The sequence below is a fragment of the Rhizobium sp. L9 genome, assembly GCF_002531885.1.
Lineage (GTDB): Bacteria > Pseudomonadota > Alphaproteobacteria > Rhizobiales > Rhizobiaceae > Rhizobium.
In genome coordinates this window covers 226,852-284,522 of the sequence record NZ_NWSZ01000002.1, presented here as the reverse complement: position 1 = coordinate 284,522, position 57,671 = coordinate 226,852, and the positions used below count along the sequence as shown (strand labels likewise).

Here is a 57,671-nt window from a genome sequence, read left to right as displayed (position 1 = left end):
TACGATGAGTCGATGATTCTGACGCGGTTTTATTTCTGGAACGGTTTTACCGATACAACGCTCCTGGCGGCGGGCCACGCGCTCGACAGCGATCTCATGACCATGCTGAAGCTTGGGGATCGTTGCAGGGTCAAAGCCGTCATGAAGCAAATCAGCCCGCAACTCCGCCCGATCTTCGACAGAAACTGGGAGAAGGCAGGAGACGGAGCGACAGCGCGTTTCCGGCAACGCTGCAGCAAGTGATTAGGGGGCGGAGCTCTTCCTTGGAGCGCCGTGCGTCCTTTCGCACGGACGCCCTGACACCATGAATCTACCATCGTGCTTTCCGAATTCCGATTTTCGCACCGATGCGCTATCTTGCGCTCTCCCCATGTAACAAGGCCCGCCGCTTGTGTGACGGGACCTTTTATTGGCACCCCGTTTGCATAGGAAACGGGCTGCGATGCTTGTCGTCGATCAGACGACGGGGCCGGAGACGACATCCGTGCCCGTAATGTTGAGCGTCAGAATGCCGACATCGGTGTGACCTTCGCCGTCGGAAATCTTGTAGTATTGAACGGTTTCGGTGACATGGTCGCCCGGGGCGATATCGGACGTCAGCTCATAGCTGAATTCGCCGTTCGCCTGGACATGAAAGGTGCCATAAGTACCGAGTACATCGGTTACGGCGCCGCTCTTGGCGTCGACGTTCGTGCCGTCAAATTGTCGGAGGAAGAGGTGACCATTGTCGCCGGCAATATCATTGTCCAGAACGTTGCCGCCGATGGAATCGCCTTCGCTGAAGCTGTAATGATCGTCCACTGCGATCGGCTTAACCTGCGTGACGCCCTGAATATTGAGGGTGAACAGTCCGAAATCGGTGTGGCCGGCCCCGTCGGAGATCTTGTAGGAGACTTTCTCCTGAAGCGTTTCGCCGTTGATGAAGCCGATCTTCGCGGCATCACTCAGCACATAGGTATAGCTGCCGTCCGCCTTGACGTAGAAAGTACCATAATCGCCGTGAATTTCGGTAATCTGGCCGGGTTGCTTGGCGCCTACACTCTGGTGATCAAAAGCGCGCAAGAATAGATTGCCATCAGATGTATCATTGGTCAGCAGATTTCCTGAGATAACGTCGGTTTCCAGGAATGTCGCAGAATCGTCTGTTGCGTGAATAGCCATCGGGGTCTCTCCTTGAAATAACGTTCGCTGGTCATGTTTGAACTTCAACGAGCGGCCCGATTAAGGATAGCTTAATAGAAATAGTCAAGCATATGCTTAACAAAAATTAATCATTTATAGGTGCGTTCTCTAATAATTGCACACGTAGAATGTGCATAAGAGGATGAAATAGTTGAAGATTATGCGTTAATAATAATTTATTATGGTTGTTGCCCGTTATAACGCTGATTTCTTCTCAGGCAAAGTTTATTTATCCGTCGTGAGGCCCGTGGCGTACGACAGAAATATGAAAAAGGTAGAAACACCAATTATAATCCCTTCTGATCATCTATCAGATCTGTGCCTTTTGTTATTCATGCGTACCTGTTGTGGGTACTCAACGCAAACAAGCGCTTTTGCGCTAGGTGGCGGCGAGTAGTTGTTCTGCGTGAAATTAGCCTTCGTTTTGTTGCCTGCGAAGGCCTTTATCTCCGATAGGCGAGTTCGCGGTGGTTGTTGTCTTGTTTAAATATACAACCACATTTTGCTCGAGAAGTGTTTTGCATTGCAGCAAATGTTTGTCATCAGCAAATATTAATGATCACCTTCTCAAGAATATCGCGAGATAGAACGCATTTTAGTGTTTCATTTTAGCAGGCGGATAGAGGTCCGCCATTAAAAGATCTCCTAACATCGAGGGAGATCACGCATGACTGTCTATTATGTGAATTCGGCGACAGGATCCAACAATAACAGCGGGACCAGCGAGAGTTCGGCATTCGCGACGTTATCCGCCGTGGAAGCCTTGAAGCTGAACCCCGGCGACAGCGTGTTGCTTGCGGCCGGAAGCGTCTTTAACGAACAGTTCGATCTGAGATATTCCGGGACTGTCAACGCTCCGATCACCATAGGCAGCTATGGCATCGGTGACGCGCCTATCATTCACAGCAGCAATGACGGGATCCACGGCTCCAAGGCTTCGAACATCATCATCGAGAACATCAAGATCGCCGATACTGGCGCCAACGCGATCTATGCCGGCAATGTTTCAAACTGGACCGTGCGCAATGTCGAAGTGTCGAATACCGGCCTGTCCGGTAAACCTGGTTCGGTCAGCTTCCAGAGCAGCCAGAACATCACCATCGAGAACAGTACGCTGACCGGCGTGCATTCCGACGGGATCTGGATGGATAAAGTCAACGGCGTCACGCTCATCAACAATACCGTCACCAACAGTCTGGGCAGCGCCGCAGACGCGATCCAGCTCAACGACAGCAGCAATATATTGGTCGCGGACAACCACCTTGAGCAGACGGCCACGAATAGCGCCAAGGGTGTTCTGGTGCTGATCCGGGCGACCAATGCCGTGGTCGAGGGCAACACTCTGCTCGGTGGCGGCTTTGGACTGAGCGCGCAGGCGGGTACGAATATCGCCATCCACGACAATGATATCTCAGGATATGGCGGCTATAGCTGGTCTTACGGTATCGGTCTCGGTGACCAAGGCGATGCGAAGAACTACGATATCAGCGGAAACTATCTGCATGACGGCGTCTACGGCGTTTTGGTCAGCGCCGTCGGCAACCCTGGCTATATTCGCGAGAATATCACTGTCCACGACAACGTCTTCGACGAACTTTCCTCGTCCGCATTGAAAGTGGACAAACCGGCATCAGGCTCCTTCTACAACAATATCATCGACAGCGATGTACCGACGCTCACGATGCCGGCGACAATTGCCGCCCAAAATACGTTCTCCATCGGAGAGAACAAAACCCTCGAGCAGGCGCAGGCAGAGTTGGACAGCGCTGCAGGCGGCACGGGCGACAACACCTCGCCGGCTGTCGCCGAGCCTGAAGTGATGCCTCCGCCGACGACCACGGTAACACCTGCTCCCACCACAGATGCAGTCATTCCCAAAATTGTCGCAGTGCATGACACCCTGAAGATTTCGGCCGATACCGGCAGCGGTTATCATGGCAATCTGCTGGAAAACGACAGCGCGAGCAACGGCATCGTATGGCTTCGCCGCTTCGGTGATAGCGCAGTTGACAAGCATGGCCTGACGCTGACCGGAAAATACGGCGTCATCCATGTTGAGAGTGATGGCGATTACACCTACACGGTCGACGCTGCGAAAATCGCGGGTTTGAGCGGAAAAGTGAGCGAGACCTTCCAATACAAGATCTCCGATGGCGCTTCGCATATCGATACCGACAGCTTGAGCGTCTCCATCAACGTCGACGCATTCCACGGCAGTCATGTCTCACAAATGCTGGCTTGAAACTGCAGCGGATCCCGAAGCGTTTCCCGCGCGTGGCGGAAATGCTTCAACTTTCAAGGGTCGCGAAGGCCGTCGCTATCGGCGGACGCTGAAGTCACGCGGTGATTATGGAAATGTTCCACAGGTACTCATAAAAGTTAACTATAGATTGCATTTATAGTTAACATCCTAGTAAACATCGATATAAGTGCGCCACATGTTCGCCGCTTTGAGCCGTTATTGGGCGGATTGCGATTATCTCTTGCTTCGGCCGGTATGATTATCGTAGCGTTAATGTTAGAGCCTCTGAAATTGTTCGTGATAAATTTGTATTTTCGGTCATTTTTCAGTGGGACTCATGAGCTAAGTTATAGGCTGCAAGCGGGGGCGGCACCGGTGCCGGCTCCGAAGGCAGCATGTCAATGATTGGGCTTGATAAGCCCGCAACTGCAATGTGTATCCGCGGCTTCGCCGGGTTAGCGATGCGGTAAGAGAGGATTGCTTCGTGTTTCAAAGTTCGACAGCTGACGTCAATGAACCGTCCAAAGCATTGCGGAAATGCAAAGGGGGCCTGATCTTTATTGGCATAGCAAGCGCACTTATCAACATCCTCTACCTCACAAGTTCATTTTTTATGCTTGAGGTTTATGATCGAGTCATTCCAAGCAAAAGCATACCGACGCTGGCCGCCTTGGCAATACTTGCGTTGACTCTTTATGCTTTCCAGGGCGCGTTCGAAGTTCTCAGGAGCAGAATGCTCGTTCGCGTTGCCGGTGCGCTTGACGAGATGGTGAATGGGCGGGTGTTTCGGGCGTTGATCAAAGCGCCGCTGAAGGTCAAGATTGGCGGCGACGGGCTTCAGCCCCTGCGGGATTTCGATCAGATAAGAACGTTCCTGTCCGGCATGGGCCCGACGGCAATGTTCGATCTGCCCTGGCTCCCTTTCTATCTCGTCATCTGTTTCTTGTTCCATCCGGCTATTGGATATATCGCCATCGGCGGATCGCTCGTTCTCGCCATGCTGACGTTCCTGACCAACCAGGGCACGCGTACGCTCTCCAAGCGGCAATCGGAAGCCGCCAACATGCGCAACGGATTTGCGCAGAGCTCGATCCGCAACTCCGAGGTCATTCACGCCATGGGCATGGCGGGCACGATGGCTGAGATCTGGGATCGCAAAAACGGCGAATACCGGAGCATCACCCGGCAGGCATCGGATGTCGGCAATGGTTATGCGACCCTCTCGAAGATTTTCCGTATCGCCCTGCAATCGGGAACTCTGGCAACAGGCGCGATCCTGGTCATTCAAGGTCAAGCCTCTTCAGGTATTATCATCGCCGGTTCCATCCTGACGTCCCGCGCTCTGGCGCCTGTAGAGGCGGCGATTGGAAATTGGCGCGGTTTCGTTTCCGCCCAGCAAAGCTGGGCGCGGCTTGCGAACCTCCTGAAGACAATTCCGGAGATTCCAGCCCCTCTCGCGCTGGCCGCACCTTCCAAGCAGGTGACGGTCGAAGGCGTCGCCAGCGGACCGCCGGCCGGCCAGCGGTTGGTCATCTCCGATATCAGCTTCGGCCTGAGAGCAGGGAGCGCGCTCGGGGTCATCGGCTACAGCGCCTCGGGCAAGTCGTCGCTGGCGCGGGCGATGATAGGCATCTGGCCGACGGTCAGAGGATCCATTCGTCTGGATGGCGCGGCGCTCGACCAATGGGATGGCGACGCACTTGGCCGGCATATCGGTTATCTTCCACAGGATGTGGAGCTCTTCTCAGGCACGGTCGCGCAGAATATCTGCCGCTTCGCGAAAGAGATGTCGCCGGAAGCGGTGGTTACCGCAGCGAGGGCGGCGCGCGTTCACGACCTCATTCTGCGTCTGCCGAACGGTTACGAGACCGAAATCGGCGAGGGCGGTGCTGCGCTTTCAGCCGGGCAGAGACAGCGTATCGCGCTTGCGAGAGCGCTCTACGGCGAACCATTCCTCGTCGTGCTCGATGAACCGAATTCCAATCTCGATGAGGAAGGCGAGCGGGCGCTGAGTGCTGCGATCATGAGCGTGCGTGCACGTGGCGGCATCGTCGTTGTCATCGCGCATCGTTCCGGCGTTCTGGCAGTGTGCGACTTCGTGCTGATGATGCAGGAGGGCAGGATGATCGCATTCGGTCCTAAGGAAGAAGTTCTGGCGCGGGTCAGCAGGACCGAGGCAGCGCGCACCCCCATTGCCGAGCGTGTGGCTCAGCTTAAGGTGGTGGTCGACGGCAATGCGGCGGAATAGGCCGGAAGGAAGATCGTGAGCAAAGTTATTAGTGAATCCAAACGCTCTCTCAATCGCCATGTGGCGGTCGTCGGCGCGCTGTCCATTGCGTTGGTTTGCGGCATCGGCGGATGGGCGGCGACGACGGAACTTTCGAGTGCCGTCATCGGCGAAGGCGTCGTTGTCGTCGACGGCGACGTCAAGAAGATCCAGCATCTGACGGGCGGTATCGTCTCGGAACTTCTGGTCTCTGAAAACGAGCATGTGTCGGCCGGACAGGTTTTGATACGGCTTGATGGAACGGCGACAAGAGCACAGCTGTCGATTGTCGAGAGCACGCTTGCTCAGCTTTATGCGCGCCGCGCCCGTCTCAAGGCGGAGCGGGTCGGCGCCGAGTCGTTCGAAGTCGACGAAAACCTCAGCGATCTGACATCCAGCACCGCGGCGCAGCAGCTGCTCGACGGCGAGCGGAAGTTGTTCGACAGCCGCAGGTCAGCGCTGATTGGAATGAAGAGTCAGCTGGCGTCGCGCAAGGATCAATTGGGAGAGCAGATCAAAGGCTTGGTCGTTCAGATCAACGCCACCGGCGATTCCCTTGGTTTGATCGAACAGGAGCTCGAAGCCGTCGATGTTCTCTACAAGAAGGGTCTGGTGACGCTTCAGCGTTTGAATACGCTCAAGCGAGCCCGCGCCGATCTCCAGGGTAACAGCGGTCAGGAAATCGCTGCAAAGGCGGAGGCCGAAGGCAAGGCGATCGAAATCGACCGGCAGTCGATTCAGCTGGATGAGGATCGTCGTTCGGAGATCGCAAAGGACCTGACCGATGTCGAAGCTCAGATCGCCGAAAATGAGGAGCGCCGCGGCACTGCGCTCGATCAACTCCGCCGTCTCGACATCACCGCGCCGCTCAGCGGCCGCGTTCACGAATTGTCGGTGCACACCGTCAATGGCGTTATCGAAGCGGGTCAGACGCTGGGGCTCGTCGTTCCCGAAAATGACGATCTTACCGTCCAGGCGAAAATCGCCACCCGCGATATTGATCAGGTTCATGTCGGCCAATCCGTCGATGTGCGTTTCAGCGCTTTTGATCAGCGCACGACGCCCGATGTGCAGGCGGTGATCACCTCAATTGCGCCTGATATCGTCAAGGATGAGCGGACGGGGATCAGCTATTATCCTGTGCGCGTCAAGCCGGAGGCTCAAAGTATCGCGAAGCTGAAATCGATAAAGCTCTATCCCGGCATGCCGGCCGAAGTCTTTATCAAGATCGGCGACCGGACCGTCATCTCTTATCTCACAAAACCGCTGACCGATCAGATGCAGCACGTATTTCGTGAGGAGTGATTGGCGCTCCTCGGCACCGTTGCGGCGTGTCGAGGCAGCTGCTATCCCCGGTTGGATGTAAGGCGGATTTGCGCACTGAAGCGGGCGTGACGATCTGTGCTTCATGATATTGTCTCAAGCCTGCTGCAAGGTTGGCTTCAAGGGCCTGCCAGCCGTTCCACAAGGTTCTCCTGCCGGGTGACGTATAGCTCTTGCCGAGATATGGTTTTGTCATGATATGTTTGCGGCTTTGGCGAGCGGCGCCGACCGAGAGGCGACCGGTATCGGGTCTGGTTCTGCTTTTAGCCTGCCTCGTGATGGTTTTGATGATTGGAAAGAGTGATGCCGAGAACCTTCCACCGCTGAAAATAGTGGCTTTCGGAACATCGCTGACAGCGCGCGGGGGATGGCAGCCCGGCCTCCAAACAAGGCTTTCTGCCTGCCTGCAGAGATCCGTGAAAGTCGAGAGCGTCGCAAAGAGCGGCGAGACGTCGGCGTGGGCTTTGACCCAGCTGAACCGGGTCGTTGCCGAGCAGCCGGATATTATTTTGATCGAGCTCTACGCCAATGACTCGACATTGCATCGGTTCGTGTCCCTGGCGCAAAGCCGAAAGAATATTGCCGACATTCTCGATCAGCTTCATCAACGCCTGCCGCGGGCACGGATCATTGTCATGGCGATGAATCCATTTTCAGGACTGCGCGGGCTGATCCGCCCTTTCGTCGACAGCTATATTTCGGCTCATCAGGCGGAGGCCCTGAAACGGGGCCTGGAGTTCATCGATCACCGGCCGGACTGGGAGCGCCTGACCCCGGACGATCTGGCCGCCGCAATTCCTGACGGCGCACATCCGCGACCCGAAGTAGCTTCCAAAATCATCGTGCCCCAACTGACCCGGTACATAGCCGGCCGCGATTGCGGCGAATGAATCTTCTTCGTCTCAAGGGCATCTGCCCCTGTTGGGGGTTCAACCCGTCGCGAGATAGCCCTTCAAAAAGCTGACCAGCGAGGCCCGGCCGGCATCGGACGCGTCTTCATGAGAAGGGCTGTCCAGGTCCTGGAGGAGATAATCTTTGAGTTCGTCATCGCTCTGGGCGACATAGATGCCTGGCCGGCCGACAAGCTGGCTGACCGTGGCGAGCTGGTGATCGTTTCGGTGCTCGCCAAGAGCCGCCTTCCGTGGAACGAGAATGATCGGTTTGCCGAAACGTTTCGCCGTGAGGACGGTGCCGATCCCCGCGTGAGAGACGATGACAGTCGCATCGCGGAAGACCCTATCGAAGTCCGCAGGCTCGATGTTCTTGATCCATTTCATGTTCTGTGGCGTGTAGGTGCCCTTGCCGATCTGAGCCAGAACCGGCCTAGTCAATCCTTGTGCGAAACTGTCGACAGCCTTGATGAGGCGATCAAAGGGCAGCTGCGTTCCAACGGTGACAAGGATCAAAGGACAGCTCCTGCGTAATGTGGGCCATTCGGCCGCGAAAGATGTTGCCATTGCGTCAGCCAGAGAGTCGCAATATGGCCAGCCAGTTTTCCGGAGAGGGACAGTTTCTCCACATTGGCGACGCTATCGATCCAGATCGTCCGCTTGCCCGTCAACTTGCCGGCAAGCAGGCAGAAAAGCCCAGGTGCTGCACCTGTCGAAATGACAACGTCCGGCCTGTGTTTGATGACAATGGAGAAGGCGCTGAAAAAGCAGCGGATGGACATTGTGATCGAGTCGCGGCTGCAATCGGGAAGCACCAGTCCATCCTTGATGTCGTATTTGGCGAGCAGTCCCGGGATTGTCGTTGCAAAGACGATATCGCAGCCTTCGAATGCGCCGCGCATGGCCATCAGCTGCTCCCAGTGACCGCCGCCGGAGGAGGCGGCGAGGACCTTCAACTTTTTCTCAGCCATAGATAGACCTCGTATTGAGAATTGCGCCAAAATGATCCGAATTGAAACGGACCGCCGTTTATTGTTTCGATACTCTACATTTCGGGTCCTCATACTGCCAGTCTTCGAGCAGAATTCGGCATAGTCGGTTTTCGTGGCTTGCGCCTGAAGGAACTCGGCGAAGAATCCTTTGGCAAGCACACGACCATAAGCGGCCAAAGCACTACCGGTGCCAACATCAAACCAGCCTCCATCATTGCGCCGATCATGATCATCAGCATGACTGCGACTTCCTTCGCCTGAACTTCGTTCAGCGCGGCGCCCGACGACACCGTCGTTATCCGTTCTCCCAGCCGTTTGAACAAGAATGCCACCCAAGCGATTGTCCCGGGCACGCCAATGTTGAGCGCGAGCTCCAGATAGGTGTTGTGCGTCGATCTCGCATCAAACGTCACACGGACGAACTGTTCCATGATCTCGGGTTGTCGAAACAGAGCGAAACCATATCCGAAAATCGGTTTGTCGTAGACAAGCGGAATCAGTTGCTCCCAGATGTTCGTTCGCCCGGAGAACGTCAAATCCTTGCCGAAGGCATCCGCGATCAGTTGCGCGGCGCCGAGATAGGCCGACGCGCCGACAAAGCCGAGGATAAGACAGAGAAAGAACAGAAAGAACGATCGAACGCCGGAATTTCCGATCTTGAACATCATCTTCAGACCCGCGAGTGTCGCAAGCCCCATTGCCAACATGACGACGGCCGTCGACGATCGCGAGACGGCGATCAACAAAAGCATCAACAACAAAGCGGTCCAGCGCAGCAACGTCCGATATCGAAGCTTGGCGGCTGGCAAGCCGATGGAAACCACGACGACGAACGCGACCGCAAAAAATTGCCCCATCGTGTTCTTATGGTAAAAAAGCCCTTTGACCATGCCGGCATAAGAACCGCCCATGATAGCAAAACGCGGAAAGGCGACCGTATACAGGACGTTCGCAAAGGCTGCAAAAATCGCGAAGTTTGTAAGTAGCCTGAATGTCTCGACGCTGCCGTAGCGACGTCGGTAGAGCAGCGGCGCGATTGTCAGCACCGTCACGGCGGCGACACCGCGCGCGGATGCGCCAAAGCTGATCGACAGAGCGAGGGATATGAGCGAAAAGCCAGCCACAACGATGACGAGAACCGGAATCCTTCGAAAATAGGACAGAAACCGGTTTGGCTCCAGGATGAAGTAAACGCCCATCATCGGAATCAGGGAATAGAGCATCAGCTTCTGCGGAAGCGGATCCACAGATATCCCGTCATCGAAGTTCGAGGGATAACCGTACCACATTCCGGTTGCACGCAAGAGCGTGATATAAAGCATGACCGTGAGGAGCCAACGGACCAAGGTTTCTTTCTCGATGCCATGACGTGGTCGCGATCGCGCCGCTTGCCGCGTCAAGCTGATGTTCCCGTTGGGAACATAAGTAGGGCCGAAACTCATCCGAGAGCGCTCCTGCAAACAGTATCAGAGGGCGGCATTGGGTCTGTATTCCTGATAGGCATGTCCAAGGATCCCGTTGACCATGCCTGCGCCACGCAAAACATGGGTGAGGGCCCGCATGCCCCAATAGGGTGAAACGAGGATCGCCGGCAGCATGGCCACCCCAAGGATCACTCTCGTGGCGCCATAGGCCGCGCGATAGAGCCGGCGCTTGAGGTCGCCGTGCAGGACCTCGCTGACGGCGAAAGTGTTGCCGAGTCGGTATTGTCGCTGCAGCACCCACTTCCAGGTCATGCGGCTGGCGGGAACGATATCATAGACGAGTGCCTTGTCAGCCCAGAATACCTGCATGCCGCGGCGAATTGCCTGATTGAAAAAGAGATAGTCAGTGCCCCCGGTGAAGCGCATTTTCTCTTCGAAGCGCAGATTCCATAAGCGGATGAGGGGATAATCGAACATGACATTGTTCGAAGCCGCATAGGAAATGCGCTGACCGTCCTTGTTCATCTTGCGCTCGAAAACCCTTGCCTTGATGAAGTATTCAGGTGGATTCTCGGGATAGACCGGCTGGACAGGACCATAGACGCAATCGGCGCGGTTTTTCTCGCGGGTCTCCAGCATTGCATCGAGCCAGCCATCGACGGGCCATTCGTCATCGTCGAGAAAGCAGAAGAGGTCCGTGCCGGCAGGGGCCGAATCGAGCGCGCGGTTGCGCGCAAAGGGTATGCCCTGGTTGGGTTCGACGACATAGATAAGATCATAGGCGCCCGTTTGGCCGAAGCCCTCAACCGTGGCTCTTGCGCTGCCAGCGGCATCATTGTCGACGATCACCATCGTCAGATGATAAGGACGATCCGAATGCTTGGTCTGGCGTGTCATCACGTCGAGCAGCTTGGCGATGCCATCCAGCCGCCGATAGGTCAGCACGCCGACGGCGATGTTCAACGGCGACGCGCCTTGCCGATCAGATGAAGGCGCCAAGGTCTCTTGCTGGTCCATCACTGTCCTCTCCGCAGCATAGCGCCCAAACGCTTGCGCGCGGCCATCAGGGCCACTTCGTTTACGGCATCATCACCAAACGGACCACCTGCCACGGTGCTTCGAGCTTCGCTCCTAAGCTTCAGGAGCGACGTCGTTTCGGCGATGCCGCCGGCCACCAGGCTCTTGCCGAGCGCATGCAGCCCATCATAGCGACGTGCCAGTTCCAATCCTGTCGCGATCATGATCCGCGGGCGCAGTGTTTTCGCCCTGCTCGTGCCCGTATAGCGGTTCGAAGCATGAATGCGCTGAAAGGTCAGCGGTGTTTCGACGATGGCGCCGCGACCCAGATAGGCGGCCGCAAACTTGATGTAATTGTCGCTGAGGACGACGTCTTTCGCGACGGACATCGGCAGGATCTGGGACAGCAGTTCGCGGCGGAAGGTCAAGCCTGAAGTCGGCACGGGGAGCGAGGGGAAACCGCCTCTGCGCAGAGTGTCCCGCTTGTCGAACAGCGTCACTTGCAGGTCCGCCGGAGGCTGGTCGCCGTCATCGGTCGTCACGCGGTCGAAGCACCAGTCGATCTCGTTGCGGTCGTAGATCTCGGCGACGCGCACGAGTTTGCTGGGCAGAAACGCATCATCGGCATCGAGGAGAAAAAGGATATCGCCGCTTGCGGCCGCAAAACCGGCATTGAAGCTTGAGGCCTGGCCGCCATTCTCTTTCAATACGGTCAGGATCCGCTCGCCGTATGAAGCAAGGATTTCTCGGGAATCATCAGTGGAACCATCGTCGACGACGATCACTTCGAAATCAGGATAGGCCTGCGACAGAACGCTGTCGATGCAGGGACGCAGATATTGGCCGTAATTGAAATTGTTGATGAGCACCGATAATTTCACCGCACGACCTCCTGCACCAGTCGACCAGAATGATTTCCTGCCGGTGCGTATCGGCGCAGCCCGGCGCGGTAGCCACGCATGTAGTAGTACTTCCAAATGGCCCAGAACCTCTTCTTTGATCGCGGCAAAGGATAAAGAAGCGCCGCCCGAACCGCCCAGTTGGCACTTTCGATCCAGGTCCGCAAGGGCACCCCGCCGATCCTTACACCTTTGGGAATGTCCTCGGCGAAGAGCGCAGGCATTCCATAGCCAAGACGTTCCCCACGTTTCTGGACCCAAGCCTCTGTCACGCTCGAGGCGGGAATCCAATGATGAACGATGGCCTTAGCGCACCGATATGTCTTCACGCCGTTTCGGGATAGGCGGGTGACAATTTCCGTATCCTCTCCCATCGCGAAAAGACCTCCTGGAAGAGGACCGATGTCCTCGCGGAACCGTATAGTGCTGCCGAGCAGTTCACGACGCACGGTCGTGTTCGGACCCCAGATTTTTGTCGGGTCGCACGGGCCACTGGATTCCTGGTCGGCTATGGCGAAGGTGGATCCCATGGGAATCCAGTCCAACAGCGGATCTCCATGGGGATAATGCTCCCAATTCGGGAGGATGCGACCGCCGACGACGCCGTAATCCGGATTCACCTCTGCGCACTCCGCAATCGAACTCAACCAACTCGCATCGGCCTCGATATCGTCGTCCGTAAAAACGATCAACGCTCCTCGAGCTATCGCCAAAGCGGCGTTCATAGCTCCTGATTTTCCTGGCCGGGCATGATTGACAACAACCATTGGAAGCTTCTCCGTATATTGGTCGAGAAGCTGCTGTGTTTCGTCTTCACTGTTGTTGTTGACGGCAATCAGTTCCCATTGGTCAGCCGGAAGGTTTTGGCCCAGCATCGAATCCAGCATCTGCTGAAGCCGTCTGCTAGCGCCATTAAAGGACGAAAAGATGACACTAATTTTTAGATTCGCCGTCAAACCGAGCCGCCTCCCGAAGTGCGAAAATCTGGCCCCCTGCCTCGGCAGATGGAGCACTTCCTGTCGATGCCGTGGTTTGGGACTGTCATCACTTGGCACCAAGCTGAGAATGGACCGTTTTATTCATCGCAGATCTCTGCTTCAAAAATTGGCGCAGGATTCCCTGTCTCACCGACTGCGCCCAGAGCAATTTGAAGCGAAGGCCGCCTAGGGGGAATCTCTTGACGACGACGCTGGCCGGCGCCATCAGAAGCCATCTCAGGGCGCTAACAACCGGCAGGCCGGCGATTTTCATTTTGCTCTTGAACAGGTCCGGCCGAACGATAACCAAACCCATGCCATAGCGCTCGCCGCGTCGCAAAACCCAGCCTTCCTTCACATAGCCCTTCCTTACAATGTGCCGAACCCCGGGATGCCGAGAATGAAACGCCTTGGCTCCATTCTTCTCCAACCTCAGAGCGAAAGCAGTATCCTCACCCATGGGGAATTGAGCGACAGTGGCATCCGGGCCGAGGCCGTCGTGTACGATATAGCCAGGCCCTAAAATGGAACGGCGGAAGGCCGAATTCGGCCCTGATATTAACGCCGCCGAAATCGGGCCCTCGGGAAGATCGCCATTGAGAGCATAAAGAATTCCCAAGTGCCCATACTTGATCAACCACGGTGCCGGCTTTTCCTCCCATTCGGGCGTGATCAAGCCCCCGAATATGGAAAACTGAGGTTGCTCCTCCGCCAAGATCAGAAACTGCTCGATCCAATCCGGCGCGGGGATGACGTCGTCATCAGTTAAAATGACGAGTTCCCCCTCCAGATGGCGGAAGCCCAAAGTCAATGCATGTTGCTTGCCTTGTTTTGGCTCGAAATAAACTTCCAGCGGAAGCCGCTCCTTATAGGAATTCAGGACTGCTGCAGTGTTGTCGCTGCTGTTGTTATCGACCGCGACGATTTTCCATTCTTCTTTCGGTATGATGGCAGTGCAGAGTGCGTCAAGCATCGTTGGCAGGGTCTTCTCTCCATTGTAAGTCGAGAAAAGTATTGTTACCTTAACTTTGCTCATTTGCTGCTCCGGACCCCATTTCGGTCGGATCGCCTCACAGTACGGCTTCAGCTCACGCCTTGCCGGTGACTTGGGCCTCCGATAGAACGCTGTCGATGCGTGGACGCAAATACTGGCAAAAATGACTGATAGGCACCGATAGTCTCAAATTACTGCCTCCTGGGCAATCGATCACTGTACCACCGTTTGAGACACGTACCGGCGAATTCCGGCGCGATAGCCACGCATGTAGTAATATTTCCAGATTGCCCAGAAACGTTTCTTCGATTGCGGCAGGAGATAGAGCATTGCTGCCCGGAAAGCCCATTGCGCGCTTTCGATCCAGGTCGGAAGCGGAACTCCGCTTAACCTCAGCCCTCCAGGTACCTCGTCGGGAAAGAGCGCCGGCATCCCGTAGCCAAGCCGCTCACCTCTTTTCTGTACCCAATCCTCCGTCACGCTCGACGCCGGAATCCAGTGATGGACCACGGCCTCCGCGCATCGGTAGGATTTGGCACCATTGGCCGCGAGGCGAATAACGATCTCGGCATCTTCACCCATGGCAAAAATCTTTCCGGGAAGAGGACCGATATCTTCGCGGTAGCGCACGCTTGGTCCGAGCAGTTGTCGTCTGACGATTGTATTCGGGCCCCAGACTTTTGTCGGGTCACACGGCCCGCTTTGGGTTTCATCGACGATTGCAAAGGTAGATCCCATCGGAATCCACTGAATAAACCGATCCTTTGGCTCTTTCTCCCAATCAGGTACGATTCTGCCGCCGAAGATGCCATAACTCGGATGGGCTGCGGCGCAGTCGACGATCGCTTTCAGCCAGTTCGGTTCGGCGCGAACATCGTCATCGGTAAAGACGATGAGATCCCCCTTCACCCGATCCAGGGCCATATTCAACGCGCCCGATTTTCCCGGCTTGTACTGCTGCAGGACGGTGATCGGAAGCTTGTCGCTATAGGATTTCAAAAGGTCAAAAGTGCCGTCATTGCTGTTGTTGTCGACGGCAACCAATTCCCACCGATCATGGGGAAGCTCCTGGCTCACCAGGGAATCCAAAGTATGGCGCAGCCGGCGGCTGGCGCCATTGTAAGATGAAAAGAGCACGCTGACGAGAAGATCCGCCATCACTAACCCACCCTTTTGGTGAAATCGAACGAGAAAAGTCTCATAATTTAATTGCCTTCGCGGTGCGGTTCGGAGTGCTATGCGGGATTCGACCGTGCCCCGCCGAAGAATTCGCGCCGATAAGCATGGCCGAGAACCCTCAGCTTTCGGAAATTACGAAATAACCGTCGCGGCTTCAGAAGCACGCCGCGATTAAGGAAATATTGCCGCATCAAGCTCGGCGCCCGGCTATGCGATCCGCGGTGGGCGACCCGGTAGACCGCGCCGCGAAAGGGGAGTTTGGCTAGCGGCGCTCCGCGTTGGGCAAGAATATCCGCAATGCGGACGTGGCTGCCGAGCATCGACTTGATCCAGTCGAGCGAAGCTTCCTCGAACCGTTTCGGCAATTCATAAAGATCGGCACGAATGATCAGCGACGTTCCGCAGAGATGGCTGAAGTCATCATGACCAAGCAGGAAATTACCGCCGTCGTCCCAGATGTAACCGTGGTCGATCGTCCAGCCGTTGGCGTTCCGGTTTTCCGAAACATGCTGGACGATCCGGGAACTGACGAAATCATCATCGTCGACAATCATGAAGAAGCGGCTGTCGGCGGCGGCCAGCATGCCACTCAGGACGCGCCGGCCCTTGTCGGCGCGGAACGCATCGAGGAAGTCTTCCTTGCTGCCCTTGCCGAGTTCGTGCAGGTCGTTCGGCGGAAAGCTCACGCGCACCGCGGAGAATTTCTCCGGAAGATCAGGCAGATCGGCCCCTTCATTGGCCACGATGATGCCGCGCCAATCTCCATTGGTCTGGTTGGAGATGGAGGCCACGGTCTGGCTGAGGTTTGCCTTCAGCTTGCTCCAGTCGCGGGCATTGTCCTGATGTCGGACCGGGATGATGAAGGTGACAAGTGGCATCGAATTCCCCCTTAAGCCCGCAGGCCCACAGCTTCTTTCTCAGCGACGCGCCCCTGGCCAGCCTGCTGACGCGCCCACTTGATCCCGTCTTCGAGCGATGTCGCCTTATAGGAAAGGTCGGTTCCGCCGGAGAATGCATTCATGAAGCGGCGGATCTTTCCATAGCTGTTGTCGAGCACCGCATGCGGACGGCCGAGCAGCAGCGAGCAGATATGGACGTGCAGGCGATCGGTCACAATCGCGCGGGCACGGGAGATCTGGCTGATGCCGCGCTCGAAGCGGTTATGAGCCGCAGCGTCCAGTCGGCGCAAGGCAACTTCGCTCGGCTTCAATGCGAGATAAGCCGAAGCTACGCCCAGTTTCTTGGCGATGTCTACCTTACGCTTCGATTCGGTGATCCAGTCTTCCACAGGAATATCGGAAGGAATCTTGCGATCACCGCCGCCAACCCGTTCCGCATCCTCGCGCAACATGGCGAGGATGGGGATCTGCGTTGCCCTTTCCGGCAGTGGACCGATGGCGAAAGCCATGTCCGGGCATAGCCGCACGGTGCAGTCAAAGTGCTTCTCGGAAAACTCCTTCGATTCTTCGTCGCGCACCAGCAGCACGAAATTCTTGTGGCGCCCGATGGCCCGCTTGGACTGCTCGATGCGGTCAGCCGAACTGTAGTGGATTGACTGCGGAAACTGGATGATCTGCCGATCCGGGAAACGTTCCATGATCATCTCGCGGAAATCCTGGTGGGCGACCCAGATGTCGCCGAAATTGCCGCCGCCGTGAATGAAGATCGGGCCTGTGGGAACCCGCCGTTTCAGTTCTTCGACGGAGAAGTCGTGAAGCCTGGAAACATAGTCCGGACGCTTGCCGAAGCGATCACGGAGATAGGCCATCTCTCCCAGCCAGATCGCCGAGTCGCCGCAATTGCGAATGTCAGGAAAATCGAGAATCGCAAGCGGTTCATCGCGCGAGACATAGTCCTTCAGGCAATCATGGATCATGCCGTTGAGTTTTGCGATCAGCTCCGATCTGGATTGGCTGGTCATTCTGCCTCTCTTGTTGGTGTTCGTTTAACTTCAGGCCGACTTAGGTACGGCAATACGTTTTGCTTTTGACAGGAACTTGACAATGATGCGGTGGACTTCGGTTTCCGGGCCGTTGGGCTTCTTCATAGCGACCCAGAGAACAAAGCTCGATCCGAGATAAATGATGCCGCCTGTAATGACGAGGTAGGCAAGATACACGGCCAAGTGCAGCTTGTCGGCAGGCATGCTGACCATATGCGACAATCCCCACACGCCGGCCGCCATCAAGGCGACGCTGGCAAGCGCGCGGAAGTTCGCTGCGAGCTGCTGGAAGAACGGCAGATTGATCAGGCGCTTGACCAGAAGCATGTTGACCACGGTGGAAATCAGACCCGTCAACACGCGCGCATAGACCACGCCCGGCAGCCCGTACAGCATCAGACCGGCGATGATGATCGGAATGCGGACCACCAGCATCTGCGTGTCGCGGATGAACAGCATCTTGGTATGGCCCTTCGCCATGCCGAGCGGCTGAACGAGCGAACCCAGCGTTTGCAAGGCGAAGACCGATGCGAGCGCCTGGACGATGAAGATTGCCGGGACCCACTTCTCGCCCAAGGCAAGCCTCATCATCGGCTCGGCCACCACGGCCATACCGATCCCGGCCGGGAGCGCCACGGCCGCCAGCAGCGCCTGGGCACGCTGATAAGCTGCGATCAGCCGGATCGGATCATTGCGGACTTTCGAAAAGCCTGGATAAATCGTCTGGTTCAACGGCGCCGTGGCTTCGCGCGTCGGCAGCGTCGAAAGGGTGTTGCCGACCGTATAGTGGCCAAGCTGCGTGGCGCCCAGCATCTTGCCGATCAGCAGATATTCGATCCGCCAGTTCAGCGTGTTGACGATCTGACCGGCCGTCAGCCACACCGAGAACGAAAACAATTCGCGCGCGTGCCGAAAGGTGATGCGCGGCCAGAACGGCAGGACGGTGTAGGAAACGATGATATTGGTCACCTGATAGGCGAGGGTGCCGATCACGAGCGCCCAATAGCTATGATAGACGGCCGCAATTCCCACCGTGACGATAAATCCGACCAGCTTTTGCGAGACGTTGAGGACGAATTCCTGCCAGAAGATCAGATCGCGCTGGAGCATGACGCGGCGCGGATTGGCGAGTCCGCTCAGGAGCAGGCTGAAACTCAAGGCAAGCATGACGCTCGTCAGCCGCGGCTCGTTATAGAATTCGGCAATTGGATAGGACGCGGCGGCAAACAGCAGCGCCAATGTCGCGCTTCTCGTCACGCTCAAGGTCCAGACCGCGCTGAAGTGCGTTTCGCTTGGCGACTCGTGGCGGATAAGCGCCTGATTGAGGGAGAGTTCGGTGACCGAACTCAGGATCACCTGGATCGTCGTTGCAATGGCGACGAGACCGAAATCGGCCGGCACCAGATACCAGGCAAGCACGAAGGTGCTGAGCGCCGAGAGCCCGTTGACGATGGCGCGGGACAAACTCAGCCACATGCTGCCCTGAATCAGCCGGTCGGTAACACTGCTCATGGGCGAACGGCTCCTGAGGTCGATAACATTGACCATTTCAGCAAGTCGGTATTGGGGAAATTAGAAAGCATCATGCCTTATTGCCTCGTCACGGGATCATCAAAGGGCGCTGGCCGTCTTGTTGGAAAAATCCTGTTTCAGCCGATCCAGCTGGACCAGCATTTTTTCGTGCGCCCTTACGATAGCCTCGTCGGAGCTGAGCTGTCCCGGCTTTTCGGCCACCCGCTGCAGCGTCTTGACAGTCGAGCCGAAGACAAAGTTGCCGGTCAGTTGCCGGATGCGGCGGTGACGGAACGTTATGTTCTTCAACAGATAGGTGTTTTTCCGCACCAAAGATGCGCCTGCTTCGACGAGATTGGACGGGCCGATCGGATCGAAATCGATCTCCAGATCGAGCGCACTCGCCCAATCATACCATTTGGCGCGATTTCCCGGCGCAATCGGCCGGATCGCCCGCCACGGAACCCGCAGCGCATCCGAGATAATGCATCCATGCATCGCCTCGGAGACGACCTTCTGCGATGCGCTGATTTCGGTCAGGACCTTTTCCACCGACCAGCGGGGGTCGATATAGTGGATGCCGGCGAGGTCGCAGACCTTGTCCCAGCTGCCGTACATGGCACTTTCGTAATGCGGCATGAAGGAGACCGGGTAGCGCTTCTCAACGCTCCTAGAATCCCAGCAGCTGCGCGTGAGGATGCCCGAATCGCCGATGGCGTAGCTCGGATCGATGCCGAGGACCTCGGCGGTCTTCTTTCCGCGTACGAAATAGAAGGTCCAGTTGTCGTCAACCTTCGGCGCGTTGGTGTAACCGCCATAACCCGAGCCGAAGACAATCTTCTGTATGTTCGGGTCGAAATTGTCGTAGAGGATGGACCCGATGCCGAGAAAGAGCTGGCTTTCATCGTCGTCGAAGAAGCCCGGCAGCAGACGTTCCCAGAGCCAATGGTTCAGCTCGTCGCCAAAATTTTCATGTTTCCCGCGATAGGCAAACATCTTCATCGTGCTTCTCCAGTCGGCAAATGCGTCACGAGCTGCGTGACGGTTTCGTCCTCGCGGGCCATGCGTCCGTAACGCGAAATGATCTTGATGTCGCTGCGGATTATCTTTGCCGGGTTGCCGGCCACGAGCGATCGCGGCGGCACGCTCTTGGTCACCACCGAGCCGGAGCCGATGACGCATTCGTCGCCGATCTCCACGCCGGGCAGGATGATGCTGCGGGCACCGATGAAGCAGCGTTTGCCGATCCTCGTGTGAAGATAGAGCCCGCGTGTGAGGTCGTGGGTCAGGATCGCCGCCTCAAAGGCGACATAGGTTTCGGCGCCGATATGCAGTCCCTTCGGGTTGGTCTTGTCGAAGCGCACGCTGAGCGAAAAGCTGGCCGTCGGATCGATGTCCATACCCCAGAATTTCGTGTAATAGAGCCATTTGGCCTTTACGATCCCGTTCCGCAGCGGCCGAAATACGTTCAGTCCCCACTTCGGCTTCTTTCCTGTATGCACCATCAAGTCCCACCCCGGCTGGCAAATTCGTCTAGAACGGAACTGTAATAGTCCTCTAGCATCCCCGTTTGACGACGTATGTCGAAACGCTCGGCCACCAAAAGCGGTGCCCGCGCGCTGAAGGCTGTCCACAGGGCTTGGTCGTTGAGCAGCTTTCCAACCGCTTCCGCCATGCCCGCGACATCCCGCTCCTCCACGAGATAACCAGTTTTCCCCTCTTCGATCGCTTCGCCCACGCCTCCCGAGCGGAATGCGACGACCGGAGTACCGACGGCTTCGGCCTCCAGATTGGCGAGGCCGAAGGCTTCCGCGTGACCATTGTCGAGGGTCACGCTGCCATGAAGATAGAGTTCCGCACTGGCGAGCAGATCCCTTATCTCTGTCTGCGACAGATTTTCATGGATCGTGACGCTTGGCAAGGAACGACGCGCCATGGCTTCGATTTCCTCCTTCAGTGGTCCCTGTCCGACCATGACGAATTCAACCGGGGTGCCGGCGGCCGCCACGCGTGAGAGCGCGTCGATCATGAAGCGGTGGCCCTTATAGTCGACGAAACGGGCAATGGAAACCACCAACCCCTTTTTTCGTGGACGCGGTTCCATTTTGAAGAGATCGAGATCGATACCAATGTGATGGCGAAAGACGCGGTCGGCGCGGAAACCGAGCGCCAGCAGCCGCTCTCGGATGAAGTCGGAAACGGCGATGTTCCAGCTGTTCCAGCCGGCCATCTCGCTCCGGCCCTTGGCGAAGAAACGCACCTGATTGAAGCCGCCCGGTTTTTTTGGATCGCCGCGATAGGTGGCGTCGAAGCCATGAAACGTCGTGACGAGCGGCTTGCCGGCGGCGCGCGCGAGCGGACCGATGACATAGCCGTTCTTGCCGAAATGGGCATGGACAAGATCGGCTTGGCTGATCGCGGGAAAGAGAAAAGGCAGGCCGACCTGCGGGATTTTCAGAAGCAGTTCACCGGCCCGCGCAACGGGAGACCGACGAATGTCATGAACCGGGACAGTCGATTTTTTCGTATGGGCGGAAGAGATTCGCGAGCCGGTAAGAATTTCAGCTTCGAAGGAACGAAATGCCACGGCCTGGTTGAGAACAAATGCCTGGCTGGCAGGCAAAAATTTTTCCACGTAAATAACGGCTTTTCTCATGAATCTGTTCGCGTCTCCACTGTCTTGGCGATCACATTGCCTCTATTGCCCGCTTGATGCCGTCAATCGAACTTCTCGGATCGTTGTTTTCATTGTAAAGATTAACGCGCTTCGTGCATGCCGCGCCGGGATTGGTGTCCTTCTCGTCAAGCCCGCCATATTTCTCCGACATGCCCCAAACGGTGGCGCCTTTCAAGTCACCACGCTCGGCTGCGACGCTGATCACGTCACCGAAAATCTCGGCATAGGAGACCGGCGTGGAGTTCCTGTCGCGGTTGAGGAAATGGCAGGACGCATCGAGTTCGGTGATAAAAACCCCGATACCCATATCCTTCAGCGTTGCACAGAATCGGCCCATTCCCTCCGGATCGATCCGATCGAGACCGGGGCGGAAATGCGATTGCAGCCCGACGGCGCCGATCGGCGTCTTTCTGGCGACGAGATCCTCGACAATCTTCAGGATGCGTGCACGCTTCTGTTCGAACACGTCGGATTTTTTCTCCAGGTGCGTCTCGTTGAGAACCAGCATCGCGTCGGGATTGGCTTCGTGTGCCATGTCGAAGCTCATGCGGATATAGTCGTCGCCAAGAAGGCGTCGGAAAACGCAGTCCCGCAGATCCGGCACATCATATTCCAACGGCTCGTTCACCACATCCCACGCATCGATCGACCCCTTATAGCGACCGACAACCTGTTTTATATGACGGTTCATCGCCGCCCGAATGGTCTCAGCATCAGTGATGGCGGACACCCAGTCGGGCGTGCGATACCAGACAAGCGTGTGTCCATAAACCCGCATGTTGTTTTTGCGCGCAAACGCAACGATTTGATCGGCAGGGCCGAAGGAAAAGGCGCCTGGCATCTTTTCCGTTGCCTTCCACTTCAGCTGATTTCGCGGCGTTATCGAATTGACGTTATCGATGTATATCTGCGACGCAATCGGATTGCCGACATCCGCCGGATCGATGGCCGAACCGAATCGAAACGATTTTCTGTCGGCAAGGGCGCGCAGCCCCGCGGACGGCGGCACCTGCGCCAAAGCCTGACCCGCGCGCGCATATAACAGGGCGAGCGGAACGGAGGCGAGGAAACGTCTTCTATTCATTCTTTCTCTCACTGTTGGCTGTGTTTAACGTCTTCGGCGGAATCGAAGGCCAAACTTGCGGATTACGATCCATCGCGGCTTCGACCTTAATTAATAGATCGGTACAAATTCCGACGTATTTTCAGCGGCGTGGACGCCAATTTCTAGATTTCTTTGCATAAGGCAAGATATTAAACCGCTGCGGGAGAGAGCTCGTTATGGAAGATTGGCTTAACTATCTGATGAGCTATGCCGCTTTTTTATGGCGACTGTTCGCAGCGGCGTATTCCTTCTTGATGATCGTCAGTTCGCCGCGTTTGGTCTCGGCGTTGTCGGCATCATTCTCCTCCTCTTCGGCGTGCTCGTCAGAACCTCGTTGCGATTGCGTCAATCGGCACGCGTCGTTCGCTCGCTCAACGACGAACTTGCGCGAGCTACTCAGGACCTCAATGTGGAGCGTCTCTGACGTCTGGCCGGCGGTGAAGGGGCCGAACGGCCAGGTCCAGACAGCTTGACGGAGCTTTACGGGATCCTGTCCCGGCATCACGGTGATGCAAGTCGCATCCCCTGAGGTGGGCTGCATGCGGTCTAATTGCGATTTACTGCCGGCGGCTCTTGATGGGGAAGTTCCGGCTGCGTGCGGTTGGCCGCAATTGCGGGCTCCGGCGCGGGAAGCCATGTTCTGCCGGAAAAGTAATTCCTCGCCCTTTTTTGGGGGGCTGAGACTGCCTCCAGCGAGAGGGTAAAATTGTAGCGCTCCGGATTGAGCACCTCGTGGGTGAAGGCGATATTTGCTCCGAAGCCGTCTTCCTTGACGTCCTTCAAGTTTTTTATCGCATTCAGGGTCTCATGAAAATCGAGCCATTGCGGTTGAAGCAGCATGGTTTCGAAAACTCGCAGGATCGCCGGATCGAGCTGGCCATTCTGATCCGTTCCGGGATTGACGATCTTCACGCGCATGCTGCTGATCGTGCCGGCGGCATCGCCACGAACAATGACGAAGATGGAATTCGCGAGCTGATCCTTCTCGCGCTTGGCGCTGTGCTCGTAAAAGCACTCGAACGTGTCGGCGTTGAAGCTGGCCGCCGCCCATTCGCTGGTCTGAACGCCCGCTTGTCGCAGCGCCGCGCACATTGCGGGCCCTGATATGCGCCATGTGCGCAGAAAAGCCGACGCGGTCTGTGCCATGGGCGCTTCGGTGGCATGCAGAGGAAGCTTGTAGGTCGCCGGCGGCGCCGGTCGGGGAAGCGCTTTGGGCGGCGGCGGCTTAACCTCAGGGGGGAAAAGATCGAAGCCGAAATAATGGCCGATCGCCCTCAGGTGTTTCATGTCGTTGGACAGAAGCACCGTTCCGATGACCAGCGAGAGGGAAATCGTCAGCAGCAACCAAAAGATCACGGGAATCCGCAGTTTTCCTGCCGGCTGTTTCGCATACGCGGGCGACGAATTATCGGGCAAGCTTGTCTTCTCCGGCACGCGAGAAGGGTTTCGTTGGTCTGTCTGGATCCCAGCAGTATACATGATCCGGTTAAATATCTTTTGGCTTCGTGTCTGCAACCGAGCGCCCTTTCATCCGCGCCCTCATGAAAAGCGCGCGATCGGTTCGCCGAGAGCGCTTCAACAGCATTTCAGTCGAGAATTCCAATACAGCAATTCGGCAATTCGGCGAGAGATAGCCGCGGATCTTGCCGCTTCTGTGGTCGCACAGGGGCGTTGTCCGAACTGAATTGAAATAAACACGAGTTTTTTGAAAAAATTGTTGAATTGACACCATTAGTTTCTTCTATCAGTCGAGCATATTGAGATATTTAGTGTCATCGTCAGGCAAAACGTCTCAATTTCTGCAATTTTTTCGCGTATAACGTTAAGAATTATTTGATGAGTTCTAGATTATGCCGAACATATATTTGTATGCTGACGAATTTAGGCGAATTCGATCAAATTTTCGACGTATTAATCGATAGGGTTTGCGTGCAACAGCAGAAAGGAGAGACCATGTCCATCGAGCTAGACGCAACCACCTATATTCACGCCAAACCGACAACCGCGCACTCCTACATCTTGCCCAAAATCTTCGACGTACTGGAGAATCATTTCGACGGCTCAGCGGAAAATGACGTCTTCGATCTCGGATGCGGAACCGGCGGGGCTGCAGCGACTCTTGCGAAAGCAGGATATGATGTCGTCGGCGTCGATCCTTCCAGCGACGGGATCAGCAAGGCCAATATCCGTTATCCCGGCCTGGCGCTGAGCGTCGGCTCGGCCTATGACGACCTGTCCCGGGAATATGGCAACTTCAGCGCCGTTATCAGCCTGGAGGTCGTCGAGCATGTCTACGATCCGAAGAGCTTCACCGCGACGATGTTTGATCTCGTCAAGCCCGGCGGCATCGCGGTGATATCGACGCCCTATCACGGCTATCTGAAGAATCTTGCACTGGCTGCGACGGGAAAAATGGACGATCACTTCATGCCGTTGAGGGATCACGGGCATATCAAGTTCTGGTCGAAAAACACATTGCGCACACTGTTGCTGGAGACCGGCTTCGCTAACGTCCGTTTCGAATATGTTGGAAGAATTCCTGTCTTTGCCAAATCAATGATCGCCGTCGCCGATAAGCCGCTTTAGCCGGGCGGCGCGACATTGCGCGGTTCGCCGCAGTAGTCCAGAGGTTGTTCTACTGCGTGCTGTGATGAAAAAAACCGTTCTGAAATATTTACTTTTAGTTGCATTCTTGCTTAAACTCTCCATTATACAGCCGGCGTATTGATGAAGCGGGAGACTTAAGCAGATGAAGGCCAAATCGCCGAATTCCATCGATGTCTATGTTGGCAACCGCGTGAGAGTTCGGCGAAAGACGCTCGGCATGACCCAGCATGGCTTGGCCGAACTTCTTGGCATCACCTTCCAGCAGATTCAAAAATACGAAAAAGGAACGAACCGGATCGGCGCCAGCCGCCTTCAGCGCATTTCCGAGATCCTTCGCGTGCCGGTCGGCTTCTTCTTCGAGAACGGCGGTTCCGGGCCGATCGAAGGCGAGACGAGCGAATTGAACAAGTTTTTGTCCTCGAAGGAAGGGCTCGCGCTCAATAAAGCGTTCATCGCCATCGAAGATCCCAACATCAGGCAGAAGCTGGTGGCCTTGGCCAAAAGTCTGGCGATGACGGGATTGCCCGATGTCGATAGCGACCTGCAGGATCCGGTTATACACAACTGAGGATGGACGGTGCTTCATCTGCAGACATTTGGCGATCTGCGGCTGACTGAGTCGGATGGCGAGCCGGTTCGCTATCCGGTCAAAGGTCTGTTGATGATGGCCCACATCTATGCGGGTGCGAGCCATGAACTCAGCCGTTATGAACTGGCCCAGTTTCTATGGAGCGACGTCGAGCCCGAATTGGCGCGGCTCAATTTGCGCAAAATGCTGTCCCGCATCCGGGAGATGGACGGCGGACGCACGGAAGTAGCCTTCGATTTCACTGCCACGACGGTTTGCCTCAACAAGGAGGTGGTTTCCAGCGATCTGGATGTCTTTCGAGCCGGCGGCTCGCCGCTGGATCGACTACAGGCGATCGCCGAATCGATGCAGCGCGGCTTCATCGGAAATATCAAGCCGGCGACAAAGCAGATAGATGCTTGGATTAGGGCGCAGCGGGACGCCCATGCGCTGCAATTGCGGCAAGCGTTGCTGGAGGCGCTGCCCGATGTGCAAAAGCCGGGTGCTGCGCGCATCATTTCCAGCGCCGCCCTGCAAATCCTTGAGCGGGATCCGAATGACGAGCAGGTCAGGACATTGCTGCATCGGCTATCCGGCGGCGCATCGTTCGGCGAGAGATTGCCGGAAGGCGGCGGCCAAACAAGGGTGGAGGTGAAGCGTCCCGAGCCCGGCAGCCAGCCGACCGATATCGAACACATACCGCCGATCCCGAGGATCCTTCCCCGTCTGGTGTTGCTTCCCCCGACGGCGAAGCACGCCGATGCCGGACTTGCACTTGCCAACGCCCTGATCGAAGACGTCACAATCGAACTCTGTGCCCTTCGGCATATTTCCATCGTCGCTCCGCATACGGCCGGACAGATCCGCCGCGACTCCGAAAAAGCGGCGGTGGTCGCCAGGCACTCGATTGCCTATCTTCTCGACACCCGATTTTCCGAAGAGGGATTGTTCGCCCAGCTGATCTATTTCCCCACGGATGAGATCGTCTGGGCCAATCGCTTTAAGATGACCCCCGATATATTGCCGCGTCAAAGGCGGGTTATCGCCCAGCAGTTGACCGAGTCGGTGGCGCGTGAGCTGGCTGAGAACGAGGAGGAACGGCTACGTTTCGAAGCCAATCCTGAAGCCTATCACGCCTATCTCGTCGGCTCCAGCCTGATGAGCAAGCTGACGCTGCCGCATATCCGCCGGGCAAGGAAGGCGTTCAAGCAGTCGCTGTCGCATAGGTCGGATTTCTCCCCGTCATTTACCGGGCTGGCAAGAACTTTCACCAGCGAGTGGCTCGTGACGGCGCAGGGAAACAATGAACTGCTGCACCTGGCAGAGCAGCATGCGCTTCGCGCAATCGAGCGAGATCCGGGATCGGCGGCGGGCCATCGCGAACTCGGGGTCACCAGACTTTATCTCGGTGATGTGGATGCCAGCGTCGCGGCCCTTCACCTGGCGGAAGAGCTCAGTCCGCATTTTGCCGATGTCATCTACAGTCATGCCGACACGCTCGTGCATGCATCCCGCCCCGGCGACGCGCTCGCCAAGATCAGAAAGGCAATTTCGCTCAATCCGATCGCACCTGACGCCTATCTCTGGTGTGCCGCTGGAGCCAGTTTCTTCCTGGAACAGTATGAGGAGGCCATCGCCTATGTCGAAGCGATGAAAGACAAAGCGCCGGCCCATCGTATCGCCGCGGCCAGTTGCGCAATGATCGGCGATCGAAAACGGGCACTCTTCCATCGGCAGCGCGCCGAAAGCATCAACCCGGTGTTCGACGTCGAGAAGTGGCTCGCCATCGTTCCCTTCAAGGAGCACTGGCAAAAAGAGCTGTATCGGGAGGGCCTGTTGAAGGCTGGTTTTTAACAATAGCTGAGGGGCATACCATGGCGAAAGCTGTCATTATAGGAATACCGGGCGAGGAAGGTCTTTGGCTCGCCGATCTCGACGCAGGCACCGTCAAGCCGCTCAATCCGACGGGGGAATTGGCGACTGCGAGCAGCCTGCGCAAAGCCGGTGGCATATTCGTGAAGGGCGTCGATTTGGCCGTCGCCGTTTCGTCGGCGCAGGTCGCGCTTTCCGGTCACGTCGACGGCTGAGCCAGCATTCTGACGGACCGGTCCATATATTCCGACAGGATCATATCGCCGCGGGAAACTCTTTCCCGCGTCGAGCCTTTTTTAGCTCGGTTCGGCATTACCAGGATTGCACGACATACCGGGCTTGATGACATCGGAATTCCAGTCTGGTGCGCCTATACTCCGAATTCGCGCTCAATCGTGGTTGCCCAGGGAAAGGGTCTGACCGATGTCGACGCCAAAGTATCCACCGTCATGGAAGCCGTGGAACGGGCAGTTGCCGGTGAACCTTTCGTCGATCCTGTCCGCAGCACCTCGTTCGGTCTGCAGGCGATGGGGCACAAGATCGATACGCTGAACTGCCTGATCGCCATGCATAAACCCGACCTCGGGCCAGACGAGGAGACGGAATGGGTGGCCGGCATCAATATTCTCACCGGCGAGCCGGTTTATATCCCTTTTGAGGCAGTGCTGCTCGACCGCACGCGCGATGCGCGATACTGGATGTCATCTGATGGCTTGGCATCGGGAAACAATTTCGAGGAGGCGGTTTTCCACGGTGTGCTCGAGCGGATTGAGCGGGATGCGCATGTGCTGTGGCAGGTTGGCGGTGAAAGGGATCGTTATGCCGGCTGCGTCGATCCCCGCGGCTTCAAGGATGAAGCCCTGACCGGGTTGATCGACAAGATCGAAAAATCAGGATTGGCCCTCAGGCTCTTCGATATCACAAGCGATATCGCCATTCCCTGTTTCACCGCCATTCTGGGGCCTGGGGATTCCGTTCCAGGCCAGCGGGCTCGCCACGGCAGCAGGGACATTCGCCTTGTCGAGGTGACCGGCGGTACGGGAGCCCACCCATTCCCCGTGCGCGCGGCCATCCGGGCGGTAACGGAAGCCGCGCAATCGCGGCTCACTTATATCAGCGGAGCCAGGGACGATATTTCTGCCGTCACGTTCTCGAGATCCTTGCCGCCGCTCATGCGGCGAGCCTTCGACGCAGTTCCCGTCTCTCCGGCTGCCGGTCCTCTCCGCCACCGAACGCCGGGACATCGGGATCTGACGCGTTTATTGCAGCATGTGCTGGAGGCTTTGCGGAACAAAGGGATCAACTCGGTCATCGCCGTACGCCTCAGCGACGACACGCTTCCCTTTGGCGTCGTCAAGGTCATTATCCCCGAACTCGAAAATCCGGAGGGGTCGCGTGCTCGCCAGTTTGGAACAAGGGCGCTCGCGAGAGCGATAGGTTTTTGAAGGTCATTTTCGCGGGTCCCAGTCTTCCCGACGCAGCCTCACTTGCCGGCGAGGGGATACGCGTCCTGCCGCCCGCCACGCAGGGCGATGTTTTGGCTGTGGTGGAACAGGGTGCCAATGTCATCGGTCTGATTGATGGCGGTTTCGAATACGCCGCGCCGGTCTGGCATAAGGAAATTCTCCGTGCTCTTTCGTTTGGCGTGACTGTCCTCGGGGCGGCAAGCATGGGCGCGCTACGCGCTGCGGAATGTCATTCGTTCGGTATGATCGGGATCGGCCGCATTTTCGAAGACTACCGCACGGGCCGGCTGGTCGATGATGCCGCCGTCGCGCTCGTGCACGCGCCGAGCGCGATGGGCGGCAAGCCGCTGACGATACCGCTGGTCAATGTCAGCGCCACGCTCGATGCCATGGAAAGAAATGAGTTGCTCGCAGATGGGCTGCGCCAGGTCATTGAAGACGCCGCGAACGCAATATTCTTCAAGAGGCGGACGTGGCGGGCAATCGTCGAGCAATGCGCTGACGTAGCCGAGCCGGATCGCCCGCGCCTTCTGGCCACTCTCGTATCGCATTCCGTTGACCAAAAACGCATCGATGCACTGGAATTGTTAAAGATGGTGCAGTCGACCGCCGATATTCGCGTGAATGCCGATTTGTCCTGGAAACTGCGCGAAACCTCGTTCTCCACACGGTCCGCATTGTGAAGCGAAGATGACGATCGTCACCGAGGGTTGTGTCACGCTTTTTTCACGGGCTCGACCATGTCGGCCCGCGTATCATTCCTTCTATTCGTTGGAGAAATGGACATGGGCGTGACATCGACTATTAAACTAGATGGAGATCTAGGGGCGAAAGACGCTCTGGACGAACTGGTCGCATTGGCACGGATGATCGCCTATGCGCGACAGGTTGCTCAGGATGTCAAGCTGCAATTCGCGACGAATTGCCTCGACCTTGCTCTTGAGGCGGTGAAGCAGGAAGTCGGGGAGGGGCTGACCAGAGAGTTGGCCGAATTGAGCTCTCCGGTTCCGCAAGTCAGCGTAAAAAGACATTAGTGCCCGCTTTCATGCTGCAAACTCGGATAGCCCGAAAATCACATCGATTTTGGGGCTATATGCGTCTGCGCATAAGGGAGGGCCGCAGAAAACCGGCTCCGGTCGGTTGCACAGCAACGGTCTGTCGGGCTGAAACGAGTGCCCTGAGGCCTGTCTATCGGCAATCCATCTGAATTGTGGGTTGGGAGAAGCCTCGGCTTGTCGCGGGCTGGACAACCGCCGCTCATTCGATGGCGTAAAGATAGGTTCAGAACGAATGGTAAGCGGTTTGGCTGGCGTTGTCTCCGGGCAGGGAGGCGGCGGCGATATCGGTTTGCGGTCGTCCGACGATCGGCCGAGCTGGCCGATCCATGATCTCAATGGGTCAAATTGCGTTTCTGGGCCAGCAGTAAAATATAGTCGTCGGCAATGTCCGCGATGGCCATTGCGACTTCCGCCGGATCGCACCCCTCGACCTTCGTGTTTGCAATGAACTGATAAACCGCCTTCTCGATCTGTTTGCGGCAAATCATCACGCGTTCATCATAACCAAATTCCGGAATCTGCGATGCCATATCACTCATCAGGGCGGCTCCTCACTACTTCCAGTGACCATGACACAAATTATAAGTTGAGCAAGCAAATGCTTTACGAACGGTTAATTCGATCACGAGGTGCGACCATTTCGACACAGCTTGGCGCGAGAAAACGGACATTCGAGGCTTTTGACTGCGGCGATGCGTTTGGTACTCCGGAGCCCTCGTTCCATGCGGGTGACCGCATAAGCGAGGATGGTCGTCTCTTACCCTGCGGCCTATCGTGCCCGGGGTCTCGGCTCATCATGCGAATTTGTCATGCCACGTCGAAAGGCGCGCCTTATACCGTCCGACCAGTGGCGTGATGAGCGGCGATAACCCTTGATTTACCGGTGTTTCGAAGCTTCATTCGCCTTGAGATCAGCACTCTTTGGTATCGAATTGCGCCGCCACGTCTTCGGTGCCTGTCGGTGCGAAGACTTTCGGGCCGCCCGTCGTACTGCCCGTTCGACAGGACTATATGGTTACAGAACCGCCGAAACGGCACTCAGCAAACTAACGAGAGCGATTCCATATTTCTGGGAGGAATGCATCTCCATTATCTACCGGTCGGAAATTAATAACCCTTAAGGATAGCGTAATACAAATCAAATTATATCAAACGCGGAAAACATTAATTTCACACCAAGGTTGTATTTATAAATCTACCGCAAGATGAGTTAGATTATGCTAATGCTGTGAGCAAGCTGTGACGAGCGAATGTAATGCAGTAGAATGATCTCTGATCGACAATAATACCACGGACGAATTTGCTGTGCCCCATCACTGCGAGGGAAGCATAGGTGCGGGAGGATGCATCAGGGTCGTTCGGTCCTTTGCTTTGTGGTGTCGCCGATCTCTCCTTGCCCGACCGAGGAACCATCGCCGTTGGCTCTGCGCAAACTTTCGAGATTCTCCGAGCTAGATTGAACGATCCTCTTGGCTCAAGCAGAGTCGGCTGGCGATCAGTCCATCCCGGTATCTCCAGCCAAAGGCGATCGGCTCGGGAGTACCAGGAGGTATGCCCGAGCCGATCGCCTTTGCCCTGACGAAAACCTGCTCCCCCAGAATGCTTCAAGCTCACCTTGGAAAGGTCCTAGCAAAGTTGAGGACCCGCCGGGGTGGTGACGGGTCCTCGGGTAAGATTGCCTGCGCAGTACGAAGACATGATTGCCATTAAATTCGCTATTGTCACGGATTATTGTTGGGTTGTCGTGTTTTCTCACAATTTATCGCTTTATTGCTGCGATGATATTTGTAGTTTCCTAGATTGTACTTAAGAATGAGAGGCTTTGCCGATGGAGTGGAATCACTGGCTTTCCGGAGCATTTCTTTTTCTCTCGATTGGCGGAGATGTCCTATCTTTGAGGAGACGCAACGGACTTTTCGCCGTACCGCCAACGCGCTGCGCGTCATAGATCTCGACAGGTGTATGATCCTCGTCGGCCCAAGGTCGTTGTGCGCATTACGGGCACGATCGGCGGGTTTGAGTTCGGCATCTTGCGAACGAGCATGATTGACGCGGCCTGCGCTAAAGCGCTGCGGGGCCGACATCTACAGGCTAGGAACAGCTGCTGGGTAGAAATACCTTTTTCGAAGAACCACTACCCCATTATTGACACTCAAGCCTGCATCTTGATGTATCCTATTTGAGATTGTGGAGCCTTCGGAGTTAAGAGCTTGAAGAAATCGGCAAGAAGTGACGTAACTGTTGCTGTTGTAATCCCTGCCTATAACGCGGAACGAACTCTGGCTGAAACAATCAGCAGCGTTCGCAATCAAACACATCATGCGCTCGATATCGTCGTGGTGGACGACGGTTCTAAGGACAATACCCTGGCTATTGCGCAAGCAGTCGCTGAGATAGATCCGCGTGTTCGAGTATTGAAGCAAAGAAATTCCGGCGTCGCCGCTGCTCGAAATGCGGGTTGGCGCTCTACGTCTGCCGACTTGGTGGCATTCCTAGATGCTGATGACATTTGGTCACCTGATAAAATTGAGCGACAACTGGCTGCATTGGAGAGAGGTGGTCCCAATGTCGGCCTGGTCTACACTTGGTATGCAATGATTGATCACAACAACTACATCATCTACCGGAGTGATGAGGTTTCCATCGAGGGAGGTGTGCTCGACGAGGTACTTGCGGATAACTTCATTGGAAATGCAAGTTCGCCACTCGTACGGCGGAATATTCTTGACGCGACGGGAGGATTTGACTCCTCACTCCAACAGCGTGACGCGCAGGGTTGTGAAGATCTCCTCTTCTACTGCTTGGCCGCTGAATTCTCAGATTTTGTGGTGGTGCCGGATTATCTTGTCGGCTATCGCCAAACGCCAGACAACATGTCATCCAACCTGACGCGAATGCTACGGTCCTGGATTCTGGTCGCGGATGAAATGCTCAAGAGACACCCGGAAAAGCGTTTTGCAGTCCGGGCCGGCCTAAGCCGCTGTGGCCGCTGGCTCGTCCAGAAGGCGGTTGAACAGCGCCGATACCGCGAGCTCATCAGACTTGTCGCAACCATGTCGCGACATGACAAGCCAATTGCAGCCAAGATGCTTGTGGTCGACACGGGATCAAAGGCGATGAGGAGCCTCAAAAGAGAGGCCCGATCGTGGCTGAAGCAGAAATCGTATTTCTCTTCAAATCCCGATCACCGATTTGCCTTAGGAACAAAGTACGATGCGGGTTGGACGGTGGACCCCCCCATTCTTGTCTCAGCCAAATAGCAGATTTGCGAACTCTGATCGGGTGATCCCGCGGAAAACCTCCTGTCTTTTCAATGCGAGCTTATCTGCATTTGCCTGCACCCTGCCACCGACGCAGCTTAGCCCGATCCGGTAGCCACACTGTTCGGCTATCTCCCTGATAGCGGGGTCGAAGTCGCCGTAAGGATATGCGACCGCCAGCACTTCTCGACCTAGGCATTTCTCAAGCATAGCCTTGGAGCCAGCAAGCTCTCGCAACAGGCTCTCCGGTGCCAGGGCAGACAAACGCACGTGCCGGGCACCGTGGGCGCCCAGCGTCACGTCGCTGTTCGCGACCGCCGCAAGTTCCTCCCAAGTTAGTAGTGGAGCTGGCGGTCCATAGGCCGAATCCCATATTGCAGAGCTGCCGACCCTATCGGTTGGGACAAAGAGAGAGGATGGGAAGCCATATCGATGTAGCAGGGGGAGGGCATGCGTCATGAAATCGCGTGTAGCGTCGTCGAAGGTCAGAACCAACGTTTTTTCGGGCGGTTTGGCGCCTTCGTCGAAACAAGCAAGCAGCCGATCCAAAGTCATTCCTCGCCATCCGGCGTCGCGCAGGAAGGCCAGTTGGGATTCGAAGGCCTCTGGAGACTGGCGGTATCGAGAAAGCTGTTCCGGGCCATCGTCCGAAACCTGATGGTACATCAAGATCGGGACATCGTTCCAGTCGGCGGCCGATTCCACAACTCGCCCGCCTCTCCAGCGTACTTGGCTGGCGACTTGAAGAGGCAGAGGCTGCGCCGTGTTTACTTCCACCCGTGTCGGCTCTAGGAAGCCCCCGCGCTCTACCTTCTCGAACCTTTGGATTCTATAGAGCGGACTCTTGGCTTCAGCCGAGAGAGTTAAATCCGGATGTTGGTCAAACGCCTCACCTATGCCGATCGCACCGAATTCATGCGGCCACCCAAAGCCTGTCTCATTCGGTCTATCGATCAGGAGGTTGGCGTGAGCGGTAACGAACCAACCACCAGTTCGAAGACTGCCCGCAATCTTATCGACTATCTGCCGGAGCTTTTCTCTGTTCTCCAAATAGTACAGAACTTCACTACAGACGATGAGATCGTAAGGCCCTCCTAGCTCGTCCCTCAAAAGATCCAACTGCCGATAGGCCACCGGAGAATCATGGTCCTGAAGCGAGGCCGCTCGAGCGACTGCCGACGCCGAAATGTCGGTTGCCAGCAGGTTGTCGAGGCGGGGCGCCAACATCCGTGTAAAGGTTCCTTCCGCGCAGGCCAGCTCAAGGCCGTTTGAAAAGCGGCGATCGTCCAACAACGACAATGTTTGAAAATATTTCACAGTCTCATAGTTATTTCGGTAGTCCCAAGGATCGACCTGGGAAAAAAGCTCCTCCCAGTACGCTTCCGTATCGTACCTCGGCACCTCATCGCCCGCCGGGCCGGTTTTTTTCGACGGCTTCTCATTGAACATCTGCGTCGAGGCTGCAATCGCCCGCCGACGTTCCTCGTCGACAATTCGGTCGAATTCGGCGCGCCCGGCATGCGCGGTGACCAATATCGAATCGACATGTGTTGGTGTCGGCTCCTCCTTGCTCCACCAACCCGCTGATGTCTTAGCTTTGGCCCAACGTGATATTTTCGCCATGAGCTTCAGCAACCGTCGAGCTACTCCGCGGTGGCTTGGCGCCGCCATGCTGGTGGAGACGGCGCGCCCGTCATCCTGATCGAAGTCCGGGCCGAACACCATCCTGAGTCGATTTCGTATCGTATCGGCTTCGATTGCTCCAAAGACAACAAACTCCACTTGCCCTAGCGGGGTCGGACCTCGCCAGATGCAACAGCGCAACCGCTCGATGTCGGGCAAGATGAGGTCGACGATAGGGCGATCCAAATCAATTGGCTGTATCCTTGTTGTTCCGATCGTGGTGAGCACGTTGGTCGGTAGTTGGTCAGCGACCTTTCGCTCCATTGAACGAACCAACAGGGAACCAAAAGCTTCTTGGGGACCATGCCGATTAAACCAGGCCTCCAGCTCGGGAAGCTTGTCCTGGATCTTCGACCAAAGTCCGGGCCAAATCGGCTCGTCCGCGAAGGCGCCGACCACAATCCCGTCTACCATTACCGCGATGAGCGCGTAGACATCGGCGTCAGGTGGAATAGGCTCTGCCACTCGGTCGAGCAGTTCACCAGGATTGTCGCCTTGACCTATTGAGGCGCCGACGAGCCAGATCGCGAGATACCAGCAGGCTGTTGCTAACGCGGCCTGCGTTACTCCCTGGGCGAGCACCGGCACCGGATCGGTGACGCGGGGATCGGAATGGTGGCCGCGTCGGATCACCTTAAGACCAAAATCAAGATGTTTGACCCTGTTTGACGACAGCGAGCCGGCCGTTACGCTAACATCGGCCATCAGGCTTTCGACCGGCGCAAACTCGGCGCCAGCCCGGGCGAGGCGCTGCCACAGGTCCCAGTCCTCGCACATTTTCATCTCCGGATCGAAGCCGCCTATTTCTGTAAGCCGGGACCGGCGAACCAAGGCTGCGTGGATCGCGAAAGGGCAATAGCGCGCTGTTGCGGCAAACGGATTGTCCATTTTGACCGCGGGGTGAGACTGCCACCAGGGTGCACCATGTTTCAGGCGGCGCCAACCGCAATGCAGAATGTCGGCCTGCGGCAAAGTTCGCGTGTGACCCAGCATTATTTCGAGGTGGGAAGATGCCAAGGTGTCGTCTGAGTCGAGGAAGACGACCCAGTCGCCTTTCGCCTGCGCCAGCCCCGCATTGCGAGCAACTGACACGCCGCTCTGCTCCTGCCGCAGCACACGGAAGCGCGTATCCCGATCCGCGAAATGGTCCGCAATCTCGGCGGTCTGATCGGTTGAACCATCATCAATGATGATGCATTCCCAGTCAGTATGACTTTGCGCTATCAGGCTCTCCAACGTCGAGGAAAGTGTTGTTTCCGCTCCATGCGCCGGTGTAATGATGGAAACTATAGGCATAATTGCTGCTTCCTGCGATAAAGATCACGCTGGAGTTACCGTGTCAGTTCGCGAGTATGATGATCTTTACTACTTTGAGGCAAGGTGTATTTAACCGATGGCAAAAGTGAGCCGAAATGCGTGAGCATCTCAAGGATCAAGCGCTTGATCGCGCGAAGCGACGGGACCAATACAGGCGTCGTGATCAGTGCAAGCGCTTGATTGACATCTGTCTGCAATGGAACGATCTGCTGTTAGCACTTCTGGCTCGCGATCTGAAGATGAGATATCAAAGATCCGCAATTGGCCTCGGCTGGTCCTTGATGCGGCCATTGAGCCAGCTGCTGATTTTTTCCCTGATCTTTCGTCACGTCCTTCCCTTAAATATTCCCTACTACACCACTTTTGTCTTTTCCGGCGTGTTGGCCTGGGGCTGGCTCAGCACTGCGGTACCCGCAGCGGCAACTTCCATAACCGGCAGCAGCGAATTGGTGCGCCGGCCGGGCTTTCCGATCGGGATACTTCCTGTTGTCGCAGTCATCACACAAGCAGTGCACCTTCTGCTCGCTCTGCCACTCCTCTTCATCATCTCGTTTATCGAGACTGGGGGCCTTGCTTTAAGCATCGCGGCACTTCCACTCGTGTTCCTTGCGCAGGCGCTGTTCACGATGGGTCTGTCCTATCTTGTCGCGATTGCGCATGTCCATTTCCGCGATACTCAACATTTGGTAGGCGTGTTTTTGATGCTGGGTTTCTACCTGACACCTGTGTTCTACAGCCCGCTTAAGGCGAGTGAGCCGATGGCGTTAATTCACACCTGGAACCCGATGGCCTGGATTCTCGAGGGCTACCGCGCCATTTTCGTCGAGCACGCGTGGCCTCCGGTTGCTATCTATTGGAAGACTGCGCTGATTTCTTTGCCGATGCTTCTTATCGGCATTTGGCTGGTCGAGCGTGGCAGCGCGCGCCTGGTGGACGAGCTATGAGGCAAGGCGCCATCATCGTCCACGACGTCGGCAAGCGCTACCGCGCGCAAGGGGGCGCGCGCTCCACCACCTTGAAGGGTTACCTTTTGTCCGGGCGGTCCGTGGTACAGTCGAAAAGCTTTTGGGGCCTGCGCCACATCAGCTTTGCGGTTACGCCAGGGCAAGCTGTCGGCGTGGTGGGCCTAAACGGGGCCGGCAAGTCCACTTTGCTGCGTCTGATCGGCGGCGTTGGTCGTCCCGACGAAGGGCAGATCAAGGTGGTGGGTCGAATTGGCGCCTTGCTCGACATCGGGGCGGGCCTGACCGACGATTTGACTGGGCGCGAGAACATCTTTCTGCTGGGGGTTATCGCGGGAATGCGGCGGACCGAGGTTGCCGAGCGGTTTGACGAGATTGTAGCCTTTGCCGAGTTGGAGGCGGCGGTTGAGAATCCGGTTCGTAGTTACAGCACCGGAATGCGCATGCGCCTGGCATTCGCCGTGGCAGTCCATGTGCGCCCGGACGTCTTGCTTATCGACGAGGCCCTCGCCGTGGGGGACCAAGCCTTCCAGCAGAAGTGCATTGCAAGAGTGAAGGAGATACTGAATGGCGGCGCCACTATTTTCTTCGTGTCACACGACGTCTCGCAGATAAGAGAAATCTGCGATCACGTGCTATTCCTGAGAGCCGGCCGCGTTGTGGGCTACGGGCCAATCGACGAAATGCTGCCGCTTTATACCTCGACGGTCGAGGCGAAGGTCGCCAGCGTCCAGCACGAACAGTTCGCCGTTACAAAATTGCCCGTTGAACTGGTGCCGCAGGTCAGCCGGTTCGGCAATGGCGAACTCCAGATCACAGCCGTAGCGTTGCTGAACGAGCAGAGCATGCCGACAAGCACCATCGCTGCGGGCGACCGGCTGTCGATTTCACTTACCTATGTCGGTGCCACCAGAGATCGCAATGCCATTATCGTCATCGGCGTCTATGCTGCGGACGATACGTGCTGCTTCGAGATCGACAGCAAGTTGGCCGAATTCGCCCCTGTCGCAGACTCGGACACGGTGCGCATCGAAACAACACTCAATCGAATCGACCTGGCTCCAGGCGACTATCGCATTACGGTGGGCCTTTTTTCGGCAGATTGGCAGCAGGTTTACGATTATCATGCCGAAGTCTATCCGCTCGCCGTGACCGGACCCGGCCCAAGAAAGGGTATGCTGAATCCTCCGACACTGTGGCAGCAGGTGCAGTCGCGCCCCGCCGCGGCCTCGCCGGACCACGGCTCATTGGGTCAGCCCAGATCGGATCCGAACTCCTGATGCGCCTTGCCGTTCGAGACATCGACATTCTCGACTTTCCGCCGGATTTTGAACCGACGGGTGACTATCAGGGTGCACTTGTGCTGATCAGGGTCGCCGGTCGCCCGTGCGGCCAAGCTGTGATCGCCTTCGACACCGATGGCGGCAAGACGCCAATCAAGGACCGGATTCTGTCTGCGGCCGGTTCGTCGGTGTTCGAGGCTTGGTTAAGGCATTGGCTGGCCCTTCCTGACCCGTCGCCGAGTCCAAGTCAGCTACCGAAAGCTTCCGTCGTGATCTGCACGCGCGATCGTACCGAAGATCTGGAGCGCTGCCTCATCGGGTTATTGGCTATGCCCGATAAGGCCGATATCCTCGTCGTCGACAATGCCCCATTAAACGACGCCACGCGAGATTTAGTCAGCCGCTTCAACACTGTGAGATATCTGCGCGAACCGCGCCCTGGTCTTGACGTCGCGCGCAATACTGCCCTTCGCAACGCAGAAGCAGACGTCGTAGCGTTCATCGACGACGATGCCGTCCCCGACCCGCTATGGCTTAGAACCTTGCTTCGCAATTTTGAGGACCCCCTGGTGCTGGCCGTAACCGGCCTCACTATGGCGGCAGAGCTGGAAACGGACTCGCAGATCGCCTTTCAACATTTTGGCGGTTTTTGCCGTGGCTTCAGGCGACAGGTCTACGACGCCCACAACCTGGACCCATTCACCGGATGGCATGCGGGTGCCGGTGTCAATATGGCATTGCGCCGAACCATCGTTGACGCGGTAGGGTGGTTCGACGAGGCCCTCGACGCTGGAACCCTCAGCCTGGCGGGCGGCGACACGGACATGTTCCGGCGTGTACTCGAAGCCGGTTATCGGATCATCTACGATCCCGAGGCTCTGAACTGGCACCGCCATCGTCGCTCAAGCGAGGAACTGCAGCAGCAGATGTATGGCTACGAGGCTGCATCGTTCGCCATCTTGACGAAGGCCCTCGTGTTCGAGGGAAACCCGCGTGCGCTCCCTCGCATGGTTCGTTCCTACGTCAGGCTTCTTCGGCGAGTTTTTCAACGTCGACAGACACACCAATTCAGCCTGCCCTACAACGACGCCTTAACCCAGTTCAGAGGGGCAGCGAGCGGCCCGGTTCGTTATCTGCGCGCGCGGGCGCGAGCAGCGAAGGCAGAGCATAAGAATGGTTGACATCAGCGTTATCATACCAACGCATAATCGTGCCGCCATGCTGAGGTCGCTTCTGGGAAAGCTCGACGCTCAGCGCGATGGGACACCCGCATTCGAAATCCTGGTTGTGGCTGACGGGTGTGAGGACGACACGTCAACAATGCTTGCGTCACTTCGTACCCGCGTTCCCCTTCGAACCCTGTCGTTGCCGGGCGTCGGTCCGGCACTCGCCCGTAATGCGGGGTCGCAGGTCGCGAGCGGCCGTTTATTGATCTTCCTTGACGACGACATCGAGCCGGGAGCCAATTTCGTGGCGGCGCATGTCGCTGAACATCAGCGCCACCCCGGGGGCGTAGTGATAGGCCCCTATCCGCCACTTCCGCACGTTGCGACGGACCGCTTCCGCCTCAGCGCCCGCGAATGGTGGACGAGGCACTTCGAGCGCGTCTCCCTCCCTGGACATCGGTTCGCTTTTACCGATGTGCTGACAGGAAACCTGTCGCTGGATGCGGAACTATTTCACGCTATGGGCGGGCTCGATCCTCAATTCGCCCGTGCACGAGAAGACTTCGAATTTGGTCTACGTGTGATCAAAAAGGGAGTTCCAATTCGTTTTGCTCCCGACGCATTCGGCTATCATCTCGAACATCAGACGATGACACTCACCGGAAAGATGGTGCGCAGGCATCAGGAGGGACGCTCCGATGCCTTGATGGCTCGCAAGCACCCCGACATACAGCGGCTGCTCGAGATCCATCGGTTTGCCGGAAGAAAGGGGTGGAAGAAGCGTCTGCGAAGGATCATCGCCACCCGAGCCGGTTCTGTCCTTGACCCCCTCGTCAAGGCTGGCCCACGAGTCCTCCAAACGTTGGAAAAGGCTGGCCTTCGTAGGCTTTATGAGAAGGTAGAGCGGCAGCTCAATGGATATCATTATCTTCGCGGCGCCGCCGAAGTGTTGGGTGAGGATTGGCGGCTTCCGCCGGATCCGACTGCTTCGGCCGACGAAATCGAGGTGCTCGAGATCAATCTGGACCAAGGCCTTGAGGCAGCCGAAGCTATGCTGGCGGAACGTCGACCTCTTGCTGCTCGTATCGTGAATGGGACGATACTCGTCGGCGACATGTGTCACCAGTTCGGTGCCGAACCGTGGGACGCACGGCACCTCCGTCCGTGGCTGAACCGTCAGGCAATACGTAGATATCTTCCTGTGGCGCTTGCCGAATGGCAGGCTCTGCCGAACAACGTCCCTACGCGTTTGTCGGACTTAACATTGAACTTCCTCAATAACCCCAGTTTCCGCGCGCATACATTCGAGCAGCACCTCCAGTGGATGCAGGCGAAATTGCGTTCAGCACTCGATGAAAATACGAGTAAATCGTAGCGGCCGGACTGCTGCAGCCGAGGCGAGATAGTGAATGGGTACGGGAAAATTCCATATTCTTGAGATCAGACGGAATTGGTACCCGCATCAACACACTCTCGATCGAACCCTTGAGCCGTGCGCATTGAGCCTAAATCGAGATCGATCGTCGAAAAGCACGATGCGCGGGTTCAGAATATCGGCGCCCTTGGCGCGTCCGAAAGGCCGCGAGCCGCCCCAAGCCGTCAGCATCAACGATGCGCGCTGCGCAGCCGTGATGATTGCTTGTCTGCCTGCATTTTTTCCCTGAACCATTCGAGCGTCCGGGCCACGCCTTGCTCGTAACTGATCTTACACGACCACTCGGGCATGACGTAGTTCGCATTGCTGAGGTCCGGCCGCCGGTTGGTGGGATCCTGCGGGGGTGACGGCTCGAACACGATGGGCGCGCCGCCGACGAGGCGGGAGACATATTGCGCGACCTCGAGAACCGAAATCTCGCGATCGTTGCCGATATTCAGCGGCCCCTTATAGTCGGTTTGGTTTATCCAGAAATAGCGGGCGAAACCGTCGACGATATCGTCGACATAGCCCCAGCTGCGGGATTGCAGACCATCGCCGAACACGGTGATCGGGCGGCCCGACAGCGCCTGGGTGATGAAGTTGGAGACCGCCCGCCCATCGTCGGCGCGGGTTCTCGGGCCATAAATGTTGAAGGGACGGATGACCTTGACGTCGAGCCCCTGGGTGCGCTGCATCTCGAACAGCAGCGATTCCGTGCAGCGCTTGCTCTCGTCGTAGGACGAGCGTGGGCCGGTACAGTCGACCTGGCCCTTGTAGGATTCCGGCTGCGGCGAGACGAGCGGATCGCCATAGACTTCGGAAGACGAGGTAAAGCCGAAACGACCCCCCTTTTTCAGGAGATCGAGAAGCCGCATTGCCCCGAGAAGATTGGCGGAAATCGTCCGCTTCGGCTCCTTCATATACCAGGGCGGCGATGCGGGAGAGGCGAGATGGTAGATTTCGTCGAATTTATCGGATGTCTGCAGGTTTTCGACATCCGATTTCACGAAGTGGAAACGCGGGTCTTTGATGTGTTCGATATTTTCGAAAAGTCCGGTCCAAAGATTGTCGACAACAACGAGTTTCTGAACGTCAGTCCGAAGCAGAAGTCGATCGCACAGATGCGATCCGATGAAACCAGCTCCGCCCGAAATCAATACAGTTTTCATTTGCAGTGCCCCTGATGACTTCAAGAAAGGTAGTTGTTTATTAGCATTCTCTATGAGCACTGGCAATTGCCTAGAGAAATTCTAGGAAATACTCGCGCATTAATCTTAATTATTAATTTTGCATTACTCCCGGTAGTAGCGCCCCGTGTACTAGGGGGGCGAGATTGCGGTCGTTGGACATACGCTGCAGCCGGCTCGGCCACAGCATGTCCGGCCGCCAAGGGTCTACCACAAGGGCGCGGTCGCGCATCGGGCTAAAGTCCGACTCGAGACGAGCACGTTGATTCAGAGCGTTGCCCTCCGTGTGCTTCAAGGGTCCGACGGGTGAACAGCCGCTTTGGCGTGCGTCACGTCGATTGCGCCCCTTTCCGATCAGTCGGCCGTAAGTGCGGTCAATATCCGATAGGCCGCGGCGACACGATCCTCGTTGGGATAGTTTTTATTGGCCAGAATGGCGATTCCAAGGCGCTCCTGCGGAATGAAGGCGACATAGGCGCCGAACCCGTTGGTCGAGCCGGTCTTGTTGATCCAGACGTCGTCACGCGGCTTCATCGGCGGCCGCAGTTCAGAAACCGGAATGGTCTTCAGCATCGCGGGCGAATTGCCTTCGAGCAGGCTCGCCAGCGTGGCGGGATAGGCGTATTGCTCCCAGATCAGATCCTGGGTCATCTTCCCGACGCTGAAATATCCGGTATGGGTACTGGTAATCGCTTGCTGCAGTGTTCCGTCGAGCTTGACCAGGCCCATATTGGCGCCGACGAAGCGGATCATGTCGCCGGCCGTCGATCTCACGCCATAGGCTTCCGAGGAGAGCAGGGCCGGCGTCAGCCGCGCCGGCTCGCCATTGCGCTTATAACCTTGAGCATAATCGGCCATCCGCGATTTCGGCACATTGATATAGGTGCTCTCTAATCCGAGAGCGGCAAACAGCTTGCCTTCCATAAGGGCGGCGAAATCGCCGTCCATGGCCTTCGCGGTGATATAGCCGAGCATGCCGATGCTCGGATTGGCGTAACTTCTCTGCGTCCCTGCCGCATAAGAGGGCTGCCAGGCGGCGAAATAGGAAAGCAGCTGTTTTTCGGTCTTGACGTCATCGGGCAGCTGCAACGGAAATCCGCCGGCGGCATGGGTAGCGAGATTGATAAGCACGACATCGCCGAACGGCTTGCCCTTCATCGCCGGCAGATATGTGCTCACCTTGCGGTCAAGCGAAAACGCGCGCTTCGCGTCAGCGTAAGATGCCAGCGACGCAGTGAAAGTCTTGCTGATCGATCCGAGTTCGAACAGCGTCGTCGGCGCCACCGGCCGGCCGGTCTCCTTCGATTCGACGCCATAAGTGAAAACGTGCTGCTCTCCATCGACGATGATGCCGACGGCAATGCCCGGGATGGCGTTTTTCTCCATGACCGGCTTGATCGCGGCGTCGGCGATCGCCCTCACTTTCGCGGCATCGGCGGCAAAGCCGCTTGCGCAAGTGCATGCCGAGATCAAGGCGGCCGATAAAATTCCCATCCCCACATTCTTCATATCAATCATCTCCAAATCGCCAGGTCGATGCAGCGCAGAAAATGCGCCGAGGAGGGGATTAGCTGCGCTGTTTTATGACCGCAAACGATGATATCTCGCAACAGCCACAAGAATTTCTAGGGCTCACATGGTTCGGCAATTCCTTCCCCTGAACGGCCTCAGGGCTTTCGAAGCCTCCGCGCGGCATCTGAGCTTCACCCGCGCTGCAATCGAGCTCTGCGTCACCCAGGCGGCCGTCAGCCAGCAGGTCAAGGGCCTGGAGAAGCGGTTGGGGGTGGCGCTGTTCCAGCGCCTTCCCCGCGGCTTGAAGATCACCGCGGAAGGCGAAGCGCTGCTGCCGACGGTCACCGCCTCCTTCGACCAGATGGCGACGACGCTTGACAGGATCGAGGCCGGGCAGGTGCGCGAACTGCTGTTCCTCGGTGTCGTCGGAACCTTCGCCGTCGGCTGGCTCCTGCCGCGGCTTGCGGACTTCCAGCGCCGGCATCCCTTCATCGATCTGCGCATTTCCACCAACAACAACCGCGTCGATCCGGCGGCGGAAGGGCTCGACTTCGCCATCCGCTTCGGCAGCGGCTCATGGCACGGCACTGAGGCGCAGCGCCTGTTCGAAGCGCCGCTTTCGCCTCTTTGCACCCCGAAACTGGCCGATGATCTCCGATCGCCGGCAGACCTTGCCGGAGCGACACTGCTTCGCAGCTACCGCACGGATGAGTGGAGCACCTGGTTTCAGGCCGCGGGCGTGCCGCCGGCCGCCCAGGTCAATGCCGGCATCGTCTTCGATTCCTCCGTCGGCATGATGGAGGCGGCCCTCCAGGGGCTTGGCGTGGCGCTCGCCCCGCCCTCGATGTTTTCAAGGCACCTCTGCTCGGGCGCGATCGTGCAGCCTTTCGCCACCGCCATCTCGCTTGGAAGCTATTGGCTGACGCGCCTGCAGTCGCGGCCGGTCACGGCGGCCATGCGCGCTTTTTCCGACTGGATCTTTTCGGAGATCGAAAGGTAGGCCAGGGGAGCGCCCACCGGAATGGGCGCTCCGAACGCGGCGTCATTTCTGGATGCAGGTGTCGACCGTATCCTTGGTGCACTCGTCCAGCCCGGTAAAGACCGGATCATCGACCTTCTTGCCCGAGATCAGGTCCATCATCACGGTCGGCGCCTTGTAGCCCATTTCGAAAGGCCGCTGGCCGACGAGCGCGGTTACCAGGCCCTCCTTGGCGATCGCCACTTCGTCGCCGATGGTGTCGGCGGCGCCGATGACGAACTCGTTCTTGGCGATCTTGTCGGCCATCGGCTTGAACAGGTCGCGATAGGGCTGCGGAGCGCCGAACAGCGGCCAGCCGCCCATGATACCGAAGGCGTCGAGGTCGGGATTGGCGGCGAGGATGTCGGTCATCGCCTGCACGCCCTTGGCGCCGTCGTCATTGGTAAAGACCGGGCAGCCCGCCACCTCGGTCCAGCCACCTTCACCCTTAAGGGCGTCGAGTCCCTTCTTGCCGCTCAACGTGTCACGCATGCCCTGGGCGCGGCGCAGGATGTTGTCGGCGCCGGGATTGCCTTCGATGGTGCAGATCTTGCCGCCCTTCGGCTTGGCCTTCTTGATGTATTCGCCGATCCGCGCCCCCATCAGATAGTTGTCGGTGCCGAGATAGGTCTTGCGCAGAGCGGAATCTTCCGCGGCAAGATCGGCATCGAGCGTCATGACAGGCACGCTCGGATTGGCCGTCTTGAGCGTCTGGGCGATCAGCTTGGCGTTCGACGGCGAGATGGCAATCGCCGCCGTATCGGCCTTGCCGAGCATATCCTGGACGATCTGCGCTTCGCCGGCTTCATCCGAGGTGGATGCCGGGCCGGTGTAGAAGCATTCATATTCGGCCGAAGCGTTTTCCTTGTTCCATTTCTGGCAGCCCTGGTTGATCGCCTCGAAGAACGGGTTGTCGAGACCCTTGACGACGATAACGAGCTGCTTCTTGGCGGCCATGGCCTCGCCGGCCGTGAACGCCAGAGCTGCAGCGGCAGCCAGCAATAATGCCTTCCTCATAGCTTCCTCCCTTTGTGAAAAGGCGGACGCCTTCGTCCGCCCTGTTATCAACCGGGATACCAGACGATACGAGGCTCCTCCCTTGAACGCCGGTATTCCCAGGCTGAATCGATGAGCTTTTCCAGATCGTTGACGGGGCGCCAGTCCAACAGGAACTTCGCCTTGCTGTTGTCCATCCAGTTCGAGTGATATTCGCTCGGAATATCGACGGAGCCGAGCCCGCGCGTGCGGGCGAGATAAGCGGCGACCTCGCCGTAATCGACCGGCCGATCCATCGCGATGTTGAAAAGCTGCCCCACGGCGCGCGGATTGTTGATCGCCGCCAGAATCGCCGAGACGAGATCGTCGACATGGACAAAATTGCGCTTCAGCGGCCGCCCGTCGGCATCGCGCAGTAGCGGCACAGTGCCGTCGCGCGCGTAACGCGCCGCATCGGCCGGCGGCACCAGACTCTTCCAGTCCGGCCCGCCGAAGACATCGTCGCCGAAGGAGAGCGTATATTTGAAATCGTCCTTCTCCATGATCCAGGGCGCCCGCAGGCAGCAGCTGTTGATGCCATACTGGATGGCGAACTGCTCGAGCATCACCTCTTCCAGCACCTTGGAGAGCGCGTAGCAGCCGGGATAGGCGCGATGCGGCGTCTTTTCGGTCACCGGCCCGTCGTGACGATAGAAGAAATGGCCGACGCCGGCATCGCCGCCGATCAAGATGAACTGCCGCGCCGTCGGGCTTAGGCGAAAGGTTTCCAGCAGCCAGAACAGCCCCTTGACGGTAACATCCATCACATCGTCGGGCGTTTCCTTGCAGGTGGCGAGATGCAGGACATGGGTGACACCGTCCATGGCCGCTGCGACAACATTGCTGTCGGCGATCGAACCCTTCACGACACTGACGCGGTCGGTTTCCTCAAGCACGCGATTATGGCAAAGCGCGCGAATGCGTGCCTTGGAAAATCGCGGCTCGTCAAGCAGCCCAGTAATGAAGCGCCGCCCGACCTTGCCCGTAGCCCCGGTGACAAGGATCAGCATACCTCTCTCCCCAGCAACAGCTAATATGCGCGCGTTTCCGGCGTCAATCTCTATTTGTCGTACAAAATAGATTTTTGTGATGAGAGGCCGTTTTAGCGGACATTTGATTGACCATTCATGGCGCTTTTGCATTAATGAACCAAATCGCTTTTCCGGGAGGAGATCGGCAAAAGCGAGATCGCAGGCGTCTGACTGGCAACCGGCTATCGGCAACCGGCGACGAAGGCAGGCCTGCAGGTTCCGGGGAGGGTGGTCGGCTGGTAGCGGTTCTCGAGCTCACCAATATTTCTAAGCATTTCGGCGCCATCCAGGCGGTGAACGATGTGTCGTTTACGCTCGAAGCCGGCCAGGTCGTCGGTCTGATGGGCGATAACGGCGCGGGAAAGAGCACGCTGGTCAAGATGATCGCCGGCAACTTCCGGCCGAGCGAGGGCACGATGCGGCTCGACGGCAAGGAGATCGTCATGCACCGGCCGGTCGAGGCGCGCCAGCACGGCATCGAGATCGTTCATCAGGATCTGGCGCTCTGCAACAATCTGACGGCCGCCGCCAATGTCTTCCTCGGCCGGGAGCTCCGCCGCGGCATCGGTCCGTTCCGCGTGCTCGATTACAAGACGATGTACAGGCGCGCCGGCGAGATCTTCAAGGAGCTGAAATCGGAAACCCGCCCGCGTGACCTCGTCAAGCAGATGTCGGGCGGCCAGCGGCAGGCGGTGGCGATCGGCCGCACCATGCTGTCGGAAGCGAAGATCGTGCTGATGGACGAGCCGACCGCTGCGATTTCGGTCCGCCAGGTGGCGGAGGTCTTGAACCTGATCCGCGAGCTGCGTGATCGCGGCATCGCGGTCGTGCTGATCAGTCACCGCATGCCCGACGTCTTTACCGTCGCCGATCGGGTGATCGTCATGCGCCGCGGCCGGAAAGTCGCCGACAAATCGATTGCGGCGAGCTCGCCGGAGGAAGTGACGGGTCTCATAACAGGCGCCATCGAACAGGTTTGAGCGGCGTGGAACTGGGCAGAAAAGAAGGTCAGCAATGGCAGTTACCCTCGATCAGACGATTGCGCAGAGAGAGCGAAGCCGGCTTTCGGAGTTCGTCGGCAGTCAGACCTTCTGGGTGCTGATCGCCGTCATCCTCGCCTGCTTCTTCCTGTCCTTTGCCACGGATTCCTTCGCGACGGCGAAGAACCTCTACAACATCACCCGCAACGTCACCTTCGTCGCCATCATCGCGCTCGGCATGACGCTGGTCATCATCACCGGCGGCATCGATCTCTCCGTCGGCTCGGTGCTCTGCCTCTGCAGCATGGTGCTGGCTGTCACCATGCATGCCGGTTACGGCATCGAAATCGGCATAGCGGCCGCAATCGGCACGGCGCTTGTCGTCGGCGCTTTCAATGGCGTCATGATCGCCTATCTCGATTTCCCGCCCTTCGTGGTGACGCTTGGCATGCTGTCGGTGGCGCGCAGCCTCGCCATGGTCGCCTCCAACAACACCGTCGTTTTCCAGTTCGGTCCCGATCACGACAAGCTCCTGGCGCTCGGCGGCGGCGCCTGGTTTCTCGGCATCGCCAATCCTGTCCTCTACATGATCATTCTGGCGCTTCTGACCGGCTTCGTGCTGCGCTGGACGCGGTTCGGCCGCTATATCTTCGCCATCGGCGGCAATGAACACGCCGCGACACTGACCGGCGTTCCGGTGCGTCGCATCAAGGTCGCCGTCTACATGATCTCGGCGCTGTCGGCCGGCATTGCCGGCGTCGTCCAGACCGGCTGGCTCGGCGCCGTCACCACCAATATCGGGGCCGGCATGGAACTGCAGGTCATCGCCGCCGCCGTCATTGGCGGCGCCAATCTCGCCGGCGGCGTCGGCACCGCCTTCGGCGCCCTGGTCGGCGCGGCTCTGATCGAAGTGATCCGCAACAGCCTCGGTCTGCTCGGCATCAACGCCTTCTGGCAGGGGACTTTTATCGGCGGCGCGATCGTGCTGGCGGTGCTGTTCGATCGGATCCGGAATTTCAGGCAGAGTGAGTAGGCTGCGGTTCTTCGACAGCAGCATGCGTAAACAATGAACTGAAGCGCGAGCGGATCCGAAAGGTCTCGGCGCGCTTTGATGCTACCGCAACCTAGGCTGCCGGCGGGCGGTATCGGATCGACTTCGCTCTTTCCAGCGCCTGGATCGTGTCCTCGACTTCGAGCAGCACGGTGGTCTCGATCGAGCTGAGCGCGCCGCCGGCGCCGATCGCAAGCGTGACGGCCGCCATCGATACGTTGTCGGGCGCCTCCCACAAATTCCATCCGTCATGCTCGCCAAAGGCATACCAGAACCCATGGAGTTTGCCGCCCACGGATTCGATGTAGCTGCGTGCCGCCTCGCGGCGATCCTCAGGCTTTTCGATCATGCGCGCCCAGGTTTCGGGCGTATAGCTGAAGCGTGTGAGATACATGGCCATGGTCTGCTTCCTCCGCCAGAGCGATAGAGTAGACGCTCAAGCTGGAAGGAAGGCCAGTCACTCAATGTGCGTATTGGATGGAGGGTGTCGGTGGGCCGCCCGGCGGCGAAAAAGACGCCGCCGGAACCTGCGTGTTAGGCCTTAGGCCTCGATGATATAGACAATCGTCAGAGCATTCGGATCGACGATGACGATCCGGCCATCCGCAAGGATGAAGAAGCGATAGCCCTCATACTGCGGAACGATCTTGACGATGCGCGGCGGCAATGGTTCGAGCCGCACCTTCTTCGGGATTTTCACCCCGACGGAGACCGTGAAGTCCACTTCCTTCACCGGTGCGACATGGACCTCCTTCACCACCGATCGAATTTCGGTCTGCTGTTCGACCGAGATGTTGACGTTGGTGGTGTTCGAAGTCTGCTTGTTCGTCGTCGTCGTGTTGTTGACGTTGGTTTCCGACGAGCTCTTGTTTGTCGTCGTCGCGTTCTGATCAGTCGACTGCTTGGTCGCATCGCCGCTCTGCGTAGTGCTGCCTTTTGTGCCTGTGGTGGCCGAGCCGCTGGTATCGGTCGTGCCGGATTTGGCGGCGGGCTTCTGTTCGGTGGTGGTGGCGCCGCTGGCGTCCGGCGATGCGGGCTTGGTTTCCGTCGAAGCCTTGCCCGAGGTGCTTCCGCTGATCGAACCGTTGTCGTTGGAAGGCTGTTCAGCGCTCTTTTTCATGTCGGAGCCCTGGCCGGATTTCTGCTGCGTCGTCTGGCCCTTGCCCTGCGGGCAGGCCCCGGAAGCATCGGGGGTGCAGTCAGTCTTGCCGGCCCCGGATTGCGAACCGGAATCCGTGCTTTCAGAACCGGACTGGGCTTGGTCGCTGCTCTTTGTGGTGTCCTGCTGGGCCGCGGCCGGCAGTGTCGCAAGCGGCGATACGCCGAGCGACAGCGCTGCCAGAAGCATGGTGAGATGGTTGCTTTTCATGATCATTCTCCGAAGCTCGAACAGGCGGTGCCGCCCGCATTCTCATGCGTGACATGCGCGCCCTGATTGTTGGAATGGCGGCTTTGCCGCCCGTCTGTCACTTGATGACCTGGATGACCGTCCGCGAGGAAGGTTCGACGATCACACGCTGATCGTTGACGATCGCATAGGCATATTTCGGATCGTCAGGAATTGGCGTCACGACGACTGTCTCCGGCAGGGGCTGCCCGACGACGACCTTCTCCTTCACCACGACGCGTTCAGCCGGGGCGGGAGCCTGCTCGACATAGGTCATCACCTTTGGCGGCGGCGGATCGATGACGCTGCCTGCGACGCCGCCGACGATGCCGCCGACAGCAGCACCCACCGGGCCGCCGACGATGGCACCCGTCGCGGCGCCACCGACCGCACCTGTGACCGTCGACTGCTGCGCAAAGGCAGACGTCGAGGCCAACAGGAGTCCAGCGGCAATTCCTACTGCTTTGATATTCATCAATTTTCCTCCTTTTATGCGGTTGGTTCCGCTGGCGTACCAACCGGATAATGGGGGAACGGTTCCGGAGTTAGGACTTGAGGCCGGGGCTTAGCCGACCTTGGTCCTAGCCGCCGACCCCTCGCTACTGCGTGGAGAAACGGCTCAGCATCCGGTCGTGGACATTCTCCTCACCGACGATCATCGCCGCAAGCGCGATGGCTTTGTCGCGGTCGGCGGGCTTGGTAATATAGCCTTCAAGCAGCACGACAGGACCGAGCATCCTGACCTCGATAGCGCTGCTGTCGATGTCGGGATCAGCGGAAAGGGCTGCTTCGATTGTGGCGACGGTTGCTGCCGAACTGTGGCCTTGCGAAAAGCGCTCTTCGTGGTTGTTGTTATCGGGGCCGAACTTCATCTCCTCCTCCCGTTCCGCCCCTCCACGGACCTACAGGTTACATGACTCTGTTATATGAACAGCCGCCGCCGCCCTTCCAGTCCGACTTAGGTCCGGCTTTTCCCCTGCATCACCTGCCTTAGATGCTTCCCGTCCGATTGAAGGGACATCTCAGGAAGGTTTTGGTCTGTCGCGAAACACCGTCGAGACCTCCTGCCGAAGCGCCAACCTGCCGAACCCGGCGCCTGCGTTTCAGCGGATGGGGAAGGCTTCTTGTGAGGTGAAGCAACGAATGGCAATACAGACGGTCGGAATTGTAGACTGGCACACAAGCGAAGACTTCGCGCCTCTGATGCTTGTGATGGGCGGTCAGGAAAAACACAGGCTGGTCCGGTCGCTCGGTGAGGTCGCAGGCGCGCTTGTCGCCGCCTGGCCGATGGATGACGGCCGGGAATATATAGCGGCTGTAAAGACCTGCCTTGACGCGATCCAGGGCAATATTTCGCCCGATATGGCGCGCGCCGCCCTCATTCGCGCCGCGGAGGAAGCCGGAATACGGGTGATCGCGGTTGTTCACTGAGACAGTGAGATCAGCCGGTGGCATGTGCACAACGCCGTTCGGGCCGAATGAAATGCTGGCGCCGCCGGCGATCATCGATTTACGCGTTGCCTTGCCGCTGTTCGCAATCGGATCTCAGAAAAGTCTCGAGGTAGTGTGGATCGCGCAGAGCATAGGGGTGCGCGCGGAGACAGGAGAGGCTCCCTCTGCGCGATCCGAAGCAAGAAACGCCGGCGGGCCGCAAGAGTTTCCGTACGATGCCGTACAGAGCAAAGTACTTCAGCAAAAAAAGCCCCGCTGGATTGCGGGGCTGCGAAGAGTTGGAAAGGACAAATGCGAAGTCGACTGAGAGACAATCACATCCACACTCTTAACTCACCGGCATTGAAGAAGTTCCTACGACTTATGATCTTGTTGATACGGCTCAGAAGCGCTGAGCGAGTGATGATATATTTCAAACCTTGCGTTGATATTTTAATCGCTCTGTTGATCCGATCGGGAACGGAGAGAAGAGCATCTCTGCTATTGCCGTGTCGCCATTAGCTCTCAGCCATTGTACCCACAGCACCGGAGCAATTCTCTGACGCAAGCTTAGAAACGACTTCTGGCCCCTATGCATCTATCGTTTTTCGGTAGTCAACCCTCCGGGAGCGACGAAAACCGGCTGGCGTCGAACGGACCTGTGGCGGCGACCGGAACGGTGTTCTCGTCTGAAGCCGCGACATTCGCCTCGCGATGGACCGTGCGTGGGGAAAGGCGAGGCGCGCTCAATCCGATCGCCGCGCCGGGAGAATGCAGCGCCCATTGCATCAGCGCCGCTTCTGACGTCGATCCAAGGAAATCTGCTTCTTCCCAGGAAGCGGTCATCGGCAGGGAGGCGATCATGTCGGCGCCCTGCCTAGAGGTCTGCTGTGCAGCAACGACGGGATGGAAACGCGCGTGAGCCGGCAATGCGGGCAGGCGTCTCTCCGGAAGTGCTGCAATCGGGCCGATCGAGGCTGTCACCAGCCTGTCGTCCGCGCCCGCGTCCTGCGCCAGGGCGAGGGGGCGCATCGCCGGTATCGGAATCGGGAGAGATGAAAGGTCGGGAGCGGAGCCTTTGTCATCTCGCTCGACCGCGCCGGTCTGCTGCGCCAGCGCGTTCAAGGCCCGGCTTTTCGGCGTCGGCAGCAGCGCGGTTACCAGCTTGCTGTCTGTGGCGCCGCCGCTTGGCGTGGTGGAGGCTCCCGCGTCTTCGTCTTCTCCGGCGGTGCTGGCGATCTCGATCGAGGTGGAGCTGACGCGTTTGCTGTAGTTCGCAACCGCCTGATTATATCCCGGCAGCGGCCGCCCATCGGCCGGAAGATGCATCGTTTTCCCGTTCGGGAATATGCGCGCGAGTTCCTGCCGGGACATGCGGGGCCAGGCCCGGACATTGCCGACGTCGAGATGCACGAAGGGGGATCCCGAGGTCGGATAATAGCCGACACCGCCGACCTGCATCTGCATGGCAATGGCACGCAGCGTCGCAAGCTTCACGCCAGGAACGTAGAAATCCATCGCCTTGCCCAGCATGTGCTGGCTCTTCTTGGCCACGCCAGTGCTGCGCGAACGGTTGCGCAGCATGTTGTTGGTGGCAGGGGAACGATAGGCGGAGACGACGTGGATATAATCCTTGCCGCCGCTCTTCTTATACACCTCCCAGACCAGGTCGAGCAGCCGCGGATCCATCCGGGTCGGCTCATTCCTGCGCCAGTCGCGCAGAAACCGGTTGATTTGGGCAAGGCCCCTGGAATCGAACTTTCCATCCCGCTTGTAGGTGATCGTGGCCCTTTCGCCCGTATGGGTGAAGAAAAGCTTCAGCGCCCGATCTTCCGCCGAGGCAAGGGATGCAGAACCGGCAAGTGCCGGCAGCGCAAACAGAGCCGGCAGAATGGTCTGCGCCGCGAAGCGTTTGGCACGCGACAGGAGCGCGGCAATTCCGCCCAAGGCTTCACCCGACCAACCCTGTGAATACTCCAACACGACCAATCCCGTCCCACACCAAACATTCGACGACGGGCGGGAACGCCGCATCCATCCAGCTCAGTAAAGCCAGCTTATGGTCAACAAATTGCTAACAGGCGGATGCGCAAGCCCAGCAAATTGAGGATGCAAGATCCATGTTCCTGAAGTCTGAATACCATCGACAGCCTATTGCGGCGGAAGGCCGGCGCGCGCGAGATCTGCTGCGGCGCGATCCATAATGGAAGGATCTCGGAAGTTCCAGGTCTGCCGCCACGACTGGATGGTCGCAGTCGGAGCTGACTTGAGCATCTTCTCGACGGCAGCTCGGGCGTCTGCATCGCGTCCAAGACGCACATAGGCGATGGCCAGCTGCAATGGTGCGTCGGCGAAATCTGTTGTCTTCAGAACCTCAACTGCGTCCTCGTTTTTGCCAAGCACGATGTAGATAAAACCTCGCACATAGTTGAAAAACCAAGATAGCGCAGGGTCCCGCGCGGCCGCAGCGTCGGTCAGCTCCAGCGCCTTTTCGGGTTGACCGGCTTGTAGAAAGATACTTCCTGCGTCGGTAAGCGTGAACGCATTATAGGGTGCCGCCGCGATGGCCTTGTTCATGGCCGCAACAGCGCCATCATGGTCCCTTTTAAGGGTCAGGAGCCAAGCGTTGAGCCAGTTCGCAAGTCTCGCTACTTGCGGGCTTAGATTCTTGTCTGCGAGGGCCTGATTGACCAGTCGCTCCGCCTGCCGAAGATCACCCTGCGGGTCCGGACTGTAGAGGAGCGCAGCGTTCAGCCAGTGAGACCATCCCAATTCCACGGTCAAAAGAGGCGAACCAGGGAACGCCTGCAGGCCCTGTCGTGAAATCTCACCTGATCGTTCGAGACCTTCCTTCGTGTAGAGGTTCAATTGGCTTTCCGCGCGCAGGTAGTAGTCGTATTCAGCGAGATTGGTGCTGTCCTTACCCCAGGCCAGACTGTAGTCCGCTTTGCGAATGGCTCCGAATTCGCCCGTCATCGCCCCCACGATCTTGCCGGTCAACTCATCCTGAAGCGCCCATGGGTCAGTTCCCGTTTTGTCGAAGCGGTCCGCCCAGACATGGTCTCCGGTTTTGGTGTTGATGAGCTGTGCAACGATGCGCACTCTGTCGCCTTCCTTGCGTACACTGCCCTCGACAACATAGCCGACGCCCAGTTCCTTGCCGATCTCGCGGATGTCGCCTTGCTTGCCCTCGTACGCAAACGACGAAGTTCGCGAGACGACCGCAATGTCAGAAAAGCGCGAGAGGATTGCGATGACGTCGTTCGCCAGCCCTTCTCCCATGTACGCCAGGCTCTTGTCGGCACTGAGATCAGCGAAGGGCAATACGGCGACAGAAGGAATCGTGCGAGGGCCTGCAGGAGAGGTCGTGGTCAGCGGATTCTGTAATGCCATCCATACGGCCACCAAGGCGACGGTGGTTGCCGCGGCACCAATGGCCCACCATCGTCGGCCGATCCTGCGCTTGTGTCGAATGCGTCGGCGTGGCGCGGCGTCGATACGCACCTGGTAGACATCGACAAGCTCCTCGATGTTCTTGACCTTCTGCCGCCCGATGGAATCAAAGGTAAATGCAAGTTTGTTCTCGACCTCCTTCGCCACCTTGCCGGAAACGCAGATCCCGGCCGGTGGCGCGAGTTGCTCCAGCCTGGCCGCGACGTTGACGCCTTCGCCATAGCGGTCGTCGCCGTCCACGATCACTTCGCCGATGTTGATACCAATGCGGACGTCGAACCTGTCCTCCTCAGGAACAGAGGCGTTGCGCTCAGTCATTCCGCGCTGCAGAGACACGGCACATTCGACGGCGTCGACCACGCTGCCGAATTCCGCGAGGAGGCCGTCGCCCATGAGCTTGAAGATGCGCCCATGATGCCGCGCAATCTCGGGCTCAAAAAGCTCGGTGCGGCGTGCTCGAAGACGGTCAAATGTGCCCGCTTCGTCTTGTTCCATAAGGGCGGAGTATCCGACCACGTCGGCGGCTAGAATTGCAGATAATCTGCGCTCCATGTCTCAGTCCCCCGACATGAATTCTCCCCAGACAGTATACACGACTTTGCCGCATGTTTCAGTGATGGCTAATAGACGTCCGTCGGAGCATTCGGCCAGTGGTGCCCGATGCCGCTGCGGCTCTAAAACCGGGATGGAACGGACCACTATCGGATCGAAGGTCATCCGAATGTACGCCGCTCGATCGAATTCAGCGATCTCTGCCATTGAACTGGGGAGCGGAAGGCGCTCATCGTCTGTTTCCAGTTAATGCGCGATCAGAACAACGCATTGAGACGATGGGAGCCGTCGTTTCCGGCGTATGACCGCCTAATTTGATGGAGAAGCGGAAGACGCGGGACCAGCGTTCGGCTCAGAACTTGCCGTTCGTTCGGCCTGCCCGGCGTGCGGCGGTACCAGGAAATCGAGGAGACCGTCGCTCCGCAGGTCAGCGGTTTTCTTTTCCAGAATGTCGCCAATCAACGTCGTCAGAAATTCGGCTGTCATATGGTTCCAGTCTGTGATGAATGGAACACCCCTGCTGCTGGTGAGGCATTTCTCCTTGTCGTAATCGCAGTGAAGCTTGACGATATCGACGTAGGTGAACGGAAGACCGGAGGGGAAAAAGGGCAGTTGCTCTAGAGGCTGGTTGGCCGGCGGATAGCTCGCCGATCGCAGGCAGATAGAGGCATCGGATTTTCTCTGAAACATCAGCCCCAGGCACGAGTGCAATTCGTCGAGCTGGAAATAATTTCCGAACACGAAAACGCGCGCATTATCCGAGTGGCTTTTCATCCAGGAAATAAGCTCGAACCTGAACGGGTTGACGGTGTATTCGAAAGGCCGAAGGCTCGTGAGGAAGATCGCTTTCGTTCGGCTGAGCAATGATTTGTCGTTGATATATTTTTCAAAGGGAATGCAGTATTTGTCGTAAATGCTGGCGCGTGAGGGGGCCTTCACACTATCGTTCTTGATCTCCACCATGCAGTTCAAATAGCTGAGCGCCACGACTTGATACCGGTCGGTATCGACGTAATTTTTCAGCGCAATCGACCAGTTTCTGGCGTGCGAGTCCCCAATGATGAAGATAACGGGCTTCTCAGCTTGAATGTTGTCGTTCAAGCTTAGAAAAGTGCTTTCGAGCCGTGCTTCGTTCGCCTGCGCGACAGGTGAATAGACTTCATCCAGCCTGTGAGGAAAACCGGCCATCGTGATTGCTGAAAGGACAACAGCTGCGATGGTTGCAACGGATGAGCTCAGGGTGATCCAGAGAGCGCGGCTTCTCCTGGTGTGGCGAAAGGGCTTTTCAATGACGACAAAGCTGGCGACTGAGACCAGGACCGTCACCGCGATGGCGAGAAACTTGTCGCCGTTGCCGAAATCCAAGCTTGTCAGCCGCCAGAAGGCGAAGACCGGATAATGCCACAAATATAACGAGTAGGACACCAACCCGGTGATTGCCGCGGGCCGAGAAGCCAGCAGGCGCCCGGCTGCGTTCTCACGGCTGGCGAATGCGAGCACAAGACAGGTCCCGACGACGGGGATCACAGTGACCCGGCCAGGGTGAACCGTATCCTTTCCAAACAAGATGAGTGAACCAAGAACGAGGATAAGCCCGGCCGCCGCGAGCAACGGCTGGGGGCGAGGCCGTCCACGCCTGAGCTCGTAATAGGCGAGCAGTGTTCCGGCCAGCAGTTCCCAGGCCCGGGTGAGCGGCGAATAGAAGGCCTGCTGCGGATCGTGCCGTACCGTGACGAAACAGAACACGAAGCTGA

Annotated in this window: 51 protein-coding genes and 1 pseudogene (2 of these 52 only partly in view); 22 read left to right on the top strand and 30 right to left on the bottom strand. The window is 57.6% G+C overall.

Annotation, left to right across the window (positions count from 1 at the left end; translation table 11 throughout):
- Window positions 1-243, top strand: partial view of a hypothetical protein gene (locus CO660_RS01855; RefSeq protein ID WP_097597109.1) — the end only. 462 nt of this gene lie to the left of the window's left edge; 243 of the gene's 705 nt are visible here — the last part of the coding sequence; the start codon falls outside the window, past its left edge; the stop codon is at window positions 241-243.
- A 213-nt stretch (window positions 244-456) separates the two neighbouring features.
- On the opposite strand, the gene CO660_RS01850 is transcribed toward CO660_RS01855, so the two are convergent.
- The gene (locus CO660_RS01850; protein WP_097597108.1) at window positions 457-1,161 is read right to left on the bottom strand and encodes an Ig-like domain-containing protein; all 705 of its coding nucleotides are present in this window, start codon (window positions 1,159-1,161) and stop codon (window positions 457-459) included.
- A 688-nt stretch (window positions 1,162-1,849) separates the two neighbouring features.
- Here CO660_RS01850 and CO660_RS01845 point away from each other — a divergent pair.
- The 4 genes from CO660_RS01845 to CO660_RS01830 all read left to right on the top strand — a co-directional run bounded on the left by CO660_RS01845 (window position 1,850) and on the right by CO660_RS01830 (window position 7,903).
- Entirely contained in the window at window positions 1,850-3,424 is a 1,575-nt protein-coding gene (locus tag CO660_RS01845; RefSeq protein WP_097597107.1) for a right-handed parallel beta-helix repeat-containing protein, read from the top strand.
- Window positions 3,425-3,908: 484 nt separating this feature from the next.
- Window positions 3,909-5,672: a type I secretion system permease/ATPase gene (locus tag CO660_RS01840; RefSeq protein ID WP_097597106.1), complete on the top strand. Its 1,764-nt coding sequence runs from the start codon at window positions 3,909-3,911 to the stop codon at window positions 5,670-5,672.
- A gap of 15 nt (window positions 5,673-5,687) precedes the next feature.
- Window positions 5,688-6,995: an HlyD family type I secretion periplasmic adaptor subunit gene (locus CO660_RS01835; protein WP_085779117.1), complete on the top strand. Its 1,308-nt coding sequence runs from the start codon at window positions 5,688-5,690 to the stop codon at window positions 6,993-6,995.
- A gap of 212 nt (window positions 6,996-7,207) precedes the next feature.
- Window positions 7,208-7,903, top strand: coding sequence for an SGNH/GDSL hydrolase family protein (locus tag CO660_RS01830; RefSeq protein ID WP_097597105.1), 696 nt, complete (start codon window positions 7,208-7,210; stop codon window positions 7,901-7,903).
- A gap of 39 nt (window positions 7,904-7,942) precedes the next feature.
- Here the strand turns inward: CO660_RS01830 and CO660_RS01825 are convergent, their stop codons facing one another.
- The 15 genes from CO660_RS01825 to CO660_RS01755 form a co-directional block, all read right to left on the bottom strand.
- On the bottom strand, window positions 7,943-8,419 hold the full coding sequence (locus CO660_RS01825; RefSeq protein ID WP_097597104.1) for a glycosyltransferase: 477 nt from the start codon (window positions 8,417-8,419) through the stop codon (window positions 7,943-7,945).
- Window positions 8,416-8,874: a glucuronosyltransferase gene (locus tag CO660_RS01820; protein ID WP_097597103.1), complete on the bottom strand. Its 459-nt coding sequence runs from the start codon at window positions 8,872-8,874 to the stop codon at window positions 8,416-8,418. The genes CO660_RS01825 and CO660_RS01820 overlap by 4 nt, the downstream gene beginning before the upstream one ends.
- Before the next feature lie 89 nt (window positions 8,875-8,963).
- Window positions 8,964-10,337 carry an O-antigen ligase family protein gene (locus CO660_RS01815; RefSeq protein ID WP_097597102.1) on the bottom strand — a complete coding sequence of 458 codons (1,374 nt, stop codon included), beginning with the start codon at window positions 10,335-10,337 and terminating at the stop codon, window positions 8,964-8,966.
- 24 nt (window positions 10,338-10,361) lie between these two features.
- The gene (locus CO660_RS01810) at window positions 10,362-11,336 is read right to left on the bottom strand and encodes a glycosyltransferase family A protein (RefSeq protein WP_097597101.1); all 975 of its coding nucleotides are present in this window, start codon (window positions 11,334-11,336) and stop codon (window positions 10,362-10,364) included.
- A complete protein-coding gene (locus CO660_RS01805; RefSeq protein ID WP_097597100.1) occupies window positions 11,336-12,217 on the bottom strand; it encodes a glycosyltransferase family 2 protein in 882 nt (293 codons plus the stop codon). The genes CO660_RS01810 and CO660_RS01805 overlap by 1 nt, the downstream gene beginning before the upstream one ends.
- Entirely contained in the window at window positions 12,214-13,191 is a 978-nt protein-coding gene (locus CO660_RS01800) for a glycosyltransferase family 2 protein (RefSeq protein WP_097597099.1), read from the bottom strand. The genes CO660_RS01805 and CO660_RS01800 overlap by 4 nt, the downstream gene beginning before the upstream one ends.
- Before the next feature lie 88 nt (window positions 13,192-13,279).
- Entirely contained in the window at window positions 13,280-14,248 is a 969-nt protein-coding gene (locus CO660_RS01795; RefSeq protein ID WP_097597098.1) for a glycosyltransferase, read from the bottom strand.
- A gap of 171 nt (window positions 14,249-14,419) precedes the next feature.
- Window positions 14,420-15,364: a glycosyltransferase family 2 protein gene (locus CO660_RS01790; protein ID WP_097597097.1), complete on the bottom strand. Its 945-nt coding sequence runs from the start codon at window positions 15,362-15,364 to the stop codon at window positions 14,420-14,422.
- 77 nt (window positions 15,365-15,441) lie between these two features.
- The gene (locus tag CO660_RS01785; protein WP_097597096.1) at window positions 15,442-16,263 is read right to left on the bottom strand and encodes a galactosyl transferase; all 822 of its coding nucleotides are present in this window, start codon (window positions 16,261-16,263) and stop codon (window positions 15,442-15,444) included.
- Window positions 16,264-16,274: 11 nt separating this feature from the next.
- Window positions 16,275-17,306, bottom strand: coding sequence for a polysaccharide pyruvyl transferase family protein (locus CO660_RS01780; RefSeq protein WP_097597095.1), 1,032 nt, complete (start codon window positions 17,304-17,306; stop codon window positions 16,275-16,277).
- A gap of 30 nt (window positions 17,307-17,336) precedes the next feature.
- Window positions 17,337-18,839 carry a lipopolysaccharide biosynthesis protein gene (locus tag CO660_RS01775; RefSeq protein ID WP_097597094.1) on the bottom strand — a complete coding sequence of 501 codons (1,503 nt, stop codon included), beginning with the start codon at window positions 18,837-18,839 and terminating at the stop codon, window positions 17,337-17,339.
- 99 nt (window positions 18,840-18,938) lie between these two features.
- A complete protein-coding gene (gene pssM / locus CO660_RS01770) occupies window positions 18,939-19,841 on the bottom strand; it encodes an exopolysaccharide glucosyl ketal-pyruvate-transferase (protein WP_097597093.1) in 903 nt (300 codons plus the stop codon).
- Window positions 19,838-20,344, bottom strand: coding sequence for an acyltransferase (locus tag CO660_RS01765; RefSeq protein ID WP_085779104.1), 507 nt, complete (start codon window positions 20,342-20,344; stop codon window positions 19,838-19,840). Before CO660_RS01765 ends, pssM begins: the two co-directional genes overlap by 4 nt.
- On the bottom strand, window positions 20,344-21,495 hold the full coding sequence (locus CO660_RS01760; protein WP_097597092.1) for a glycosyltransferase: 1,152 nt from the start codon (window positions 21,493-21,495) through the stop codon (window positions 20,344-20,346). Before CO660_RS01760 ends, CO660_RS01765 begins: the two co-directional genes overlap by 1 nt.
- 31 nt (window positions 21,496-21,526) lie before the next feature.
- Window positions 21,527-22,600 (bottom strand): endo-1,4-beta-xylanase, encoded by a 1,074-nt coding sequence (locus CO660_RS01755; RefSeq protein WP_097597091.1) that lies wholly within the window; start codon window positions 22,598-22,600, stop codon window positions 21,527-21,529.
- A gap of 197 nt (window positions 22,601-22,797) precedes the next feature.
- Here CO660_RS01755 and CO660_RS33685 point away from each other — a divergent pair.
- A pseudogene (locus CO660_RS33685) lies at window positions 22,798-23,150 on the top strand (hypothetical protein).
- A 17-nt stretch (window positions 23,151-23,167) separates the two neighbouring features.
- Here the strand turns inward: CO660_RS33685 and CO660_RS01745 are convergent.
- Complete coding sequence (locus CO660_RS01745) at window positions 23,168-24,037, bottom strand: DUF6030 family protein (protein WP_097597090.1); 870 nt, start codon at window positions 24,035-24,037, stop codon at window positions 23,168-23,170.
- Between the two features lie 537 nt (window positions 24,038-24,574).
- Between CO660_RS01745 and CO660_RS01740 the strand changes: the two genes are divergently transcribed.
- The 7 genes from CO660_RS01740 to CO660_RS01710 all read left to right on the top strand — a co-directional run bounded on the left by CO660_RS01740 (window position 24,575) and on the right by CO660_RS01710 (window position 30,168).
- Window positions 24,575-25,207, top strand: coding sequence for a class I SAM-dependent methyltransferase (locus CO660_RS01740; RefSeq protein ID WP_097597089.1), 633 nt, complete (start codon window positions 24,575-24,577; stop codon window positions 25,205-25,207).
- A gap of 163 nt (window positions 25,208-25,370) precedes the next feature.
- The gene (locus CO660_RS01735) at window positions 25,371-25,796 is read left to right on the top strand and encodes a helix-turn-helix transcriptional regulator (protein WP_097597088.1); all 426 of its coding nucleotides are present in this window, start codon (window positions 25,371-25,373) and stop codon (window positions 25,794-25,796) included.
- A 9-nt stretch (window positions 25,797-25,805) separates the two neighbouring features.
- The gene (locus CO660_RS01730) at window positions 25,806-27,650 is read left to right on the top strand and encodes a peptide antibiotic resistance protein (RefSeq protein WP_097597087.1); all 1,845 of its coding nucleotides are present in this window, start codon (window positions 25,806-25,808) and stop codon (window positions 27,648-27,650) included.
- A gap of 20 nt (window positions 27,651-27,670) precedes the next feature.
- Window positions 27,671-27,883, top strand: a complete 213-nt coding sequence (locus tag CO660_RS01725; protein WP_085779099.1) for a hypothetical protein — start codon at window positions 27,671-27,673, stop codon at window positions 27,881-27,883.
- Between the two features lie 42 nt (window positions 27,884-27,925).
- Entirely contained in the window at window positions 27,926-29,113 is a 1,188-nt protein-coding gene (locus tag CO660_RS01720) for a YcaO-like family protein (protein ID WP_097597086.1), read from the top strand.
- Complete coding sequence (locus CO660_RS01715; protein ID WP_097597085.1) at window positions 29,110-29,817, top strand: TfuA-like protein; 708 nt, start codon at window positions 29,110-29,112, stop codon at window positions 29,815-29,817. The genes CO660_RS01720 and CO660_RS01715 overlap by 4 nt, the downstream gene beginning before the upstream one ends.
- A gap of 102 nt (window positions 29,818-29,919) precedes the next feature.
- Window positions 29,920-30,168, top strand: a complete 249-nt coding sequence (locus CO660_RS01710; RefSeq protein ID WP_097597140.1) for a hypothetical protein — start codon at window positions 29,920-29,922, stop codon at window positions 30,166-30,168.
- 356 nt (window positions 30,169-30,524) lie between these two features.
- Here CO660_RS01710 and CO660_RS01705 read toward each other — a convergent pair whose 3' ends face one another.
- Window positions 30,525-30,731 carry a hypothetical protein gene (locus tag CO660_RS01705; RefSeq protein ID WP_004676311.1) on the bottom strand — a complete coding sequence of 69 codons (207 nt, stop codon included), beginning with the start codon at window positions 30,729-30,731 and terminating at the stop codon, window positions 30,525-30,527.
- Window positions 30,732-32,402: 1,671 nt separating this feature from the next.
- Between CO660_RS01705 and CO660_RS01700 the strand changes: the two genes are divergently transcribed.
- Window positions 32,403-33,452 carry a glycosyltransferase family 2 protein gene (locus CO660_RS01700; protein ID WP_097597084.1) on the top strand — a complete coding sequence of 350 codons (1,050 nt, stop codon included), beginning with the start codon at window positions 32,403-32,405 and terminating at the stop codon, window positions 33,450-33,452.
- On the opposite strand, the gene CO660_RS01695 is transcribed toward CO660_RS01700, so the two are convergent.
- Window positions 33,441-36,431, bottom strand: coding sequence for a trifunctional glycosyltransferase/class I SAM-dependent methyltransferase/polysaccharide deacetylase (locus CO660_RS01695; protein ID WP_097597083.1), 2,991 nt, complete (start codon window positions 36,429-36,431; stop codon window positions 33,441-33,443). The two genes, CO660_RS01700 and CO660_RS01695, sit on opposite strands and share 12 nt — an antisense overlap.
- Before the next feature lie 116 nt (window positions 36,432-36,547).
- Here CO660_RS01695 and CO660_RS01690 point away from each other — a divergent pair, with 116 nt between their 5' ends.
- Genes CO660_RS01690 through CO660_RS01675 form a run of 4 tightly spaced genes read left to right on the top strand, consistent with a single transcriptional unit; the run spans window position 36,548 to window position 41,238 of the window.
- Complete coding sequence (locus tag CO660_RS01690; protein WP_097597082.1) at window positions 36,548-37,396, top strand: ABC transporter permease; 849 nt, start codon at window positions 36,548-36,550, stop codon at window positions 37,394-37,396.
- On the top strand, window positions 37,393-38,694 hold the full coding sequence (locus CO660_RS01685) for an ABC transporter ATP-binding protein (RefSeq protein ID WP_097597081.1): 1,302 nt from the start codon (window positions 37,393-37,395) through the stop codon (window positions 38,692-38,694). The genes CO660_RS01690 and CO660_RS01685 overlap by 4 nt, the downstream gene beginning before the upstream one ends.
- Window positions 38,694-39,878: a glycosyltransferase gene (locus CO660_RS01680; protein WP_085779092.1), complete on the top strand. Its 1,185-nt coding sequence runs from the start codon at window positions 38,694-38,696 to the stop codon at window positions 39,876-39,878. The genes CO660_RS01685 and CO660_RS01680 overlap by 1 nt, the downstream gene beginning before the upstream one ends.
- Complete coding sequence (locus CO660_RS01675; RefSeq protein WP_097597080.1) at window positions 39,871-41,238, top strand: glycosyltransferase; 1,368 nt, start codon at window positions 39,871-39,873, stop codon at window positions 41,236-41,238. The genes CO660_RS01680 and CO660_RS01675 overlap by 8 nt, the downstream gene beginning before the upstream one ends.
- A gap of 230 nt (window positions 41,239-41,468) precedes the next feature.
- On the opposite strand, the gene CO660_RS01670 is transcribed toward CO660_RS01675, so the two are convergent.
- Complete coding sequence (locus CO660_RS01670; RefSeq protein WP_097597079.1) at window positions 41,469-42,449, bottom strand: NAD-dependent epimerase/dehydratase family protein; 981 nt, start codon at window positions 42,447-42,449, stop codon at window positions 41,469-41,471.
- A 372-nt stretch (window positions 42,450-42,821) separates the two neighbouring features.
- The gene (gene ampC / locus CO660_RS01665) at window positions 42,822-43,976 is read right to left on the bottom strand and encodes a class C beta-lactamase (protein ID WP_097597078.1); all 1,155 of its coding nucleotides are present in this window, start codon (window positions 43,974-43,976) and stop codon (window positions 42,822-42,824) included.
- Window positions 43,977-44,103: 127 nt separating this feature from the next.
- On the opposite strand from ampC, the gene CO660_RS01660 reads away from it, so the two are divergent.
- Window positions 44,104-44,979: a LysR family transcriptional regulator gene (locus CO660_RS01660; protein WP_097597077.1), complete on the top strand. Its 876-nt coding sequence runs from the start codon at window positions 44,104-44,106 to the stop codon at window positions 44,977-44,979.
- Window positions 44,980-45,021: 42 nt separating this feature from the next.
- On the opposite strand, the gene CO660_RS01655 is transcribed toward CO660_RS01660, so the two are convergent.
- Both CO660_RS01655 and CO660_RS01650 read right to left on the bottom strand, forming a co-directional pair.
- On the bottom strand, window positions 45,022-46,014 hold the full coding sequence (locus CO660_RS01655; RefSeq protein ID WP_097597076.1) for a sugar-binding protein: 993 nt from the start codon (window positions 46,012-46,014) through the stop codon (window positions 45,022-45,024).
- 47 nt (window positions 46,015-46,061) lie between these two features.
- Window positions 46,062-47,042, bottom strand: a complete 981-nt coding sequence (locus CO660_RS01650) for an NAD(P)-dependent oxidoreductase (RefSeq protein WP_097597075.1) — start codon at window positions 47,040-47,042, stop codon at window positions 46,062-46,064.
- A 134-nt stretch (window positions 47,043-47,176) separates the two neighbouring features.
- Between CO660_RS01650 and CO660_RS01645 the strand changes: the two genes are divergently transcribed.
- Both CO660_RS01645 and CO660_RS01640 read left to right on the top strand, forming a co-directional pair.
- Window positions 47,177-48,043 carry an ATP-binding cassette domain-containing protein gene (locus CO660_RS01645; RefSeq protein ID WP_141504770.1) on the top strand — a complete coding sequence of 289 codons (867 nt, stop codon included), beginning with the start codon at window positions 47,177-47,179 and terminating at the stop codon, window positions 48,041-48,043.
- Window positions 48,044-48,077: 34 nt separating this feature from the next.
- Window positions 48,078-49,076 (top strand): ABC transporter permease, encoded by a 999-nt coding sequence (locus CO660_RS01640; RefSeq protein WP_097597074.1) that lies wholly within the window; start codon window positions 48,078-48,080, stop codon window positions 49,074-49,076.
- A 91-nt stretch (window positions 49,077-49,167) separates the two neighbouring features.
- Here the strand turns inward: CO660_RS01640 and CO660_RS01635 are convergent, their stop codons facing one another.
- From CO660_RS01635 to CO660_RS01620, 4 genes are all read right to left on the bottom strand, one after another.
- The gene (locus tag CO660_RS01635; protein WP_085779083.1) at window positions 49,168-49,494 is read right to left on the bottom strand and encodes a GYD domain-containing protein; all 327 of its coding nucleotides are present in this window, start codon (window positions 49,492-49,494) and stop codon (window positions 49,168-49,170) included.
- Between the two features lie 141 nt (window positions 49,495-49,635).
- Window positions 49,636-50,463, bottom strand: a complete 828-nt coding sequence (locus CO660_RS01630) for a DUF1236 domain-containing protein (protein ID WP_097597139.1) — start codon at window positions 50,461-50,463, stop codon at window positions 49,636-49,638.
- Between the two features lie 97 nt (window positions 50,464-50,560).
- Window positions 50,561-50,956 (bottom strand): DUF1236 domain-containing protein, encoded by a 396-nt coding sequence (locus CO660_RS01625; protein WP_097597073.1) that lies wholly within the window; start codon window positions 50,954-50,956, stop codon window positions 50,561-50,563.
- Window positions 50,957-51,080: 124 nt separating this feature from the next.
- The gene (locus CO660_RS01620) at window positions 51,081-51,353 is read right to left on the bottom strand and encodes a BON domain-containing protein (protein WP_085779081.1); all 273 of its coding nucleotides are present in this window, start codon (window positions 51,351-51,353) and stop codon (window positions 51,081-51,083) included.
- Between the two features lie 277 nt (window positions 51,354-51,630).
- Between CO660_RS01620 and CO660_RS01615 the strand changes: the two genes are divergently transcribed.
- Window positions 51,631-51,912, top strand: coding sequence for a DUF982 domain-containing protein (locus tag CO660_RS01615; RefSeq protein ID WP_097597138.1), 282 nt, complete (start codon window positions 51,631-51,633; stop codon window positions 51,910-51,912).
- 615 nt (window positions 51,913-52,527) lie between these two features.
- Here CO660_RS01615 and CO660_RS01605 read toward each other — a convergent pair.
- The 3 genes from CO660_RS01605 to CO660_RS01595 form a co-directional block, all read right to left on the bottom strand.
- Window positions 52,528-53,946 carry a DUF882 domain-containing protein gene (locus CO660_RS01605; RefSeq protein WP_097597071.1) on the bottom strand — a complete coding sequence of 473 codons (1,419 nt, stop codon included), beginning with the start codon at window positions 53,944-53,946 and terminating at the stop codon, window positions 52,528-52,530.
- A 117-nt stretch (window positions 53,947-54,063) separates the two neighbouring features.
- On the bottom strand, window positions 54,064-55,917 hold the full coding sequence (locus CO660_RS01600) for an adenylate/guanylate cyclase domain-containing protein (protein WP_097597070.1): 1,854 nt from the start codon (window positions 55,915-55,917) through the stop codon (window positions 54,064-54,066).
- A gap of 309 nt (window positions 55,918-56,226) precedes the next feature.
- Window positions 56,227-57,671, bottom strand: the 3' portion of a protein-coding gene (locus CO660_RS01595) for an acyltransferase family protein (protein WP_097597069.1). It continues 538 nt past the right edge of the window; the window shows 1,445 of its 1,983 coding nt (coding positions 539-1,983); the start codon falls outside the window, past its right edge; it ends in the stop codon at window positions 56,227-56,229.

What these genes read in the sequence shown, in the direction of transcription:
- CO660_RS01710 (WP_097597140.1), top strand. Translation starts at nt 29,920, where the DNA reads ATGGGCGTGACATCGACTATTAAACTAGATGGAGATCTAGGGGCGAAA.
- CO660_RS01630 (WP_097597139.1), bottom strand. Translation starts at nt 50,463, where the DNA reads ATGAAAAGCAACCATCTCACCATGCTTCTGGCAGCGCTGTCGCTCGGC.
- CO660_RS01660 (WP_097597077.1), top strand. Translation starts at nt 44,104, where the DNA reads ATGGTTCGGCAATTCCTTCCCCTGAACGGCCTCAGGGCTTTCGAAGCC.
- CO660_RS01810 (WP_097597101.1), bottom strand. Translation starts at nt 11,336, where the DNA reads ATGGACCAGCAAGAGACCTTGGCGCCTTCATCTGATCGGCAAGGCGCG.
- CO660_RS01780 (WP_097597095.1), bottom strand. Translation starts at nt 17,306, where the DNA reads ATGACCAGCCAATCCAGATCGGAGCTGATCGCAAAACTCAACGGCATG.
- CO660_RS01635 (WP_085779083.1), bottom strand. Translation starts at nt 49,494, where the DNA reads ATGGCCATGTATCTCACACGCTTCAGCTATACGCCCGAAACCTGGGCG.
- CO660_RS01705 (WP_004676311.1), bottom strand. Translation starts at nt 30,731, where the DNA reads ATGAGTGATATGGCATCGCAGATTCCGGAATTTGGTTATGATGAACGC.
- CO660_RS01625 (WP_097597073.1), bottom strand. Translation starts at nt 50,956, where the DNA reads ATGAATATCAAAGCAGTAGGAATTGCCGCTGGACTCCTGTTGGCCTCG.
- CO660_RS01675 (WP_097597080.1), top strand. Translation starts at nt 39,871, where the DNA reads ATGGTTGACATCAGCGTTATCATACCAACGCATAATCGTGCCGCCATG.
- CO660_RS01850 (WP_097597108.1), bottom strand. Translation starts at nt 1,161, where the DNA reads ATGGCTATTCACGCAACAGACGATTCTGCGACATTCCTGGAAACCGAC.
- CO660_RS01735 (WP_097597088.1), top strand. Translation starts at nt 25,371, where the DNA reads ATGAAGGCCAAATCGCCGAATTCCATCGATGTCTATGTTGGCAACCGC.
- CO660_RS01605 (WP_097597071.1), bottom strand. Translation starts at nt 53,946, where the DNA reads ATGCGGCGTTCCCGCCCGTCGTCGAATGTTTGGTGTGGGACGGGATTG.
- CO660_RS01830 (WP_097597105.1), top strand. Translation starts at nt 7,208, where the DNA reads ATGATATGTTTGCGGCTTTGGCGAGCGGCGCCGACCGAGAGGCGACCG.
- CO660_RS01695 (WP_097597083.1), bottom strand. Translation starts at nt 36,431, where the DNA reads ATGCCTATAGTTTCCATCATTACACCGGCGCATGGAGCGGAAACAACA.
- CO660_RS01645 (WP_141504770.1), top strand. Translation starts at nt 47,177, where the DNA reads ATGAACCAAATCGCTTTTCCGGGAGGAGATCGGCAAAAGCGAGATCGC.
- ampC (WP_097597078.1), bottom strand. Translation starts at nt 43,976, where the DNA reads ATGAAGAATGTGGGGATGGGAATTTTATCGGCCGCCTTGATCTCGGCA.
- CO660_RS01690 (WP_097597082.1), top strand. Translation starts at nt 36,548, where the DNA reads ATGCGTGAGCATCTCAAGGATCAAGCGCTTGATCGCGCGAAGCGACGG.
- CO660_RS01755 (WP_097597091.1), bottom strand. Translation starts at nt 22,600, where the DNA reads ATGAATAGAAGACGTTTCCTCGCCTCCGTTCCGCTCGCCCTGTTATAT.
- pssM (WP_097597093.1), bottom strand. Translation starts at nt 19,841, where the DNA reads ATGAAGATGTTTGCCTATCGCGGGAAACATGAAAATTTTGGCGACGAG.
- CO660_RS01785 (WP_097597096.1), bottom strand. Translation starts at nt 16,263, where the DNA reads ATGCCACTTGTCACCTTCATCATCCCGGTCCGACATCAGGACAATGCC.
- CO660_RS01680 (WP_085779092.1), top strand. Translation starts at nt 38,694, where the DNA reads ATGCGCCTTGCCGTTCGAGACATCGACATTCTCGACTTTCCGCCGGAT.
- CO660_RS01685 (WP_097597081.1), top strand. Translation starts at nt 37,393, where the DNA reads ATGAGGCAAGGCGCCATCATCGTCCACGACGTCGGCAAGCGCTACCGC.
- CO660_RS01795 (WP_097597098.1), bottom strand. Translation starts at nt 14,248, where the DNA reads ATGAGCAAAGTTAAGGTAACAATACTTTTCTCGACTTACAATGGAGAG.
- CO660_RS01845 (WP_097597107.1), top strand. Translation starts at nt 1,850, where the DNA reads ATGACTGTCTATTATGTGAATTCGGCGACAGGATCCAACAATAACAGC.
- CO660_RS01640 (WP_097597074.1), top strand. Translation starts at nt 48,078, where the DNA reads ATGGCAGTTACCCTCGATCAGACGATTGCGCAGAGAGAGCGAAGCCGG.
- CO660_RS01775 (WP_097597094.1), bottom strand. Translation starts at nt 18,839, where the DNA reads ATGAGCAGTGTTACCGACCGGCTGATTCAGGGCAGCATGTGGCTGAGT.
- CO660_RS01820 (WP_097597103.1), bottom strand. Translation starts at nt 8,874, where the DNA reads ATGGCTGAGAAAAAGTTGAAGGTCCTCGCCGCCTCCTCCGGCGGCGGT.
- CO660_RS01765 (WP_085779104.1), bottom strand. Translation starts at nt 20,344, where the DNA reads ATGGTGCATACAGGAAAGAAGCCGAAGTGGGGACTGAACGTATTTCGG.
- CO660_RS01725 (WP_085779099.1), top strand. Translation starts at nt 27,671, where the DNA reads ATGGCGAAAGCTGTCATTATAGGAATACCGGGCGAGGAAGGTCTTTGG.
- CO660_RS01650 (WP_097597075.1), bottom strand. Translation starts at nt 47,042, where the DNA reads ATGCTGATCCTTGTCACCGGGGCTACGGGCAAGGTCGGGCGGCGCTTC.
- CO660_RS01670 (WP_097597079.1), bottom strand. Translation starts at nt 42,449, where the DNA reads ATGAAAACTGTATTGATTTCGGGCGGAGCTGGTTTCATCGGATCGCAT.
- CO660_RS01760 (WP_097597092.1), bottom strand. Translation starts at nt 21,495, where the DNA reads ATGAGAAAAGCCGTTATTTACGTGGAAAAATTTTTGCCTGCCAGCCAG.
- CO660_RS01815 (WP_097597102.1), bottom strand. Translation starts at nt 10,337, where the DNA reads ATGAGTTTCGGCCCTACTTATGTTCCCAACGGGAACATCAGCTTGACG.
- CO660_RS01600 (WP_097597070.1), bottom strand. Translation starts at nt 55,917, where the DNA reads ATGGAGCGCAGATTATCTGCAATTCTAGCCGCCGACGTGGTCGGATAC.
- CO660_RS01655 (WP_097597076.1), bottom strand. Translation starts at nt 46,014, where the DNA reads ATGAGGAAGGCATTATTGCTGGCTGCCGCTGCAGCTCTGGCGTTCACG.
- CO660_RS01790 (WP_097597097.1), bottom strand. Translation starts at nt 15,364, where the DNA reads ATGGCGGATCTTCTCGTCAGCGTGCTCTTTTCATCTTACAATGGCGCC.
- CO660_RS01740 (WP_097597089.1), top strand. Translation starts at nt 24,575, where the DNA reads ATGTCCATCGAGCTAGACGCAACCACCTATATTCACGCCAAACCGACA.
- CO660_RS01620 (WP_085779081.1), bottom strand. Translation starts at nt 51,353, where the DNA reads ATGAAGTTCGGCCCCGATAACAACAACCACGAAGAGCGCTTTTCGCAA.